We start from the raw sequence: 57,671 nt of genomic DNA on the forward strand, positions 1-57,671 counted from the left end.
AGCTTTCTGGACGAATGTTTAAGATTTGTCGATAGACCTAATTTTTGCCAATGGGATCGTGTATGGAGTGTTCAGCAAAATAGAAATTTGCCCTATTCCCAACACTGTAAATAAGGCAAAGGAGTTCTTATAAGGGGAGATAGAAAACTTTTGAGAAGTATAGCAGCGTAAATAATTAAAGGTTTGTAGCGATGATTTTAGCCCTCTTTACGAGACGCTACGCGAACAAATGAGGGCTGAAACACTTACCATAAAATAATCTTCAGGTTTTTTATATTACTTAATATAGTTTGATTTATTCTTGCTGACTTACTTCGTTTATCTAGGAGCATTTGCAATTGAACCCATAAAGCTGCATTTATTGCAACAATAAGCAACTGATAAATGTACTAGGCGACTGCAAGTATCGTTGAGAATAAGTTCAGCCGTTCTTAATATTTACTACTGACTTAATATAATTCGATAGCATTGAAGTAGCTGTTAGAAAACATGGTAATAAATTTATTAGTAACATATATAGAATTGGAACAAAACCATGATTGATGAACAAGAAATAGAAAAATTGTGGCAGGCTTTCAAAGTATTAGACGTAGACGGCAACGGCGCGATCTCAACCGAGGAACTAGGGGAGGTAATGCGATCGCTAGGGCAAAATCCCACGGAAGCGGGGCTGCGTGACTTGATTAAGGAGATTGACGTTGACTTATCAGGCACTATTGATTTTGAAGAATTTAAAACGCTGATGATTGCGAAAGTAGGCGATCGCCAAAGCCGCCTTAAGTTAGCCTTCAGTGCCTTTGATGAGGACGGTAGCGGTGAAATTACTGCCGTTGAACTGCGGACAGTGATGACTCAGTTTGGGTTGACAGACGCTGAATTGAAAGAGATGTTGCAGGAAGTAGATCATGATGGCGATGGCTCAATTGACTTTGAGGAATTCTGTCAGCTAGTACCAGAGGAGTCAAGCAAAACTGGTTATCAAGACTCACCGATTTCTCTGAATAGTTCGCTCAAGACAGTTGCTACTTCCAATGAGGCCGCAGCAGCCAGCACCCAGCCGACGCCAGAAGCAACAACTCCAGAGTTGGCACAGCTAAGAGAACAGTTGGCGCAACAACCAAACTCACCGAATCAGAAAAAAAGCGGTACATCCCCATTACAAATGCAGATTGGTTTGTTTCGTTTGATTCAAGGAGCAGCCTACCGCAGTTTCCGTGAGAGTTTCTCTGCAAATCACGAAACTCACTTGCGGGTGAAAAACTTGCCATACAGAATCACTGATTTTGTGGAGTTTGTTAAACAGGCGATCGCACTGTACAAAGCATTAGGTATAGTATCCGAAGATTGCTACCCCGTTCTGGATGCAGTAGTTAAATCAATTGCCGATGAATATGCCCGATTGCAGGAGCAGATCGAGAACTGGCAAACAGTGGCAAAGACGCCAGAAATGTTGGCAGAACAGCAAGCGATTTTAGAAGCGCGGAGTAAATTTGCCAATGTCAAAGAAAAGTTTGCTGCTGGAGTCGAGTTTGCAATTACGATCAAAAAGAAAAGTCTCAGCTTGGGTGATATCGTCGAAGGTGTGCTGGCGATTAACGAACTCAATCGTCTCAGGGGAATAGAACTGAACGAAGAAATGGCTCCACCACCAGCTAAATCTCAGGCAAATCCAAAAGACTATTTGCACAAATGGAACCGCGTCATTCTCTCCCAAGCAACTGAGGAAATAGATGGTGCAATCATGCCAGTAGCATACTGGTATGAGGACTTTATGCCAAAATTGTTGGCAGCGTTTAGTGTTTCTACCACAGCAGATATCCAAAGTAACACCGTACCTGACGAGACGGCTTTGGATGAATGGTATCAGTGTACAAAAAACTCAGGAGAATTTAACCGCTACGGGGCGGATGTTGCCGAAAATTTTCCCCGTTGCACTCCTAAACAGAAATTGATCCTCAAACAAGCATGGCGATTAACGCATCACTACCTGAATGGAGTCCAGAAACGCCGCGAACGCCTAGAATTTGGGCGAGAATCAGGAGCGCTATCGCAGTATGTAGCATTCATTGATGTCTATCTAGATCGGACTGAGGTGAAGGATTCCCAAATGCGAGTCAGCTTCCCCTACTACATTGGCCCGGCAGTGTGGCGCTTCTTCCATACCACAGCTGAGATTGTGTCTACCAAGACCGATGTACAGCAAAAAGCCGCAATCGCAATCTTCAAAGATTTCTTCCAACTGTTTGCCACAATGTACCCGTGTCCTTACTGCCGACACCACCTGAATATGTATGTTGTCCAAAATAAGGAAGTGGATATGTATCCTGTAGAATATCTGGTACTTGGGCGCGACCCCAAGCTGACTGACTTTGAGGTGTCACTAGAAGCAAAATTATCTACCGTGGTAGATGGTTCCTCCCTACGCTTATTCTTCTGGAAACTGCATAACACCGTTTCTTCTTCCATTGCGCGATCGGAAGAATGGTATCACAAGGATGAAAAAGCGTTCTACACCACCCGTTTTTGGCCCAGCCTTGACTCTGAGTTAGCAAGAGCCAATGCACTCAAATACACCAGCATAGAAACTGCTCGCATCTACAACATCTATGGAATTCTGAAGCCATTGGCACGGCTGACAGGGGTAAAAACAGAATTGCCAAAGCTGCTGGAGAAGGGCGATGCGAATAACCTTAAGGAAGCGTGTATAGTTGCACAGAACCACATCAAAGATTTAGAGGAAGCTGTCATTAGCGGACAGTTTCTCCAAGAAACATACTACTTTGAACCTAGCCTTGTCGATAAACCCCCACTCTTCACCCCTGAAGAAGAAGAGTTTGCCCGAACTGGTATGTTTACAGAAACGATTTAAATACTTAGGAATGCTTTAATTCCCCTCCTTCAAAGTTGCATCGGTAGGGGAATTAAAGCGCGACCCATTAAAACCCATCTGCTTGACCTGAAGGGGTGACAAATGCTTGTGGCTAGCGACGCCGTTGCAACATTATGGATTGTCTAATGAGAATCGCCTTTGGTAGCTAGCTTGAAATATCGATGATATAAAGGAGACAATAAAAATAGCCAAAGTAGAAGCTTGCCCCGAAAAGGCAATTTCAATGCTTTGAAAAGTCACAGTAGAGTTGGTATCTCACCCTGTATATGCCTTTGAATATCCTCTAAAATAAGTGTTTAGAAGCGTAAAAATCTAATTTATAGAGGATTTTTTCTAAAAGACAAACACCGATGTAGCCTGTAACCGTACATGACCAATCGAGAGGAATTAATGAAGAACGAGTCAACGTTAGCAACCAACGCCAACGTAAATTTCCTTATCGGTGGAGGTGAAATGGGGGCTAGGATGCGAGAATACGATTGGTCAAAAACGTCCCTTGGCCCAACACAGCAGTGGCCACAAAGTTTGAAGACTGCCGTGCGAATTATGCTAACTTGCCGTCAACCGATGTTTGTTTGGTGGGGTGAGGAACTGATTAACCTTTACAATGACGCCTACAAAACTATTATTGGCGGCAAACATCCTGAAGCATTTGGGCAGCCAGCTTCATACGTATGGCGGGAAATATGGGATCAGGTTGGGCCTCGCGCCGAATCAGCGATGCTAAAGAATGAGGGTACTTACGACGAAGCGCTACTGCTAATTATGGAGCGCAATGGCTACCCAGAAGAAACCTATTATACTTTTTCATATAGCCCGGTTCCTAATGACCAGGGCGACACAGGTGGGATCATTTGCGCCAACACAGAGGACACGCAGCGAATTATCAGCGAGCGTCAGTTGGCACTTTTGCGCGAACTAGCGGCGAGGACAGCAGACGCGCGGACATTCGATGAAGCCTGTACGCTAAGTGCAAGTTGTCTGGAGAGCAACCCTTACGATCTCCCGTTCGCCATGATTTATCTGGTCGATCCCGATAAGCAGGAAGTTTTTTTGGCTGGAACGTGCCGCATTGGGCAAAACCACGTAGCAGTTCCAGAAACAATGGCTCTCGATGCTGATGGGATTTGGCCCTTTGCGGAAGTGAGCAAAACGCATCAAGCCAAACTGATTTCCGATTTGGAAGTGTCTTTTAGTAGTCTACCCTGTGGTGTTTGGCAGCGATCGCCCCATCAAGCGATCGCAGTACCCATTGCCGCATCCGGTCAAACCGGAAAAGCTGGTATATTAATTGCTGGTTTGAACCCCTTTAGGCTATTCGATGACAATTATAAAGGATTCATTGATTTAGTTGCGGCTCAAATTGCCGCCAGTATCGCTAACGCACAAGCTTACGAGGAAGAACGCAAACGCGCTGAAGCCTTGGCAGAAATCGATCGCGCCAAAACCGTCTTTTTCAGCAACGTCAGCCATGAATTCCGTACCCCACTTACCCTGATGTTGGGGCCATTAGAAGACACCTTAACCACTTGTGCTACTCTGCTTCCAGCCAAAGAACGAGAGCAGCTAGAAATGGTGCAACGCAACGGACTTCGGCTGCTGAAACTGGTCAACAGCTTGCTAGATTTTTCACGCATTGAAGCCGGAAGGGTTCAAGCCTCTTATGAACCCACCAATCTTGCCACCTTCACCGCAGAACTAGCTAGTGTATTTCGCTCCGCAGTAGAACGGGCAGGGATGCAGTTATCAGTTAATTGTCCTACCCTGCCAGCACCAGTGTATGTAGATCGAGAGATGTGGGAAAAAATTGTTCTTAACCTGCTCTCGAATGCCTTCAAGTTCACGATGGCTGGAGAAATTGCAGTCAGTTTGCAGTGGTCAAATGACCATGTTGAGTTTGCAGTCAAAGACACAGGAATCGGTATCCCAGCAGAAGAAATCACCCACCTTTTTGAACGATTCCACCGCGTCAAAGGGGCGCAAGGACGAACTTTTGAAGGGTCAGGGATTGGATTATCACTGGTGCAAGAATTGGTGCAAATGCATGGTGGAACAGTTAATGTTACCAGTGTTCTCGGAGCAGGCAGTTGCTTTACTGTGTCAATTCCAACAGGATATGCTCATTTGCCTCCAGATCGGATTAGTGCCCCGCGAACTTTAGCTTCAACTGCATTAGGTGCAACACCTTATTTAGAAGAAGCCCTGCGGTGGCTACCGGAAGAGGCAGGGGAGCAAGGGGGCAGGGGAGCAGGGGAGCAGGGGAGCAGGGGAGCAGGGGAGCAGGAAGTATTTTCCCTTCTGCCTCTTTGCCCCTCTGCACCCTCTGCTCGGATTCTCTTGGCGGATGACAACGCAGATATGCGCGATTATGTTAAGCGGCTATTAAGTCAACAGTATGAGGTGGAATCAGTGCCGGATGGTTTAGCTGCTTTGGATTCGGCTCGTGGACGTGTCCCCGATTTGGTACTGACAGATGTGATGATGCCTGGATTAGACGGCTTTGGACTGCTGCAAGCATTACGAGCCGATCCGCTGACGCAAAAAGTTCCAATCATCCTGTTGTCGGCACGGGCGGGGGAAGAGGCACGGGTAGAAGGCTTAGAAGCGGGAGCCGATGATTATCTGATTAAACCTTTCTCTGCCCGTGAATTGTTGGCGCGGGTAGAGGCAGCCCTAAAAATGGCTCGTCTTCGCCAAGAGGCAATGGAACGCGAGCAAGGGTTGCGAATTGAAGCTGAGGTCGCCAAAGCACACCTAGAGACTGTTATCGCTGGTATTCAAGACCAGTTCTTTGTATTGGATCGAGAGTGGCGTTATAGCTTTGTCAATGAACAGGTAGCAGAAATTGTTGGCATCCCCAAGGAAGAGTTGCTAGGTAAGATCATTTGGGAAGTGTTTCCCGATGTGGTTAAAAGCGAGTTTGATACTGAGGTTCATCGGGCGAAGGCAGAAAACACCGTTGTTCAATTTGAATACTTTTATGCGCCTTGGCAGCGCTGGTTTGAGAACCGCGTTTACCCCTTTGCAGAAGGAGTCAGCATTTTTGTTACAGACATTAGCGATCGCAAACAAGCAGAAAAAGCACTTCGTGAAAGCGAAGAAAAGTTTCGCAACATGGCTGATAATGCCCCCTTCATGGTTTGGGTAACAGACACCAATAGCTACTGCACCTATCTCAGTCAAAGCTGGTACGATTTTACAGGTCAGAACGAGGAAATGGGTCTGGGATTTGGCTGGTTAAATGCTGTGCATCCAGAGGACTACAATGACACTAGGAATATTTTTCTGGAAGCTAATAGGAGTTACTCGGCCTTCCGTTTGGAGTACCGCTTGCGGCGCAAAGACGGCGAATATCGCTCTTGCATCGATGCCGCTAATCCGTGGTTTGGAGTGGACGGTGAGTTTAAAGGTTACATCGGCTCAGTGATTGACATTACCGAACGCAAAGTCGCAGAAGCCGAACGCGATCGCCTTCTAAAACTCGAGCAAGCTGCTAGAACTGAAGCCGAAAGAGCCAACCGGATTAAAGATGAGTTTCTGGCGGTACTTTCCCATGAATTGCGATCGCCTCTGAATCCGATTCTTGGTTGGGCGAAACTCTTGCAGACTCGTGAGTTTGACACAGCAGCCCTAAAGAAAGCGATCGCAACTATCGAGCGGAATGCTCAATTACAAGCTCAACTAATTGAAGATTTACTCGATGTCTCTCGAATCTTACAAGGCAAGCTCAACCTGAAGATGTTACCTGTCAACCTAGTACTGGTGATTGAGGCGGGATTGGAAACAGTCCGTTTGGCAGCAGAAGCTAAAAATATTCAAATTCAGACGATGCTGGATGCTTCTTTCGGGCAAGTTTTGGGTGATTCCGGTCGTTTACAACAAGTTATTTGGAATCTCTTATCGAATGCCGTTAAATTCACTCCGGAAGGAGGAAAAATTGATATTCAACTAGAGTGCGTTGACGCTGAAGCTCAGATTACCGTTAGCGACACAGGTAAGGGAATCAGCCCTGAGTTTCTACCTTATGTGTTTGAATATTTTCGTCAGGCTGATGGCACGACAACCCGAAAATTTGGTGGATTGGGGTTAGGGTTAGCAATTGTGCGTCATTTGACCGAATTACATGGCGGCACGATTCAGGCAGAAAGTTTAGGTGAGGGGCAAGGAGCTATTTTCCGAGTCCGGCTACCATTAATTAAAAAAGATTTAACCCCAAAACAAAACATAGATATTGCTGCACTAAATTCTTCTCCTCCGATTGAAATTCTGACAGGCATCCAAATCTTAGTTGTAGATGACGACGATGATACCCGTGACTTCCACACATTTGTACTAGAACAGGCTGGAGCAATGGTGACAGCAGTGACATCAGCAAAAGAAGCATTACAAATTTTGGCAGAGTCAGAATCAGATATGCTGCTCAGTGATATTGGGATGCCAGAGATGGATGGCTATATGTTAATGCGCCAAGTTAAAGCATTGCAGGCAAATCAAGCCAAACAAATTCCGGCGATCGCTTTAACTGCTTATGCCGGAGAAATCAATCAGCAACAAGCACTTGAATCAGGGTTTCAAAAGCATCTATCCAAACCTGTCGAACCAGATGAGTTAGTCAAGGCAATTGCAACTCTAATTGGTAGAAATGGAAATGTCTGAGTATTCAGTAGCAGTGCATAAAGCGTGTAAATATCTCTACACGAAGAATTGATAAATTTATTCGTGGAAGAAATACCAACATTAGATATTCTCCCCAAAATCATTCAATCGAACTTTTGCACAAATGCAAAATTCGCCCTCATCCCCCAACCCCTTCTCCCAAAATTGGGAGAAGGGGAGCTAATTTCAAAGTCCCTCTCCCAATTTTGGGAGAGGAATTTAGGGTGAGGACTTTTGATTTATGGCTTATATCATGTCCGCCTAATTAGTTATGATTTCCACAGTCATTGCACCCCACCCCTTAATCCCCTCCCCGCTTGCGGGGCTACGGTGTATACACAAGTCCTAAAATCCTTGCCTAGTAAGATACAAGCTTTAGCAGGCAAGGTTTTGAACTGAGCAAGCTGATTATCAATAGTGTCAGCTTATTGATAGAGGTTTAACGGAAAATCAAGGATTTTAAAAATAATTTTCCGTTCTTTTGTGTCCATTTGATTCCCAACTCAACTTGTGTATACACGGTAGGATGCATTGGGGGGAAACCGGAAATCTAGTTCCCTCCCCTTTGCAAGTACTTACATACTCGTCTATTCAAGAAAGACGGCTAGGGGAAACCGGAAATCTAGTTCCCTCCCCTTTGCAAAGGGAGGGTTAGGGTGGGGTAAAACCGTTATTTATCAGCTATTTCAGACTTGTGTATACACGGTAGGCTTGCGGGGAGGGGAGACGAAGCGTAGCTTTGGCGGGGTGGGGTTCTTCAGGTTTAGTAAGTAATCAAGCGAACATGATATTAATATATTAACTTGTTTCAAATATTTTGTTATTTATTGAGATATATTTGTTTTTCAAAAGATATATTTATTTTGAATTAATTTAGTTAAAAACTGTTTCTAATCTGGCTGATTTAACCTTTATTTTGTAACTTAAATTGTTATCTAACTCCTAAGTTTATTCCTTAATTGCACAAAATATATCGGCAATTACTTGAGTAGTCAGTATAAATTTTAGTATGTGCTACTAAGTTGCTTACTCAGCTAAATTATTCAGTTTATTTAACTCATCAAATCTTCACGTAATTGAAGTATAGTTTATCTTTTAGACTAAAAATATTGGGAATAATAGAGTACATCGGATTGAGCAAATTCAAATTATTTAGCTATGAGCCAAATATGTCCTATCTCCAAAACCTGTGCTTGTCGCAATGTTGCACGCTGCCAGAATAAGGAGGCAGGTAGGCTTTTTCTCTGGTTTCCCGTTTCACATACCCTGATAAAAGTCACCTCCTATCTACAGCAGTTTGCCCTTGAGTATGAACTGATGCACGAACGACCAGGTTTGAGTTTGAATTGTAAACCTGGACAGTCCCTAGAAATTGCTCGTAATCTGGCCAAACTACTTGCACCAAGAGAATTAAAAGAGACGCAAGTCCTTTTCATTCAAGGTACTTTCCAACCTCAACTCCATGATTTTAGTGACATAGCCTCATTACAACGCTTCATTAAGTTGAACCAATCCGACTGGCTGGTTGAAATGCTGGCAACAGAACGATTTACTAGTTACTTCCAACCAATTGTCTCAACTAAAGATACATCGCAAATTTTTGGATATGAATCGCTCTTGCGAGGGCTGGATGAAGAAGGTAATTTAGTGCTACCGACACCAATTTTAGAGTTAGCAACCGAAGCCGGACTCATGGCACAACTCGACCAAGTTGCTCGTCTGAGCGCAATCACTCAATTCAGCCGCTATCAAGTGAATGGGCACATCTTTATCAATTTTGCACCAACGTCACTTTATGACCCAGCTTTTTGCCTACGTAGTACGGTAGAGGCAATTGATACTGCCGGAATTTCCCACGATCGCGTTGTTTTTGAAGTCGTAGAGTCAGACAATCCTCAAGATTTAGCCCACCTCAAGGCAGTGCTTCAATACTACCGGAATGCTGGATTTTTAGTCGCTCTTGATGATCTCGGTTCTGGCTATTCCAGCCTAAACTTGCTGCATCAGTTACGTCCAGACTTTATCAAGCTGGATATGGAGTTAATTCGAGATGTACATCAAGACCTTTACAAAGCATCGATTACCGAGAAGCTTCTAGAGATTACTCAAAAATTAAACATCCAGACTGTTGCTGAAGGAATTGAGTGCATTGAGGAACTGAATTGGTTGCGAGAACGAGGTGCAAATTTTGCTCAAGGCTATTTGATTGGTAAACCCAGTGCAGTGCCTGTCACTACAACCCCTCAGTTTGATCCAATCGTGTTAACTGTAGCATCGGCACATTCTAAGATAGTTGAGCAGCGTGTCCAACACCAAAGCGAGTCTGAGCGAATTGTTGCGGCTGTAACGCAGCGCATTCGTCAATCGTTGGAGTTAGACGAGATTTTGCAAACCACAGCAACGGAAGTGCGACAACTGTTTGAGGTAGACCGAGTGCTGATTTACCAGTTTGAGCCAGACTGGAGTGGGTTAGTCGCTGTAGAATCCTTAGCAGAAGGGTGTATGTCGATTTTTGGATTTCACGTCATGGACACGTGCTTTAAATCCACGCGTGCAACTTACTATCAGCAAGGTAACACCAGAGCGATCAAAGACATTGAAAATGCGGGTCTATCACCGTGTCATATTGACCTCCTCAGAAGTCTGCAAATCCGGGCAAATCTTGTCGTACCTATTTTGCAGCAAGAGCGTTTGTGGGGACTGTTGATTGCTCACCAATGCCGTCATCCCAGAAAATGGCAGCAATCAGAGATTAACTTGTTTAACCAGTTAGCAGGTCAAGCTGCGATCGCTATTCAGCAATCAGAACTTTACCACCAATTACAACAAGCAAACCAGGAATTACAGCGCCTTGCCTGTTCCGATGGTCTAACCCAAGTGGCAAATCGACGCTGCTTTGATGACACGTTAAACACGCAGTGGCAATGGTTGGCACGAGAGCAAGGTTCGCTATCTTTGATTTTGTGTGATGTCGATTACTTTAAGCTTTACAACGATACGCATGGGCATCTGGCAGGAGATGATGCACTTAGACAGGTTGCTAAGGCAATCTCTCAGACAGTTAAACACCCCGCTGATTTAGTGGCTCGTTATGGTGGAGAAGAGTTTGCAGTTATTCTGCCGAATACTAATATTGAAGGGGCCATTACAGTTGCAAGAGATATTCAGATCAATGTTAGTGCATTACAAATGCCTCATCCCCATTCTCAAGTCAGTGAATTTATTACCCTAAGTCTTGGTGTAGCAACCATCACTCCTCATAGCCAATTATCTCCTGCAACCTTAATTGCTGCTGCTGACCAAGGACTCTATCAGGCAAAAGCACAAGGAAGAAATTGTGTGGTGCAAATGGATTGTAAGAATGCTGATGCTAAATAATCCTCTTTTATCCCGTCTACCAGCTTTCGTTGGAAGGATCATCATTTCCCCCTGACAGTGCCAGTATAGCTAAGTGCTGAGTGCTGAGTGCTGAGTAAAAATCCAGTTTTTTCAGGACTTTGAGCAATCAACACTGTCCTAATCTGTGTGACTACGGCTATAAATCTTTTTCACAGCTAGCCGTTCCTGAAATGACTTTTTAGGAATCTTAATGGAACAAAAATCTTTTCTCAATTGGCTAAATTCAAGAGTAATCATCTTCAGCATCGCTTAAGTAAAGCGGCATCAATAATTAAAGGTTTGTAGTGAGTTCAAATGAGGGCTGAAGCCCTCACTAAAAAATAACCTCAAGATTTTTACATTACTTAATTTACTTCGATTTATCCTCACTTACTTAGAGTTGGTGAAGATAAAACGAAAATTGAACATATAAATAAAATGTTAATGGCTTGACAAGGTGTGATTATATGAAATAATAATCATCTATGTATAGAAATACTTGATGTGATCAATATATTTTCGTATACAACTGTTAAATTAATTCAGTTTTCTGTTCATATATGAATATATTAATTATTTTGGCTGAAGTCAGCTTAATAATCTTTGTTTTTTTATTAATGAACTGGGTTTTCAGCAAATTATTCAAGCTATTTACTAAAACCTTTATACCTAAAAGCGACAATAGAAGTATCAAAACCCTCCGCCGAAATATCACAGGGTTATTGTTACTTGCTTGCGTGGTGTCGTGCATTATGATTGTGGGTGCTAATGCTTATCTAGTTTATCAGGGCGAAAACCTTCAGCAATACACACTGTTGTTGATTGAGCGTATCCCATCAGGATTTTGGGTGACATTAGGAATTGGCATAGCTCAGAGTCTTGGCACTTTGATTTTAGCGGCGATCGCGCTGAAATTTCTAAAATATTGGCTGAAGGTAGCTAGCGCTCGCACTAAGAACTTAGAAAAAAATACTGCTGACGATGAAAGCATTGATGCTTTCTTTAACGCCTTCTATGACAGAATCAGTGGTGGAATCTGGCTGTGGGCTACCATCTTGTGTGCCCATTTTCTCAAATTGCCAGCAACGGTTTCGGAATATTTGTACATTGCGCTGCGAATCTATCTAATCATGGCCGTCGGCTTGCTTATACTTAAAGCAGTCGCTGCGATCGTTGATAGCCTAGATGCTCTCAGCATCAGATACTCCAATCCTGATAACCTGCTAAGATTCTATGATCGCCTCCGACACCTGATACCTTTTTTAAAGCGCTGCTTGGAATTTGTCATTTATGTCTGCATGGCAACATTGGTGATTCAGCAGGTGCAGTTAATAGCCAATGTCGCAACTTTTGGCCCGCGAATTATCAAGATAATTGGTATCATCTTCATTAGTCGCGTCTTGTTTGAGGTCGTTTACTTACTTATTGAAGAGGTGCTGTTCAAAGAGCAGAATCTAACTGATATTCAAAGAAGTAGACGCCTGACGCTCGTTCCTCTGTTTCGTAGTTTCTTACAATACTTAATTTACTTTGGTGCTACAGTTTTCATTCTCTATGCCCTGAGTATCGATCCAACTCCCATACTTGCGGGTGCTGGTATTGTCGGCATCGCTGTAGGTTTAGGGGCACAAACACTAATTAATGATATTGTCTGCGGCTTCTTTATTTTGTTTGAAAATTACTACTTAGTAAGTGACTATATTGAAGCTGGAAAGGTTGAAGAAAAAGTTGTCGAAGGTATTGTCGAGGCAATTGAACTCAGAACTACTCGTATTAGACATCCTAATGGTCAATTGCAGATTATTCGCAATGGCGATATTGGCTCAATTACTAATTACTCCAAACAGTATATTTTTGCAGTAGTAGAAGTTGGTGTGCCTTATGATTCCAACTTAGCGCATGTTTACAAAGTCATTGAGGAAGCGGGAGAGCAGTTAAAAGCAGACTACCCAGATGTACTCGAAGCCACACAAGTGGATGGAGTCGAAAGCCTGGGAGAGTCTAACTTGTTGCTGCGGACATTGACGAAAGTAAAGCCAGGAAAACATCTTCAGATTCAGCGCGTTCTTCGGAAGATTTTTACGAATGCACTGCTGCGGGAAGGAATTGTAATTACCGTGCGCGCTGAAAGTGCCGAAGGTTAATTTGGCACTTTTTTCTACATTAGATTAGGCGGATTTATAGTTATTAATATTTACACAAGCCGTATGCTTACTGTCCCAATCACAGCTCTAACTAATGTCGCCCAGCGAGCGACTGAAGAATTAAAGTTTGATATATTAGCTCCAGTAACTACTACAGATGAAATAGAAGCAATCAACCAAGCTTATTCATAAGCAAAAAGCAAAACTGTTTAATAAAAAATAGACTTGAGTTATATATCCCCACCTCAAATATTTTAAGCGCATAATAATGCACTATGTCCAGCAACGAGGTTTGATAAAACTGCATTTCAAGTTCTGACCTCGGTACTATAACTGGTTTGTGGAAGGAACAGTCTCCTTACGATAGGAGGGCGCTTAAGACTGGTATCGTCCGGGTCGTTTTTTTAGGGGTCATCTCGCCTACATAATACATAACTATCTTGTACAGAAGGAGTCCCAACAGAGATGGGGGATTTGTGGAGTTAGCCTCAAGAGCTAACGCACCATTAGGATGTTAAAACCCCAGAGATTCCTTTACACTTTGACCAAACACTCTAGTAGTTCGCCAAGTTCACTTGGCGGGGTAAAGGGGAAGGGGAAATGGGTAAAGGGTTTAAATCCCTTACCCTTTTCCCTTTCCCCAGTCCTCACTTAGCATTTTTGGGTTGGCAGACTACTAGTTGCGCTAAAAATCGTGAGGAAGCGGAAGTTATCGGTTCTATCAGGGAAATCGTTAATGGTAGAGAGAAGTGCGAGTATGTGCTAGAAAAAATGGCGTCTTTTTCTGTGCATCTGGTGACTTTGACAATCTGATCGGGCTATTGTAATCATGGTAACAGCAGGTGTGAAAAATCAGCTTTTGTCAAGAATAGCTTGGGCGACAACTTCATCGGTGATCAGTCCCGTAATCAACTTGCCATGCAGAGCCGCCAAAATTGACTCTACTTTTTTCACACCTCCTGCAATACCGATAATCAGCCGTTGGGCAGTTTGTTCGAGCGGGACACCGGCAACTCGGCTGTTAGTTGCACCTTGAATTAAGACTCCTTGGCGATCGTATGCCCATCCTGCAATTTCCCCAACTGCCCCCAGTTCAATTAATTGGGTCACTTCATCGTCATTAATGAATCCGTCTTGGTGTAACGGTGCATTCCAATCAATTGGGCTAATACCTACAAAGGTTGCTTTGGCTTGCTCCACAAGGGTTTTTACCGTGATAAACGATCGCTGCGTCTGCAAGAGTTCTCGTTCTTCAATACTGGTCGCTACGACTGGAGTTGGAACTGGATATACTTGGGAACCAACGCGATCGGCCAAATGCATCACTACTTCATAACGACCTGCACGCCCATACTGAGACATATTCCCAACTATTGAGACAATCTTATGCTGAGGTTGATTCATGGATGGGATTTGCTCCACCATCGATCGCAAAGTCCGACCGGTGGAAAATGCCAGGATTGTTGGAGTTTTAGCAACAAGGTACGTCTCTAAGTGAGTGGCAGCACATACGCCAAGCCCGTTCAATGTATCGCCACTCCCTGCATCACTTGGAACTACTTCACAAAGGGATAGTTCAAATTTGTCTCTGAGCGATTCAGCTAGAGCAATACACTCGCTCAGGGGATGATCGAGCCGAAATTTGATCAGTTTTTCACTCACCGCTAGTGCGACCAAACGCTGTGCTGCCTGCCGGGACACGTTCAGCTTTGCCGCAATCTCTTCCTGTGTGTTTCCAGCAATGTAGTAGAGCCAAGCTGCATGAGCTGCTTGGTCTAACTTGCGATCGCGCCGCTCTAAAAAGGGTTCTTTCATATTCCACCTTTAGGAAGTATGCATCCCCCAAAAGAGTAGATAATTTATTTGAATATCTGCTCAAGGACACATGTTTTGCTCAAATTTTTGTGTATACGTTATCACATTCTACGTTAATAAAAGTAGTCTGAAATAAACTCAAGCGCAGCAAAACATTGCAGTAATAATCGTGGAGGCTGACAATATTACTAACTTGGCAATACCCGTTTTCCCTATTGCCCGCCAGTAAGCTCCAAATTAAAGCCCGTAATGTAGCTTGCTTCATCGCTCATGAGAAATGCCACACTGTTGGCAACTTCTTCAAGGCTCCCCAAACGCCGCATTGGTACTGAATTAATCATTTGCTGCTCTACTACTTTAGGATCGGCATCAAAGTACTGTGACCCTACACCTGCTTGCAATTCGGTCTGCCGCGTCCACATCATACCAGGGCCAATCAGCGCAGGCGAGAGCGCATTCACCCGAATGTGGTAAGGAGCCAAGTCTTTTGCTGCTGTTTGAGTTATCCCAATGACGGCAAACTTCGAGGCTGAGTAGGCAATCATATTTGGAGGGCCAACCACTCCTGCATAGCTTGCCATATTAACGATCGCTCCTTTGCCCGATTTACGCAAGTGTTGTGCCGCAGCCTTGAGAACGTGAAAAACTCCGACAACATTGATGTCGATGACCTTTTGAAAATCCTCCTCAGGATACTCATCGGTTTTAGCAAATACTCCTTGATAACCCGCATTGTTGAAAATATAGTCGATCCGTCCAAATTGCTCTACAGCACCAGAAAAGGCTTGAGCAACTTCCTCAGAAGCGGTGACGTTACAGCGAAAGCTAAGAACTGGAACTTTATAAACTTCCAATTCGTGAGAAACCTCTGCCATCTTCGCTTCGTTTAAGTCTAGGAGTACTACAGCTGCACCATCTGCGGCAAAACGCTTTGCAGTAGCTCGACCAATATCACCAGCACCGCCCGTAATCAAAATCGTCTTGCCAGCAAAGTCATAGCTTGCTTTAGCTGTCATATCTTCAACTCCTTGTGAATATATGTTGCAAATAGTGTTTAAGTGTCCAGTATTTAAGATCAGCTAGTATGATTCAATTATTGGGACTTTGCCCAATAGTAGAGCATAAAATCATTTTTCTTCTATGATTTTAATACTAAAGGAGCTGTGCGATGCGTATGCCTCGCTTCGCTAAAATCTTGGTTTCATTCTTCGTTGGAGTGATGCTGGCACAACTGCTACATGCCTGTGCGGGTTCACAAGCAGCAGCGAAAACAAGGCTGACGATCGCTACTGTCAATAACGGCGACATGGTGGTTATGCAAGGGCTTTCCCGCAACTTTGAACAAGCCAATCCAGATATTCAACTGCGGTGGGTTGTCTTGGAAGAAAACGTGTTGCGTCAACGCACCACCACAGACGTTGCTAGCCAAGGCGGACAATTCGATGTCCTGACAATCGGTTCCTATGAAACGCCGATTTGGGCAAGACGGGATTGGTTAAAATCATTGGATCTACCCGCAAGTTACGACGTGAACGACCTGATAAAACCCATCCGAGAAGGGCTTTCCAACAACGGCAAACTCTATGCTGTGCCTTTCTATGGGGAGAGTTCCATGCTGTATTACCGAAAAGACTTGTTTGGAAAAGCAGGGATTACGGTTCCCGAACAACCAACCTATCCCCAAATCAGAGAATGGGCGAGTAAGGTTCACGATCCAGTACATGGAGTTTATGGTGTTTGTCTGCGTGGAAAACCCGGCTGGGGCGAAAACATGGGGTTTGTGTCCACATTGGTCAACACCTTTGGCGGACAGTGGTTTGATATGAAGTGGCAACCCACTATAAATACTCCAGCCTGGAAAGAAGCGATCACTTTCTATGTCGATTTGCTCAACAAATATAGCCCACCGGGTGCGAGTTCCAATGGATTCAATGAAAATCTGGCCCTATTCTCAACGGGTAAGTGCGGTATGTGGGTAGACGCAACCGTTGCCGCAGGGCTATTATCCAACCCGAAAGAATCTCAAGTCTATGACAAAGTTGGCTTTGCCCGTGCGCCAATTGAGAGATATCCAAACGGCTCGAATTGGCTCTGGGCTTGGGCATTAGCGGTTCCAAAAACCTCAAAATCTCCCGAAGCTGCTCAAAAGTTTGTTGCTTGGGCAACCTCTAAGGAATACATTCAATTAGTTGCTAACCAAAGTGGTTGGGTTAGTGTACCACCAGGTACGCGAACTTCCACCTATAACAATCCCAACTATCAAAAAGCTGCACCCTTTGCTTCGATTGTGCTGAGGTCGATCCAATCTGCTGATATTAGCCGTCCAGCCGCACAACCAACCCCTTACAAGGGTATTCAATATGTAGATATTCCCGAATTTCAGGCGATCGGTTCTTCGGTCGGGCAAACTATGGCAGCAGCCTTGACTAATCGCCTTTCGGTCGATGAGGCGTTGGAGCGATCGCAGAGTTCGACTGAACGGTTTATGAAACACACGGGTTATATCGAGTAATTCTAAACTGTTCCACATCTAACTTGCACACAGTCAGCAGCTGGGATACTTATTAATTCTAGGTTTTTGATTTTGAATTTTGAATTTTGAATTGTTATTATGTTTTCTTCAGTAGCTGTCAAGCGCCACCACGAAACGCCACCCACTAGGCAACGAACTAAGCGACAGGCATCAACCTTACCTCTAGTTGCGCCTTCGGTCATTGCTCTGCTGCTATGGATGATTGTGCCTCTGGTGATGACGCTATGGTTTTCCTTTCAGAGGTATAACCTGCTCAATCCAGATGCACGCAAATTTATTGGAATTGAAAATTTCACGTTCATCTTGAGCGATCCAGGTTTATGGACTTCGATCGCCATCACAATAATTCTGGTTGTGTCGGTTCTAGCGATCACAATTGCTCTAGGCACACTCCTGGCAATTCTATTTGACCAGGACTTTTATGTCCAGGGGATTGCGCGGGTACTGGCGATTTCTCCGTTTTTCGTCATGCCCACAGTCAGCGCCTTAGTCTGGAAGAATATGCTGATGCATCCAGTGAATGGGCTATTTGCTCAATTCACAAGAAGTTTGGGTTTGGGGGCGATCGATTGGTTTGCAGATTTTCCCCTGCTTGCCATCATTATCATTGTTTCGTGGGAATGGCTTCCCTTTGCTCTGCTGATTTTATTGACGGCAATTCAATCACTCGACCATGACCAGCTAGAAGCAGCCCGGATGGATGGAGCAAATGCGATCGCTCTATTTCGTTTCGTCATGCTACCGCATCTGAGCCGCGCCATTGCTGTAGTCGCCATGATCGAAACGATTTTCTTTTTGACTATCTTTGCAGAAATCTTTGTCACCACAGGAGGCGGCCCCGGAGTGGCAACAACCAACCTTGCCTATTACATCTTCCTGAGAGCCTTGCTGGAATTTGATGTCGGCGGAGCCTCGGCGGGTGGATTAATCGCGGTAATTCTTGCCAACATCGTGGCAATTTTTCTGATGCGTAGTGTTGCACGTAATTTGGATACATAACTATGGCACAAAAAACCTTGAAGCGCTTGCTATTTACCTTGCTCGGTTGGTTTGTTGCTTGCAGCTTGTTTTTCCCGATTTTCTGGATGTTTCTCACCAGTTTTAAAACGGAGGTGGCGGCGGTTGCAACTCCTCCTCAGTTATTTTTCCAGCCCACATTAGAAAATTATGTGGCGATCCAAGATCGGGCAAATTATTTCAACTATGCCCTCAACAGTGTGGCGGTTTCACTCGGATCGACCATACTCGCGCTGCTGCTTGCCGTACCTGCCGCTTATGCGATGGCGTTCTTCCCAAGCAAACGTACTAAGGGAACCTTGCTGTGGATGCTTTCTACTAGAATGCTGCCACCCGTTGGTGTGTTGGTGCCGATTTACATTTTGTGTCGCAACGCTCGTTTGCTGGATACCCGCATCGGTTTAATTATTATTTACACCTTGATCAATTTGCCAATTGTCGTCTGGATGATTTATAGCTTTTTTAGGGACGTTCCCAAAGATATCCTGGAAGCTGATCGCATGGATGGGGCAAACACACAGCAAGAACTGATTCATGTTTTACTGCCACTGGCATTACCTGGAATCGCTTCCACAGCATTACTTTCAATTATTTTGTCCTGGAATGAAGCCTTCTGGAGCCTCAACCTTACAACAGCTAATGCCGCTCCTTTAACTGCATTTATTGCCTCATTTTCCAGCCCTCAAGGATTGTTTTGGGCAAAACTTTCGGCAGCATCAACCCTGGCGATCGCACCTATCCTGATTTTCGGCTGGCTGAGTCAACGGCAATTAGTTAGGGGTCTGACATTTGGTGCTGTGAAATAATCATCTGCTTTTCTGAAACTCCTTAACATAAAATTCTATGTCAACAGTTGCTTTAAGAGATATACATAAACAGTATGCTGATACTGAGGTGATCAAAGGCATCGATCTTGATGTTGGCGATCGCGAATTTGTTGTATTTGTCGGCCCGTCCGGTTGTGGAAAATCAACCTTGCTCCGGATGATTGCCGGACTAGAAGAAATTACCTCCGGCAAGTTGTTGATTGATGGAGAGGTAGTGAATGATGTACCTCCAGATAAACGTGGTTTGGCAATGGTATTTCAAACCTACGCCCTTTATCCTCACATGACCGTAGCGGAGAATATGGCATTTAGCCTCCGGCTTGCAGGTGTGCCAAAAGCCCAGCGTTATGAAAGGGCGCGTGAAGTCGCTCGTGTCCTGCAACTGGAACCACTGTTAAACCGCAAGCCCAAAGAGCTATCGGGAGGACAACGCCAACGGGTAGCGATCGGTCGTGCCTTGGTTCGCAATCCCAAAGTGTTTTTATTTGATGAACCACTGTCAAACCTGGATGCAGCTTTGCGTGTGCAGATGCGGATTGAACTTGCTAGCTTACATGAGAGCTTGCAAGCCACCATGATTTATGTGACGCACGATCAGGTGGAAGCCATGACACTTGCTGACAAAATTGTAGTGTTGCAGGGCGGCATTATAGAACAAGTCGGTTCGCCACTAGAACTTTACCACCATCCCCGCAATCTATTCATTGCCGGATTTATTGGTTCACCTAAGATGAACTTTATTTCGGTAACAGTAACAGCCGTCAATGACTCTGGTATAAGGGTCAAACTTCCTGGTGATACCAGTGTAATGATTCCGGTGAAGCCTGGAAAACTGTCGGTTGGAGATCAAGCTACATTGGGGATTCGCCCCGAACATCTGCGACTCGACCGCAATAACCCAAGCGTGAATGGCGAAGTGTTAGTTGTAGAACGATTGGGTGGACAAACCTATCTCTATGTCAAGATTGAGGGGGGAGACACCGTAGTAGTACAAACAGACGGAGATAATTCCAGCCAGTTACGCGATCTCGTTCCTATCCACATTAGCGGCGAGCTTTGCCATCTGTTTGACTTACAGGGTGAAGCAGTTTCAAAAAGTCGTCGTCACCAACTAGCATAAATAAGATGAACAGCAATACCAGCACAGGCTCAACAATCAAGCTGAATCAAGCATCCCTGTCTCATTTACCTGGAAACGTGCGCGTACCCAAGTATGATCGCCATCAAATCACTAATGGAATTGTGCATATTGGGGTTGGTGGATTTCATCGATCGCACCAAGCACTCTATCTCGATAATTATTTCCATCAGAATCCTGGTAGTGATTGGGGAATCTGTGGTGTTGGATTGCTGGACTCTGACTATGACAGGCGTATAAGGGATGCGCTGCTGTCTCAAGATTGTTTGTATACCTTAGTTGAGCAATCGCCCCAAAGCGATCGCGCTCGAATCATCGGTTCCATCACTCGATACTTGTTTGCACCAGACGATCATCAAGCAGTCATCGAAGCAATGGCAAGTCCCGAATGCCGAATTGTAACTTTAACAATTACTGAAAGTGGTTACTACTACATCGAAGGAAGTGGCGAATTAGACGTAAACTACCCAACGATTCAGCACGATTTGCAACATCCTGACCAACCAATCGGCACATACGGTTTTTTGACCGCTGCACTCGAAAAGCGTCGTCAACAGGGGTTAGCGCCCTTTACAGTCCTGTCCTGTGACAACATTCAGGGCAACGGCAACATGGTACAGAAAATGCTAACGACATTTGCCCAAATGCGCGATTCAGATTTAGGACGTTGGATTGCTGAATACGTTACCTTTCCCAACTGCATGGTTGATCGCATTACTCCGATGACGACCCCAGCAGATATCAAAATGGTGGCGGAATTTGGTATTGATGATGCATTTCCATGCGTAGCAGAGCCTTTCACCCAGTGGGTAATCGAAGATACCTTTTGTGCAGGCAGACCTGATTGGGAATCCGTTGGCGTACAGATGACTAACGATGTTCATCCCTACGAGATGATGAAAATTCGGCTGCTCAACGCCAGTCACTTGTTAATTGGCTATCTCGGCTCTTTGGCAGGGTATACCTATGTTTATGAAGTTATGGCTGATCCCTTGTTTGAGCAAGCAGTGGCTAAGTTGATGGATGAGGTAACACCAACGCTCCAGCCTGTTCCTGGGATTGATTTAGACGATTATAAAAAGACTTTAATTGAACGGTTTTCCAATCCTAAAATTCGCGATCAACTTCCGCGCCTGTGCCTAAATGGATCAGCTAAAATTCCTAAGTTTGTTTTGGGATCGCTCCGCGATCAATTACAACTTGGAGGTGCGATCGATTACTTAAGTTTAACGATCGCTGCTTGGTGTCGGTACCTCACGAGTCAGGATAAACAAGGGCAACCTATTCCCATTGATGATCCATTAGCAGACATCCTCATTCAACACGCCAGCTTGAGCAAATTAGATCCTAAGCCATTGCTCAGTATATCTGAAATTTTTGGAGATTTAGTAGAGTCACCACGTTTCGTCGAGGCTGTTGCTGACCAGTTGCGTAGTTTGCATGAGTTCGGTGTTAATGGAACATTAGTCCGATTCTCGCAAGCACACTAAGGCATTATCAACTTCATGAGCGATTTGTAGCTTTATTAAGCAACAAATCTAATTTGAGATTCTTAACTTTTAAGTATTTGAGGACTAGCCTAATGCTGCTTGGCATAGATTTAGGAACAGGCTCTGCTAAGGCATTGCTCCTAGCGACAGACGGAACCGCTATAGGTGAAGCATCAAGCTCTTATCCTGTTCATGCACCTCACCCTGGATGGGCTGAATCGGAGCCAAGGGATTGGTGGTCAGCTGTTGCCTTAGCTGTGAGGAAGGCAGTGGGAAATCATGCCGATCAAGTACAGGCGATCGCACTTTCAGGGCAGATGCACGGTGTTGTCCTAGCTTCGGAGTCGGGTGAGCCACTGCGTCCTGCTATCCTCTGGGCAGATAGTCGTAGTACCACACTTAACGCTTATCATTCGCTTGATGCAACTATTCTAAAGCGATTGGGCAACCCGATTACGGCTGGAATGGCTGGCTCAACTTTGCTGTGGCTACGAGAACACGAGCCTACTGTTTACGCCCAAGCGCGTTGGGTACTCCAGCCAAAAGATTGGCTACGGTTACGGCTGACTGGAGAAGTTGCAACCGAACCATCTGACGCTAGTGGTACTTTGCTTTACGATGTTGTATCGGACAACTGGGCTTGGGATGCAATCTCAGCCCTGAATCTGCGTTGTGATTGGTTGCCGAAAATTATTCCCTCTAGTGCGATCGCAGGTTACTTAACAACTGATGCTTCAGAGCATCTTGGCTTAAGAGTTGGCTTAAGAGCGATCGCTGGTGCTGCGGATACAGCAGCAGCCGCACTTGGTAACGGACTACTAGAGCCTGGTTTGGTTCAACTAACCATTGGCTCAGGTGCTCAAATCATTACACCTCGCTCCCAACCAATTCTCGATCCTCATGGTCGCACACATCTATATCGAGCCGCCGTACCTAACGGGTGGTATACTCTTGCAGCAATGCAAAATGCGGGGTTAGCGCTTGAGTGGGTGCGAGGTATCCTTGGCTTGAGCTGGGAGCAAGTCTATACTAAAGCGTTTTCTGTTCCCCCAGGATGTGAAGGGTTGACATTTTTGCCATACCTCACAGGTGAGCGAACTCCACACCTTGACCCCTATGTACGCGGGGCATGGGTGGGGCTTGGACTTCATCACACACAGGCGCACATGATGCGGGCGGCTTTAGAGGGAGTTGCTTTTGCCTTGCGACAAGGTTTTGCAGCACTTGAGGCAACAGGTTTTAAAGCCACAGAACTGCGTTTAGCAGGCGGAGGAACGGCAGAAATGCCTTGGAAACAATTACTGACTGATGTATTGAGAATACCTCTCTATGCAACTACCGTTGCTGCTGCATCTGCGCGTGGTGCTGCTCTATTGGCGGGTATCGGAATTGGCGTATATGCAGATGCTAATGACACAAGCAAACTGGCAGCCGCACCAACGCTTGTTGCAACTCCCCAGTCAGTTGATTCAGCCTTAGAATATGCTTGGATGCGATATCAATCTCTTTATCCACGACTTAAAAAAATCTCATAGAAGTTATGCCTTAAGACCGTAGCACTAAAAGGTATTTACAGAATAAATTGTTAAGATGAGCCTGTTTAACATCAAGTCAAGAAAAGAAGTGAGCTTACTAAGAGCATAAGTAGTGGCTTTCATAAATCTCAACTAACTAGGCCATTTGCCGAGCCATTAACTGGGCAAATAGACCTTCAACAGCAGCAAGTTCCTCAAAAGTTCCTTGTTGGGCAACCCGGCCTGCTTGCAGTACATAAATACGGTTAGCGTTGCGGATGGTGCTAAGTCGATGAGCGATCGCGATTCTGGTAACTTGTAACTTATCCAAGCTTTCACTGACAATCGCCTGGGTTCTGTTATCTAGCGCACTGGTAGCTTCATCGAATAACAAAATGCGGGGTTTTAAGGCCAAAGCGCGAGCAATCAATAATCGTTGTCGTTGCCCTCCAGAGAGATTGCCGCCTCCTTCACTAATCACAGTATGCATAGACATGGGCATGGCTGCAACATCGTCAGCAAAGCCAGACATCCGCGCTGCCTCCCAAGCTTCATCAAGTGTGATCTGAGCGCCGCTAGCAATATTGTCGAAAATAGAAGCTGACATAATCCGGCCATTTTGCAGAACGACACCTAACTGTCGGCGCACTGCCTCAACATCCAATCCAGACAAATCTTGACCATCATAATAGACAGTGCCATCTTCAGGAGTCTCAAACCCCAATAGCAATCTAAATATAGTAGATTTACCGCTCCCAGAACCGCCTACAAGTGCAATAAACTCCCCAGGCTCGGCATACAGACTCACATTATCTAGGATCAGAGGGCCATCTTGTCGGTAGCGGAATGTGGCATGATCTACAGCGATTTTGCCTGTGAGCTTACCAGGATCAGCTTTGCACAGATCCACTTCTGGTATAGTTTCTAAAATTGGTTGAGCGCGTTTCCACTGAGGGACAACTTGCAAAGCGCCGGTAACTGTATTGCTTACGTCTGTAGTACCTTTAATAAAAGTACCAAACGCACTGTTAAAAGCTAGGAAAGTCCCAATTGTCAGTCCGATCGCACCTGTAGTCTGAGCCTCCTGAAGCTGTTGGATGGTAAACCAAAACAGGATGCCAGAAGTTACCGTGGGCATGACTGTATTGAAAAGGGCAACACCATCTTCAACATTCTGGGTGCTAAGTTCCAGTTTTATTTGCCGGCTGTAGTTTTTACTCCAAGAAGCGAAACCCCGCTCTTGCGCCCCAGCGACACGCAGTTTAGAAATGCCATTGATTAGTTGTACTGTCTGCCCAAAGATATTTCCCTTTATTTCCAGCAGTGGACGAACTTTGCGGACGAGGAGCATACCAGAGAGAGTCGTCACAACTACAACAACTACTGCTACAGCCACAGCAACTAAAGCTAATTTCCAGCTGTAGTAAAACAAAAGTCCTAAGTTTAATAATGAGAACAGACCTGTAATTAGAGTAATCAGGGTTGTGCCACTTAGTAGGCGACGGATTGTACTAATCGATGTCACACGAGACTGAAGATCCCCTGTGGTGTACTGGCGGAAAAAGGATACTGGCAAGTTTAGCAGCCGATCCCATACAGCAGCTTGGGTGGAGGCATCGGAAACTGTTTCCACACGCAAAAGTGCGAATCCTTGAGCCAGCCGAAATACTGCCGTCCCAAAAGCTGCAACCAGCAACCCCAAACCAACTTGTAGTAACAATCCGCGATCGCTATCTGGAATGGCGTTGTCAATTAAAATGGCAGTGGCGTGGGGTGTGAGCATACCCAGCAGTGTCGCGGCAATACCAGTTAAAAAAACGATTAGTATATCTCTGCCACGATTCTTCAGCGCGAACCGAAATAAATCGCTAGCGTTAAGAACTTTATCGGGCAAAGACCGATAAAACATATAAGCAACGGGCGCTAGTGTCGAAGCAATAAGGGCATCTACAGGATGACGAGTGCCAACGCTTGGATCAAAGATTTCGTAGCGAGTGGGAGAAACTGGCAGGAGTGCCACTGGTTGGTTGTCCTCTTGGGTGTAGGCAACCAAAGGGCCACAGTCCTTTGACCACCAGTTATCCCGCAACAAAATCTGTCGCATCCTTAACCGCGAAGCTCTAACAATTGCCTCCAATGGCTCCTTCACCCGCTTCAGGTTCTCTGACTTAGCTGGGGGGCGAATTTTCACACCTAAACACCTGCCCACAGCACCAGCAACAACTAACAATGGCGCACCTTCGAGGAAAAAGGTTGCTTCTTGAGTTCCTAAAGAAGATGCTAGTTCGCCTAGAGCTTCTGCTGTCACCTGACGATTGAGACGTTCCCGATCACTGAGCCGTTGCAGTTCTTCTTGCGTTTCCTGCTGTTCTAGGAAGTTGATATATTGCAGCAGTTGAGTATGAAACTGGGAAAGCCCCTCAAGCAAGATATCTGCGTTGCGGATGGCGCTTGTGGAAGCCGTGGCAAGCTGAACTTCCCCGTAAGCTTGTAACCATATACCATCGCTAAGGGGGAAAATTCCCGATGTCGGATCTAGAGTTAGTTCCTCAAGCCCCATCCAGTGGATATTTCCTTGCTGAATTTGTACCCAAGCGATCGCCTGGGGTTCTGGCTGGAGAGTTTGACCATCAATTAAAGAAAATCGTGCTTCTCCCACTGCTCGGACTTGAATTGCTGGGGTGGCAATATGGGAAAGTGTAGTGTTGATTTGCTCGACCCAACCCTCCACCAAAGCAACTATTCTAGTATCCCCATCAACAACTAACTCCCCAAAAAATTCCCGGTCTACCTTTAGCAATTCTGTTTCTCCCATCGGCACTGCTAAAAGTTGGCGGTGCTGATCAATACAGTCAGAAGCTGTTCCGAAAAGAGCTTCTTCGGGATGAAGAGTGAACAAATAACGGCGAGTTCCTTCTGTAATGCCATTTTTAATAGTGACAGCAAACAACGCTACAGAGCCGGACTGCACCACCCAAATGGTCTGCGGGTCGTCTAGCAGTATTGGTTCATTGCCTTTAAGGGTGTATAGTTGCCCCTCAAGGTCTTTGCCTCTGATTTGGTTGATGACCATAATTAAGCTCCCTCTTCACTGCTGATCAATCGTGAGTACACCCCCTCTACTTGCCACAATTCTTCGTGAGTGCCTCGTTGCACTACTTTTCCTCGTTCAAGGACGATGATTTCATCACAATCACGAATCGTGCTTAATCGGTGTGCAACAATTAAGCAGGTACATCCACGTCGCCGCAGATTTTGGTCAATAATTTTTTCCGTCTCCGAATCTAGAGCGCTGGTAGCTTCATCCATAATCAGGATTGAAGGATTATTAACTAAGGCGCGGGCTATTTCTAATCGCTGTCGTTGACCTCCACTTAAATTAGCCGCTCCTTCAATTAGTTCTGCATCAAATCCGCCAGATATGGAGAAAATTACATCATCAATCGCAGCATCCTTACTAGCCCGCACTAGATTTTTATCTGGTACTGTGGTATCCCATAAAGTCAAGTTTTCTCTGACAGTTCCGCCAAACATCAAAATATCCTGCTCCACCAAAGCGACGGAGTTAGTTAATATCGATTGCGGGATCTGGTTTCTAGGTTGACCATCAAAGCAAATTTCTCCTTCCCAAGGTTCGTAGAGTCCGCTTACCAGTTTGGCTATAGTAGATTTGCCAGAGCCGCTCCCGCCTACTATAGCTACTCGCCCTCCAGGCTTGACCGAAAGGCTAAAGTTTTCAATCAGAGGCGGATCTAAGCGGCTATAGCCAAATGTGACATTCTCTAGTTCGACGTACCCCTGTAATCTGGGCAGAAAAGATGAGTCAGATAAAAAGATTTTTTCTCCCCCTGCTCCCTGCTCCCTGCTCCCTGCTCCCCCTGCTTCCCCAGCTCCATCAATTGGGTTATCCAACACATCATCTAAGCGAATCAAATTGCCCTCCATTTCCTGAAGGGTACTACCGAAGTTGACAAGATTATTAACAGGTAGCAAAAAGCTCTGCATCAGTCCTTGAAAAGCTATAAGCATTCCAATGCTGAGGTGTCCATCCATCACTCGTAAACCACCTACAACTAATAAAGCCATTGATGAAAGGGAAGACAAAAGTGTAGGTAATATTGAGAAAGTCTGGTTTGTCACCCCCAGTTCTTGCTGAGAATTGATCGCCTTGGTGTAATACCCTGACCACCGCGAAAAAAAATCTGATTCCAACCCTGATGCTTTGAGAGTTTCTATACTTTGGAGAGCCGCTATAGATGCGCCAGCCGCTTTACCATACTCTTGGATTAATCGCTGATTAGCATCGACGCGCTGACGGGAGATCCACTGCAAGGTTAAGACATTCACAATAGCAAAACTAGCTACAACTAAAGTCAGTACCCAGTCATATTGGAGCATGACTAAAGCGTAAAAAATTACCATTACCGCATCAATGACTGTGGTCGCCAATCGCCCTGAAAGGACATCAGCAACTTGGTCGTTGAGACTGGTACGGTTACTAATTTCACCTGCGAACCGTTGAGCATAAAAACTAACTGGTAGGCGCAGGATGTGCCAGAGAAAACGGCTGGACATTCCCACAGACAGCTTGACTTTCAAGCGGCGTAGATAACGTAACCGCAGTAGTGTTAATACTCCTTGGAGGACTGCTGCGATCGCCATTGCCAATAACAACGGACGCAACCAGTGCTGCCGTCCTTGCACCAGAATTTCGTCTACAAACACTTGACTAAATACTGGTACAGCCAGCCCGACGAGTGTTAACAAAAATCCTGCGAGCAGACAGTAAATTAATACACCAGTAGCACCCTTTAGCCGTGACCACAACGATAAAATCAGGCTAGGTTTACGTCCCCCTTTTTCAAACTCCGGCCCTGGTTCCATAACCAGCACTACTCCGGTATACCCCTCGTCAAATTCCTGCCGGGACACCTTTCGCGGCCCAGTGCCTGGGTCATTCAGATAAACCCAAGCAGAGCTAAATCCTTCTACTACTAAGAAGTGGTTGAAGTTCCAGAACACAATATAGGGAGGGCTAAGGTCTGGAAGTTGATCCAGTTCCTTTTTAAAGCCTTTTGCTTGCATTCCATAGCTTCTGGCAGCTTTGAGGACGTTGGAAGCTTTGCTGCCATCGCGGGAGACTCCACACTCTCGACGCAGTTCTGGCAAAGGCACAATCCGACCATAGTAACCCAAAATAATTCCCAAAGCTGCGGCACCACATTCTACTGCCTCCATTTGCAAAAGCGTGGGTGTCTTTACCCGCTTGCCTGGATTTTTCAGCAGGTTTTGCAGGTACTGCAAAGGATTAATCGGTGCCACTAATGATGGATTAGTAGATACCACTGACAGACCTCAGAATAGGTAAAACAAACGTAATCGGCGCTCGCTCTTCCACCTTGACTCGTACAGATGTAGTCGTTCCGGAAGAGATTTTTAGCTGCGGCCCATTGGAAGAAGACCACTTATAACCGCTAAAAGTAGTAGAATCTGACTGCAAGTCAGCAAATACTTGAATAAGTGCCTCTTGCTTTTCCCCCACCAAACCTGCAACCACTTCAGGATTACCCACTACACTAGCGGCTGCTTCTCTGGTAATCGGAAATGGTGAGACAGTGGTAATCTTACCGACAATACCGCCAAAGCGTTCCCGTTTTACGGTTTGGGGTGTAATTTGCAGCCTCATACCTGGTTGAATTTTCTTACCTTCTCCAACCGGAAAATAGGTAATGCCAACCATTTTGCTAGATGGATTTTCTGCATCTATGCTTCCTAAACGGGTTCCAGCATTAATAACCTGCCCCGTTGTCACAGTGATTTCTAGAATACGCCCTGAGTGTTGAGAGATAATCTGGCTGTTATTGCCTAATTGTTGTTCTAGTCTGGCAATTTCTCGCTTGACTTCTTGAATCTCGTTTTTGCGAGTAGTTGCAGTTTGCAGGTCTTCTTGAGCGAGAGTAGCTACTTTACTGTTCTGTTCTTGCAACTGGGCTTGGATGTTTTTGATTTCGTTCAGATTTGAGAGATATTGCTGTTGTGCATCTGCTTCCTTAAGGTCTAGTTGCTTCAACTGAGATTGTGCCTCATCGATACTTGCACGGGCATTGTCATATTGTTGCCGCGCTTCTAAGACCACATCATCAGGAATCGCGCCTTCTTTTAAAAGCTTCTGGCGGTTTACTAATCTCTTTTTATGAGTAGGAAGCAGCCCTTGGAGCGTTTGTAAGCGTCGCTGTAAGTTGAGGCGATCGCGCCCGATTGACACTAGCCCTTTCTCCCTCAACACAGGTGTCAAATCCTGCACAATTTTGAGTCTTTGCTCAAGAGTTAAGCGTTGCTCTTGGATTGCCTTTGTATCAAGCTGCTGACGCTGACCTTGTAACAAACTAGCGTTGCGATCCTGATCTTCTAGTTGGACTAGTTTAGCTCGCGCTAGTTGTAGTTGCTTACGCAAGTCAACTTGGTCAACTGTTGCTAGTACATCTCCCTTCTTGACGACATCTCCAACATTGACATTTAGAGCAAGTAACTGCCCTGCACCTTTCGATTGCAACGGCAAAACGTTACGTGGATAAATCAGTACCCCTTGACCTTCCACGGTAATCGGAATCCGTCCATAGATACTCCAGACTACGGCAACTGCTACCAATGAGCCTAAAGCAGTTAGAGGCAGCCAGCTTTTAGGACTGACCACCTGCATTAATTGGTCTAGTCTTTCAGGAGAAGATAAACGCTCCAGTGACTCTTTTCGGAATAAGTTTTGCTTTTGTTCGACCATTTAGGATTCCTCGACAATCACTTCTGCTTGAACTGAGGACTGAAAAATTTGGTGGCGGGTCTAAATTCCTGATTAAAGACTACCGTTGGTGCTGAAGTTAAATGATTTACATAAAAAAACTAAATACCTGTTCTATTTAGAAGTGTAAGTAGTAAAATCTCTGAAAACAATCTACTTTTTTTTGATAAGACTAGCATTTTTTTAGATATAGTTTCTTGATAACAACGGATAGATTGTTAGATATTATTGTAAAAAATTATGTTTCAAAATAAAATCTATTTAAAGACACGTTTAGTAAATTAATTTGTAGCAGACCGAATCACTGGTCTAGAGTTAGGTGCTGATGACTATGGTGTGGAATTTAGCTTATTAGAGTTGTTAGTAAATTATTCGGAAGAGATTTTTTTGCGATTAGAAGTGTTACAATTATGGGGTTTTGTACCAGAGGTTTATACAGATACCCGTGTGGTAGATGTGCATATCTCTAGAAAAGCGGACAAAGGTAAAATCCGATCCTAATAACCCAGAATTTCTCCTGACAGCAAGAGGTAGTGATTATTTTTTCCTACGAATTATTTCTTGCTGTCAGGAATAGCAGAAAAATATGACTAAACTCATCTTGATTACAGGCATAAGCAAAGGTCTAGGTTATGCCATGACCGAGGGTTTTATTCAACAGGGACATACTGTTATTGGTTGCGCTCGTTCATCAGATGCGATCGATAAAATACGCCAAAAGTTTAGTGCTACCAATGATTTCACATCTGTAGACGTGGCAAATGAACAGCTTGTAAAAAAATGGGCAGAACACGTACTTCACAAATATGCACCGCCAGATATAGTGATTAATAATGCGGCAATTACTAATTACCCAGCACCTTTGTGGGAAATACCATCCGAAGAATTTTCTGATCTAATAGATATCAATATCAAAGGAGTAGTGAATATAATTCGCCACTTCGTACCAGCAATGGTGGAAAATAAACGGGGTATTATTGTTAACTTTAGTTCTGGCTGGGGACGTTCTACTTCAGCCCAAGTTGCACCATACTGTGCTTCCAAGTGGGCAATAGAAGGATTAACTCGTTCTTTAGCACAAGAATTGCCGACTGGTATGGCAGCTATACCCCTCAATCCAGGAATTATTTATACAGATATGCTCTCTATTAGTTTTGGAGAAGAAGCTGCTAATTATACACCAGTGTCCGATTGGGTATTGAAAGCTGTGCCATTTATTCTCAATTTAAAACCCAAAGATAACGGGATTCCTTTGACTGTACATTAAAAAGTCAATCTTAGTTGCAATCGTTGCCATTAGGTGTTGACAATTGAATTATCTCCGAAAAACGTGAATACTTAACCACATCGGTAGGAGCATAATCCGCCGACACTGCAATTAACCCAATTTTTAGATCCTCGAAATAAATCACACCCCCAATACGCCCTTCAACTTGGAAAGCTCCATGAAATAAATGATAGGGAGCTATGTAGATTAGGAAAAAGTCAGTAATCTTGATTGCCCTATCAAACATCTGCTGACCAGTTTTGTGAAGGACAGCATCTAAATATTCATTATAAACAGGCTCACCCAGGTCAGTGAATTCTGGCTGAGCCGCAAAATGATCCATATAAAATAACCAAATATCAGACAAGTCTGCAACGTCCGTCAGTTTTTGCTTAAGTTCTTGCAATCGGTCGATTTTCATAGTGTGCATCTTAAGGAGATAGGACAAACAGACAGCACTGTTAAAACAGTTATCAATTATATTTGTTATCAGTATCAAAATAAATCTAATTTTTTCTTAAACGGCTTAACATCCAATCAAATCTTGTTCCAGCCAATGCCATGCTATCTAAAATATTAGAATCTAGTTCATCTTCATATTCAATATTTTCATCCAGTGATTGACCTTTGCTATAAATGCGTCTGCCATAACCAAGCCGACTGAACATTTCCTGTAATCGATTTGCAAGCAAAGTAGCAATCACCCGATAAAATCGAGAAGCAAAACCTATATCCTGTTGTAATTTTGCTGCTAATTGTTGTCGAGGAATTGACAATACAAGCGAGTCTCCAATAGCCCTGATAGTTGCTCCCGGCAAACGGGTATCAATGAAAGCTGTTTCTCCGACGATTTCGCCCTTGGATAATCTTGCTATCTCTCTGCTTGTAGTTTCGTCACCTTCTAAAGCTGCAAAGGCACGAGTTAAAGGATTGCGTTCATCCTCAGAAACAGAAACTGTCATTGTTCCATCTAGTAGGATGTACAGTGCATCCACAGGGCCTCCCTCACGGATGAGTACTGTATTAGGGGCAATTTTTTGACTAGTACCTGTAGCAATCAGCCAATCGATGTCGCTATCATGCAATTGTTCTAAAACAAATAGCATATCTCTGAGCGTATTGCTCTTAACAAGTTTGCTATGACCAAGTTGAGTGATTCTGTTTGCAAGTAGAATAGTGATCGCTCGATAAAACCGACAAGCAAAACCAATATCCTGCTGCAATTTTGCCCTCAATTGGTGCCAAGAAATAGATATTATCAACGATTTTTCAGTTGCTTCAACAGTGGTAGCAGCTGGGCGAACATTAATAAACGGGATTTCTCCTACTATCTCACCACTTGATAGGCTACCAATCTCTCGTTTTAATGTTTCACTATCCTCCATAGCTGCAAAAGCTCGATCCAGAGCATTGTTTGTAGCTTGTGAAACAGTAATTGTGAATGTTCCATCGAGTATTATGTGTAAGGTATCTACGGCTTTTCCTTGCTGCACAAGGATAGTGCCAGCAGGTATTTCCTTTTTTTGACCTGTAGCGATCATCCAATTGATGTCACTATTACTCAATTCCTTAAGTAGAACTTCTGTCATAACTTATATAAATTTAAGTTCAGTTTCTGGATGCTCGACTTGCCCCTCTGTGAGAGTTGTCGGCAATTGGTCTAAAATTTTTTGGATATAGGAATGCGCCTGAGAGGCAGCCAATTCTTCTAATGTCAAATATGTCAAAGCTATTAACATAATCGGTTGACTATTGAGAGTTCTTAACTCGCCTCCATGTTCAGCATCAAAGCGTTCCAAATTCTCAGCAGCAGACTTCACCAATGCTTGCAGAATCTTAAATGCGCCCTCTGAAAGCGGCGGTTGACCTCGATAATTTTGCAATCTTCCTCCTTCTCGGTAATCTGGAAACGACTCCAGCCCCAGAAAACGCAAAAACCAATCAGCCCGATAATGTCCTATAGCCGCCACAATACCTCTGTAGTCAGCAATCAGTTCGTCGAGCAGATTGTTCCGCATCGAGCCGAATAAGCGCTGTGTCAAGTAGTGGGTACATTCATGTTCCAGCCGAATATTTAGGGAAATACGCCGCCATTCTGGTTCTGAAAGTCCGATGTCGTTGGCTGAAACATTGCTATAGAAACCGTCACTCAAAATAATCAACCGATCTTGATAGAGCTGCTTTTGCGGGATTAGTCGCCCAAATTCTTCTAACCAACTACTTTCGGAGCAGTTACCAAAATTTTTCACTGACCACTGTTGGCGATACTGGCGAACCCGATCCCAGTTGTTGAAACCAGTAACTATGCAAGCTCCCATAGAAGCGGGGACTGGTAGTGGTTCATTCCGCATTGTTAGCGCCTGTACCAAAAAAACAAAATCTTCTCGATTCCTGGTGAGCAAAACCGGGATAACTCCAGCCAAGCTTTGATGTAGGATCAACTGGAGTTGCTCAGGTTGCTGCAAAATCAAACCAGTCGCCTCGACCATACCATCCACTGAAGCACCCTTACGGGTAGCAAAGCGGTATGCCTCTGTTTGGCTAATGCCTTGGAGTATGGGAAACTTTAACTGTACCAACTTGGTTGATAAAGCTTGAAAGACTCCTACCTCTTGAGCCAAAGTGGCGTATTCTTCCCAGGCGGTTACATGGGGTTCGGGTGGAAGCGGAAACTTGGCGGGGAGTTTTGAAAAGCTGCGATCAAAGATGTTTTGATTGTAGGCAAGCAATTCTTCTGTCTCCAAGGCAGTAGCACCATAGTAAGCAAGTATATTAGTACGAAGTTGGTGTTGGTTCAAGTGCGATCGCCTCCCACTAATACCTCTTTTAACTCAACTTTATCCACAATCTGCCGAGCAATTTCTTGCACCGTCTGGCTAAAAGGATGGTCAGCGTAACGCAGGCAAAACAAACCACTGCTGGCTAACTGAATTATCTCTTCAGAAAGAGGCACAATACCAGCCACTGGAGTGTTGTAGATTGTCTCCATTTGTTGTCGGAGAGCGTTGAAATCCATTGCTGGTAGCACCTTATTAATTACTAGCAGCATTTTATCCACCTTTAATTTTTTCGCCACCTCCACCGTTACCGCAGTACCCTGAAAGTCTTGGCGGTCTGGACGCAGGATGACGACTAAGATATCAGAAATAGCGATCGCTAGTAAGGTTTCTTCATTCAAACCAGGGTGAGTATCAATCAACAAATAGTCCAGGTTGAGATAGCGGATTAGATCCTCAAAGCCGTCGTTGAGTTTGCCTACGTCATAACCCTCGCGTAAGATGCGGGAAATTTCCCCTGCCTTAATACTCGAAGGAATCAGGTAGAGGTTGCCATTTGCTCTAGATGTCTCCCCTTCCGCATTTAAAGTATGACTAACATCGTAGGCAGCATCTTTAATTACACAGCGCCCCCATAAGTAGTCATTGAGGGAGCGATTCATCTTGTCCTCGTCTAGACCAAAAATAATATGAATCCCTGGTGATTGAATATCGGTGTCAATAATACCTACACGTTTTCCAAGACGCGCAATAGTAGCGGCTAAGTTTGCAGTTAAATTTGATTTGCCTGTACCACCACGAAACGAATGAATAGATACAATTTTGGACATAATGTCATACTCCGAACAGTTATCAGTTATCAGTTATCAGTTATCAGTTAGCGCGACCTTTAAGATTTTGTGCTTTTTGGTGTAACTGTTGGAAATAGTCGGTTTCTGTTTCATCATTTTTGGGCATTCGCCCCTTGATTTTTTGCGCTTTTTGTTGCAGTTCCTGGAAATAATCTGTCTGTGTGATGTCAGCTACCTGACGTGCCTTTTTCGCTTCGTCAATTTCAACGTTTAATTCCATCACCTGCTGTTTGAGCTTCTGTTCTCGTGCTTTCACCTCTTGAGCCATTTGCAGGAAAACGCGCACTAGTTGACCAATATCATCATTCGCGTCAGACGCTTTAGCTAACTGATGAGTATCAAAATCATCCTGCTCTACCAGTGATTGTGCTGCTTTTGTTAGGGCACGAATCGGTTTGGCAATACTTTGCGCTAAAATCAAGGCGATGATTGTTGCGATCGCTCCTACTGCCAGTAAGCTGTAACTGTTCTGCCAAATGAGTTGATTCAAGGGAGCATCAAACTGTGCGTGGGCTTTGTTCACCCCTAACACCCAAGGTTGCTCTTGTAAAGGAGCAAAGCCGACCATTTGGCGCGTCTGCTCAATTGGGGAATAATAGCTGGTGTGACTTGTCTGTTTAGCTCCCACGATCACAGATGCTAACTCTGGAACGTCCAAGCTTTTGATTTGATCGACGCCATAAAGCCTATCGGTTTCGCTCTGCTGTTGTTTGTTAGCTGGCAAGGGGGCTAGGCTATGATAAAGCAGCGATTTATCAGGATGGCTAATGATGACTCCACGCTCGTCAACCAAGAAGGCATAACTTTGAGAGCCAGCCTGCAACGCATTTACAATCGCCCAGATGTCTTCTCCTTTGATTTTTAAGACCGCTACACCGACAATCTTGCCACCCTCAGACCTTACAGGATTGGAGAAGTAAATGCCTGCTCGTCCACTCGTTGTACCAACTATAATGCCAGAGACGTAAGGGCGTCCCTGAATGCTATAGCGGAAGTATTCACGGAAAGCGTAGTTTTGAGAAATGAATGTGGGGTCAGTGGCAGCAAGACAGCGCCCCTTTGTATCTATGATGTAGACAACATCATAGTCAGGGTTGGAGCGAAAGACGTTATCTAACGTTCGTTGCATCGAGGAGCGGAAGGCAGTTTGCTTCTGAGGATTAGTAGCAGCCAGAAAACCCACTACATCCTTGTCTGTACTGACTTGAACGGCAACGCGCTGGATATCGATAATTAGCTGGTCGAGGCGACTAGCGTTACTAGTCGCTAAGAGTTCCAGTTTGCGGTATTCGCTGTCCTCTGCACTCTTGAGGCTTTCTTGGAGGTTGTGATACGTGGTGAAGCTCATCGGTATGAGAGCAACTGCAAGCAGTGCTACCGAGAGTTTGGTTCTGATAGACCAGGCAGAGGGGTTAAATAACCTACGCAAGACTTTACCAAAGCTGGTTTGCTTTAAACCCGACCATACCTTAGTGGGTAGCTGGTAAGGGACAACCTTTAGTCCACCTGCGTTCACGAAGTGTCTCCTTTGGAGAATCGCATCTAGCTCTGTATCACTGATACTATCACCTGACTTTGAGATTTGAGCTAAAGCAGCTTCCCATTCTGGCAGTGTAAAACTATAGCCAGCAGCTAGTACGATTTCTAGGCGTTGCTCATCACTGACAGCGTTTTGGAGTTGCTTTTGCAACAGTTCATCCGTGGCTATCCGCTCATAAAAGGCTCGTGCGCTTTCAACAGACATACAGTTATCAGTGAACAGACATACAGTTATCAGTGAACAGTTATCAGTTATCAGTTATCAGTTAGTATGTATAAGTTGTTACTTTTACATACTAATAATTAATGAACAGTTTGGTGTATGAGAAGGCATATCAGTTTGCTATTAGGATTGTTAATGCACATAAATACCTAAATCGAGAGAAAAAAGAATTTGTTTTATCAAAACAATTGATTAGAAGTGGTACATCAATTGCAGCTAATATTGCAGAAGCAAATGGAGCGATATCAACAGCCGATTTTTCTGCAAAAATATCTATTGCTTACAAGGAATGCCTGGAAACTAAATATTGGCTGTCGTTGTTGAAAGATACAGGATATTTTGATGAAAAATCATTTCACAGTATATATAAAGATGCAGACGAAATCGGAAAAATACTCTTCTCCATCCTTAAAAAAACAAGAATCACTGATAACTGATAACTGATAACTGATTTAAATCAGTTGCCTCAATCCCAGAGAGTAGCAGTAATTTCTGCCATGTCCAAGGACTGCTTCGCCTTAACAAGAACCTTTAAAAAGGCTTGCCGATTTTGCCAACCAGAACGCGGTAGGATAGGATACCGAGCATCCGAAACATTGTCGATTCCTTGGTTGGGAAGTGATTCTTTCTCTGAAGCAGGAGAATTACTTGTTTGGCTCATATTACACCTCTTACTAAGGCGTAAGTAGATTTGGGTTCATCCTGCCAGCTATCTGACCACTGAATGCGATCGCTAGTAAAGTGAAGTGAGTCATCAACAGGCCAAGGAGCGTCAATCGCCTCCTCAATCAAGGCAAATTCCCCGTTATCAAAGGGAAGTCCCTGCGCCCGCACCTTTGGATAAACCCGCTCTCGCATCCCCCGCTTTGCCTGCTCTAAGGCGCGATGGTGGCAATAAGGATTGTTCCCCCTGCGATCGAAGAATACGTGCGCCGTCCAAGTGCAACCTCCTCGGCAAAGTTCAGCATACTCGCAGGTTTTACAGAATCCCCACAGGTGTTCTGTTCCTTTGGGAGTATCGGCATTGAGGTTAAACCGCAGTTCTTCTGTCTGTTCAACAATTTCTCGTAGAGAGCGGTTACGGATATTACCGCCAGTGTAAGCTGCTGTAGGTAGTGAAGGGCAGCCTTTAACTGCACCATCAGCTTCAAGACCCAATGTAGACAGCCCTGCACCGCAACCTTGCCAAAATCCCCATTCATTCCCACCTCCGCGCATCAGCCGCTCATACGGGCCGTAGTAGCCGATATTATTACCAGGTTGCATCCTGACTCCTTCACGACTAGCCCGCTTGCTCACACGGGCAAGCATTGGATAAAGGTCTAGTAGTTCATACGGTTGGAGGAGAATGTCTGCGTTGTCTGCCGCGTTGCCCATAGGAACCGTAAGTTGAATCTGCCAAGCCCTAGCACCTGCATCACGAATTTGCTCGTAAATTAAAGGAAATTCTGGAGCAGACAAGCGGTTGATTTGGGTGTTGCAGCCAAAATAGATGCCAACTTCTCGGAAGTGGCTCATGGTTTTGAATGCAGACTGCCATGAACCTTTTTTACCACGTAGGCGATCATGCGTCTCTGCTGTGCTACCATCTATAGAAACAGAGACACTGGCAATTCCTGCTTGCTTCATCCGGCGGGCGGTTTCTAGGGAAATGCCAAAACCTCCTGTAGTCATGCCACAGAGCATTCCTGCTTGCGTGATGGCTTGGGCAATCTCTAGCCAGTCGGGACGCATAAACGCTTCGCCACCAATCAGCGTCACCTCTTTAATCCCTACTTCAGCCAACTGCTTGACTAAATCCAAAGCCTCTTCTGTAGAAAGTTCCTGAGTGCGGGCTTGCCCTGCTCTCGAACCACAGTGGTTACAAGCAAGGTTGCACTTTAAGGTAATTTCCCAAACGGCATAACTGATTCTGCGGTATTTCTTGGACACAACATTTTTCTCCATTAAAAAAATAAATTCAGTTTGGATGCTGTGTTGTGGAGAGAAAAATGTATTTTCTCTCCTTTTTGGCCATGAGCTGTACTCAGTTAATCAGGAATGTTGAAGAGTGCTGGCGTACCATAAGCTGGTAGCAGCATCGGTAATCCACCGCTAACTACTTGCAGTTCCGATTCACTCAGTTCGCTACTAGCATTTGACGTTTCAAATTGAGCTTTGGCGGCTTCCCATTCTTCGGAAGTAAATTCATAATCAGCAGCTTGGAGTATTTGCTGACGTTCTTCTATAGAAGTCGCCTGCTCTAATTGCGTTCGGAACGTTTCATCTGTGGTCATTCTGGAATAGAATGCCTTTGCACTTTCAATAGACATAGATTTCTCCCATTTTTTCGGTTTTGCTTAGTGTGTAGCGGGATGCGATCGCTTCATTCAATTGAAGAGGAGCTTGAGTTATCAATTACCACTAACTCAACTTGAGTTTGGTAAAAAGTTTTATCAAAATCAAGAGCATCACCACGAGTAGGATGTACCTAAGAACTATCAACTTAGCTTAAGGAATACAAGTTCCGCTTACAATGCACAATCTTTCAGTCAGACTAACCAATTTTTCGGTTTTGTAAGATGCATTATGGAATGCGATCGCTACTTAACTCAAATAGAGCAACGCTTACTTTATAAACTCATATTACGACTCTAAAATCTACAGTTTAAAGGGTGTAGATGGTTTTCATTGGTGGATTCAAATCGGAGCTTAATTGTAAGCAATTATCCGAACATAATATGAGGCATCTATACGAAGCAGAAGTAAAAGAATTGTTAGTTTAACCGAAAGTTTGTGCATTGTAGCTAGAGATTGCTTTCCTTAATCTAGGAAGTATCAACAGAAATGAAATGTCCCTTGAAAGCGTAAGAGCATTTTACGAAAGACTAACAAAACGATGTTTCTATACTTTCCGTAGCTTCAAAACCTGCTTTCTGAGATGGGAAAATATTCCACTTATTAGGGACATTCTTCTTTTGATACAAACTTAAATCGTTAAGGAAAGATAATCATGACTAGCAGTATGCAGCGACCAACATCGCAATCATTGCCTGTACTTAAATTTCCACCTGTTCCTCCAGCGACGGATGCAGATATTCTTGCTTACCTGCGTCGTTCTTTTAAAACGAAAAGAGTGACCGCTTTAGCTGAACGTGATGCAATGATCTTAAAGTTCGCTGAGCAGCTTGGTGTTACTGTTTCTGATGAAGAACTTCAAGAAGCAGCAGATGCATTTCGGCGCAAATATAAGTTATTAAGTGCTGCCGAAACTCTCTCTTGGCTCTCCAATCATAAAATAACTACACATGATTGGTCTGAAGGTCTCAAAATTGAGCTGCTTACAAAGAAGTTGGAAGAGTATCTCTTCGGAGCGCAGGTTGATAGCCATTATTTGGAAAACCGAGATACTTACAAACGCGCTGCTTTCTCTCAGATTCTGGTATCTAGTGAAGTGGAGGCTCAGCGATTAGCACATGCTATCCGGGAAGAGAACGCTTCCTTCAATGCATTGGCCCTAGAACATTCACGGGGTCTAATTTCTAGAGCTAATGCAGGCTTTGTTGGCGTTCGCTTTTTTGGCGAATTACGACCAGAGCTTGCACAAGCGATGTCAGAAGCGAAAGAAGGCGAAATAGTTGGGCCAATTCAGACAAAGCTAGGCTACCATATTATCCGAATTGAGAAGTGGTTCCCCACTGAACTCACCACCCCCCAAAGAAAGCGTATGCTGGCAGCTATGCTCAAGCTGGCTGTGACTAGTATTGAAATCACCGCTACCTCGGATGGGACTGAACTGTTAGCAGACAATGAAAGCTATATGAGTGAGCTATCTGAAGATGAGCTTAGTCTAGTTGCTGGTGGTAGCACTCCTCTCTCCGCTTTATATATTTCTGGCGCTGCTGTTTCGGCGGGTATCGCAGCAATAAGCGCTGGTAAGCAACTCGTCGATGAAGTACAGGGCGACGACTGATAAGTTTCAGTAAAAACTTCAAAGGAAAAGTAAGAAAACTAAATTGGAGATTTTCTATCATGGCAGATGTTCGTATTGATGACTTACAACCCAGTGAAAATGAACTATTGGCAGACGATGAAAGCTATATGGATGAGCTATCTGAAGATGAGCTTGGTCTAGTTGCTGGCGGTAGCAGTCCTATTTGTGCAGCTAGTGTAGCCGCTGCTGCTTCAAGCGGGCCGTGTGCTGCTGGTGCTGGTGTAGTTTCCGCGAGTGTTGGCGCAGTTGCTGGTGTTGTCTGGGGTTTCACAGATGATTAGAACTAATCGTAAACTTCAGTAAAAACTTCAACGAAAAGCCAGTTGAAGAATTGACATAGTTACAACTGAGTAGGTAGACGTAGAGTTTAATCTACCTACTTAGTGATAACAATAATGGACTGCGGTGCTGTTGCCGAAGATTTTAAGAAGTCTTAAAATCTGTAATCAACTCAGTTGGTATGCAAATGGAAACTAACAACCGAAATAAACTGTTTTATTCATTCATCATTGCAAGCCAATTTGTCTTTCTGCTCATGGGACTGTTTCTTCTCTACATAAGGGAATATGGAACAGCAGCTTCGGTCCTGCTCCTCACTACTGGGATACCATGCCTAGCGATTAAAGGTAATCGTTTTATCTCATTTCTTAGCTGGGCTAGTATAGGCATCGCCTTGATCGCTTTAGGAACGTGGTTCTTCAAAAGATAGCACATAGGTACTACGAAGCTTTTTATGTACTGTTGCAAGGAATTCATTCAGGGAGAGATAACTAATGCCGTTTTTACTGAACTCTGAAAATGTTTCTCGGTATTTATTAAAATCGAATCTTTGTGCTGAACAAGAATTAGAATTTCTTCAAGTAGAAGCAGGGGCATTTGGAAAAAATTTTAATTTGTTAGTTACTTTATCAAGTAACTGCAAGCTACTTGTTAAACAGGAACGTCACTGGCGTAACGGTAAAACGGCTAACGAGTTTTTCAAAGAATGGCAGTTCCATAAATTACTACGCCATATTCCAGAACTCAGTCAACTTTCTTCAAAAGTTTCAGAATTACTTCATTTTGATGAAAGCAACTCAATTATCGTATATAAATACCTGCTCAACTACCTGGATTTAGATAAATTTTATCGTAAGGAGCAGACTTTTCCAGCCATTATTGCTACTTCGATTGGTAGGACTTTGGCAGTGCTACATGGCGCGACAATAAATCAACAGAAGTGCAGCAATTTTATCTCTCAAGTTCAAGAAGAAAAATCTCCAGATCATTTTTATAATCCTGCCCAACGGCTGGAGCGAATTGGACCCGAGATTTTCGGCTCAATTCCAGATGATTGTCTTAAGTTTTTGGTTCTTTACCAACGCTATGAAAGCCTGGGAGCAGCAGTAGCAAAACTGACAGCTAGTTTGCATCCTTGCTGCGTAATTCACAATGACCTCAAGCTAGATAACATTTTGCTTTATGATGGCTGGGAGCAATCTGCTTTGCAGGGGAACCAGTTGCAAGGAAACCTGATTAGACTAATTGACTGGGAGCGCTGTACATGGGGAGATCCAGCTTTTGACTTGGGGACAATACTAGCCAGCTATTTGCGGATATGGCTTGACAGCTTGGTTGCAGCTCCTTCTATTGAGATAGAAGAATCTTTACGTCTAGCTATGACGCCTTTGAAGGTTCTCCGCCCATCAATAGTTGCCCTCATGAAAGCTTATCTTGAGAATTTTCCGGAAATTCTGAAGCATTATTCTGACTTTCTTCAGCGAGTCGTTCAGTTTGCTGGACTCGCTCTAATTGAAACGACCAGGGCGTTCATTGATTATCACAAGTATTTTGGTAATAGGAGTATCTGCATGTTGCAGGTTGCCAAGAGCTTACTGTGCCGTCCAGAACAATCAATGATAACGATTTTCGGCATATCAGAATCTGAATTAGCTCGCCTCAATAGCTCTCCTGCTTAAATTTTTCTCACGCTTAACTACCTTCAGTGAAGACTGAACGCTTATGCAACAGCTAAATTACTTGCAAGACCAACTTCCAAGTTCTTCTCCAAACAGATTATTAGAGGCTCTGCAAGACATTGTCCGGAACGTTCGGATTGAGTCTAATTTCCGGATTAATCATCCAGATTACAAACCCTCGGAACTCCCAACGGAGATGCTGACCCGCTTTCAGCAAGTGCCTCAAAACTTACAGAAAAAGTATCTGAGTCTACACCTACGAAATTTTCTCTACGGTATCCACTACAGTGGTTCCCTGCGCTCCACGCTGGCACTGGATACAGACTTAGATAGTTTAGCACTTCGCAAAAAGTTAGAGAACAATACCTTTATGGGGATAGATATAGAATTCTTCGCACGATTGCACGAAAGCAATTGTGGAAAAGGCTACTTTGATCCTGGATGGCGTGTGCTAAGGCAGGAAAATGATGGCAGCCTGGCAGTGAAAAAAGGCGGTCTTACCTTACACATTGAACGAAACCGACATCTACAGTTGACAGAGCAATCGTCAACTGTAGGAGATTTAGTCGCAATCTGGACACCTCGTAATCGAGTTCAGAACGGATTCTATGTGGCAGTTGGCAACGCTGGTCAGGAGAATCACAGCAATTTAGATAGTCATTCTGGAATTGTGCGAATTTACTTTAACTTAAGCTTTGAAGGTGCAGCTGCCGTTATGAAATGCATAACGCAGCAGCTGAACGAAATACAACTTCCCTTTACCTTCAAAGTTTTATACAATCCTTCTGACTATGGGCGCTTTGACTCAGGCGTTCTCTACTTTAATAAAAGTAACTACGAAGGTGTAAGACAAGTCATTCAGACTGTTTATAAAGAAAATAAAAGGTATTTTCAAATAGAAGTGCCTCTATTTACAAAGTTTATTGCACCAGGTCTTGCTCTAGCAGAAGAACCCAATCATAAATTTTCCACACAAGAGAGTTTTGGTATGAACCGTTGCCAAATTGTTGCCAATGGTTTATTGGAAGCTTGGCAAAAAGGTGATAACTCTCCAGAGGCGCGCATGACAGCTATTATTCAATATTTTGCGCTCTTAGAAATTGATTTGCAACGTTCCTATCTCAATGCTAATTCTGAAGACATTTACACTCAGTTGAGTTTATAAATATGCCGCAGTCTGTAGTCACACTAGGCAAAGACAACTCTACAAAGGCTAATTTTCCAGATTTAGATCTGCCTTTTTACCGCAAGCTTGGGCGAACTGATCTGACTGTCAGCTGTTTAGGGCTGGGAGGCGGAGGCGGGATTTCAAGTGAGGATAGCCTTTACGCCTTTGAGCAAGGAATCAACTATTTTTTCTTTTCTAGCGATTTACACCACTTTTTATACAGAGAGATGTCTGGGGCACTTCGTCAATTGTGCAAAAGAGGCTCCTCAGTCAGAGAAAAGGTTATTCTCGCAACCGTGACTTACAACAAAAGTCCAGAGATGGCCTTTGCTGCCCTATACGATCAGTTTAGTGAGCTAGGGCTTGACTACATTGATGTGTTTTTTTGGGGCTGGATTGGAGCGAATGATGGTTCAGCTCTCAGTAATTGCTTGCAACTTTCTCCTGATCTTAGAGGCCCAAACTGCGTTTATAAAAGAACGGTCGAAAGAATCTTTGAAACTTCAGAACGCCTTAAAAAAATGGGTGCAGTTCGTTACATCGGTGCCTCTTTTCATGATCTCAGTTTGGCTCAACAGTGGTTGCATAGTCCCCTGCTAGATGTGGTGATGGTTAGACACAATGTTGCTCATCGCTCTGCCCAAAATCTAGTATTCAAACATCTGGATAATGAAGATTACCAACGCCCAGGAATTGTAACTTTCAAATCTGCTAGCGGCTCTCATACAGGCCCTCTATGGTTAGCTCCTGCTGGATTGCCGGAAGCTTGCTGGCGACCTTCTGTCCCTGATTTGTATCGCTACTCTTTGACACAAAATTGTGTAGATGTTTGCTTAACGGGACTGACACGACGCGAAGAGATTGATGCAGCGATTAATGGAGTTAAACAAGGTAAACTAACTGCTGCTGAATTGGAGTACCTTAATATTTATGGGGATTTACACCGCAAGAAGCTGAACATTAAAGAAGTTTCACCTGAAAAATTACTTTACCAAGACTAGTAGTCCTTATGAGGGAACAAAAAGCGCTAAGACACAGATAGGATAAGCCTCATAGCCCTCTTTCCTTGCTGATAGTATTTATACTTATTAAGATTTAGTGTCAATAATTTGGCGACTAATTCATAGGAATTTTCGGCATTGCTGAATTAAAGTATGAATCTAGATGTAGAGACGTAGCAGTGCTACGTCTCTACAAGGATTTTGGTATTATGTAAAATCATTTTCATACATGGAATCAGCAACGCCCTTTTTCTTTTACCACAAATTGCTACACTCTTTGTAATATAAGCATTCTAGACCATTTTGTCCCCCCCAGGGGGTTTTAGACATTTCAAATGGGTGGCTTATTTACACCGAACTGTACTAGTAAAGTAAGCGGATGATCTACCCGTCCGCTTACTTTACGAATTGCTGTACTATGCGTCTCTCCAAGCTTGGGGAGTAGTTCCATGATATTGACGAAACTGACGAAAGAAATGACCCTCTGTCTGATAGCCGACTGCCTCTGCAATCTGATTTACTGACTGGTCAGTTTCTCGAAGCAAATAGCATACCTGTGCCATGCGACGAGCGACAATCCAACGATTTACTGTTTGTCCCGTTAAGCGTTTTACTTGGCTAGTTAAATAAGCCGGAGAGTAACCAACAGCTTGGGCTACCTCACCTAATCCAATAGATTGATCATAATTGGCTTCAATAAAATCGAAAACTTTACTCAACTGGGGACAGTCCGGAAAGATGAAATGCAAAGCTGGTGTTTTTCCGGTATCAGTGATATCTGATGTTTCCACGCTCTGAGATTGAGCAGTGTACCAGTTCCTTACGGTTGCTTGTTTTTCCAGTCGAGTTGCGATCGCTTCCAACAATTCTTCTACTGTTGAGGGCTTGGTAAGATAGTCGTCTGCTCCCAAATTCATTCCGTGACGAATCTCAGTTTTAGTAGATTTTGCGCTGAGAAAAATGAAGGGAATTGTTGCCGTTAAAGGGTTTTGGCGCAACGTAGTTAGGACACCATAACCATCTAATTCTGGCATCAGAATGTCGCACAGTACCAAATCAGGCAAGTGTTCTTGTGCTTGCTGAATACCAACAAGACCATTTTCCGCAGCGATCGCTTCAAACCCTTCTGCTTGTAAACTGTCTAAAAATATATCTCGGCTTTCTGGCTCATCTTCAATCACTAGAATTTTAATCATAGTGTCCCCTTGTAAGCGTCAGATGAATTATGTTTTTATAGACTTTCTGGCTGTCTTCTTGCAGAGATTGTCACTGCACAGGTAGGGTAATTGTGAATGTAGTACCTACCCCAACCTTGCTGGCAACTGAAATTTGACCACCATGCAGGTCTACAAACTTTTTGACGAGTGCTAATCCCAATCCATTACCGGGGATATTGCCAACGTTCGTACCGCGATGAAATGGCTTAAATAGTCTTTGTTGATCTCCTACAGAAATGCCAATTCCTCGATCTTTAATCTGAAAAATTACTTCTTCATCCCGATGAGAAACTATCAAATCAATCGTGCTGTCGTTTGGAGAATACTTGACTGCATTTGAAAGCAAATTCCTGAGAATAGGTTGTAGCAATTTTTGATCTACACAGGCTGTACAATCACCTTGACTAATTAAGGTGACTGTATAGTCAGGAGTTTCTAGTGACGCGGAGATTGGGAAGCTATTCTGTTGTCCAGAGTTGTTGAAAAAGAGGCTTTTTTTGCTCGAAAGTTCTCCATTAGGGGCAGATTCCCTCGATAGTGGCAGGTGACGTGATTCTTCGCAAAAGGAACTGTCAAAAGGATCTGTCGGCATCAAGCAAGTGGCGTTGCTTTCATTCAAATTCATTTCTGTTAAAATCTCACTGCACAATTGGATCAGGTTAAGTGGTTTTGGCTCAAGTTTGAGCTTTCTTGCTTCTGCTTTAGCGTTGAGGAAAATTTCATCCATCAATTGGCTGATTTGTTCAACTGCCATTTCCAAACGCTGCAAGTATTGTAATTTTTTCTCTTCAGTCCACCGATGAAGATGGCGTTTCAGTAAACTAGCGGACAGTGAGATAATATTTAACGGAGTCCGAAATTCATGAGAAAGCATAGAGAAAAAGTGCGCTTTGTATTCATTAAGTAGTTTTTCTTGTTCTAAAGCCATCTCTACCTGCTGGCGCAAAACTTTCTCGCGGTATAATTGCTGATTAGCGTTTCTTAACTCAGCTATAAGCTGTTGCACTTTGCATTCTAATACTTCATTAACCTCTTGTAAGACGATAGACGTATGCTGGCGTTGACTGATATTGCGGATCAAAATACAGCCATATTCGGTAGAGTTGTATTCCAAATAAATAATAGTAATTTCTACAGGAAAGGTCTGATCTTCTTTAGTTCTATATAAAGATTCAAAGTATAGGTAGCCTTTCTCTTTAATATTTGTCCAATGTTTTGACCAGACTGCTGGCGAAAAGTCTGGTTTGATGTCGTACATAGTCATAGAGAGCAATTCCTCACGAGAATATCTCACCAAACTACACGCTGCATCATTGGCGTAGAGAAACTCCGCATCTGGCTTTACCCAGAAAACTGCATCTTCCATATCAACCATTACGGATTTAGTATGCTGCAACTCCTTTTCTAGTAGCAGTCTGATTGAAAAGTTGTTTTGCTCTAAAATGCGGTTGCTAATAACCATAATTCAAGTCACTGCAATTACTGGATAAGCTTTTAAAAATTACTCTTCATCACTAAGCTGCTGGTTACATCTGGTCTGATACGGCTTTTGTCGAATTGAACCAGAATTGCGGCTTCCGGCAAACTTATGGAAGGATTTCAATCCTTTAAGTCAGGCTTTGTTTTCTCGAATTCATTGAAAGCGGCAAGAAACTTCATACCCTTGTGAGTGGCCACTCCCGCCACCGCTTGGGTTATTGGGCCTGGAGCATGGGGAAGAATTACCAATGCTCCATGCCCGATTCCCCATGCCCAAAAACTTCATCCCCTTGTAGGTGGGTGGAGTTTTTCATACTCATAACCTATGTAATGTCGGTACAGCTCCTATTTGTTTCTCTTGCTACTGCAACTTTTTTTATGCGAATATCGGATTTTAGTTACAAAAGTTTACTTATTTTTTTAAGCAAAAATCAGTTTTTTACTTGTAATTGCTTATGAGGAGGTAGTTTCTTGGCTTGAAAAATATAAAGATTCGTAACATAAATAGCTGTTTTGCATAAAATTTCGGGCTGGACAGCGAGAGAAAAATAGAGATTCACTTTCGCTTTTGGAGTCTCAGATGCATCATCCCGAACAAGATGAACTAGATTCATATTTATTACAACTGGCTATTCAGGCGATCGCGCCTTGATCGATGATCGGACTAATTTGTTAACAGTTGTTGGTTTGTCAAAATTTACCTCTGCACCGTATAGCTTGGAAAAATAATTGCGATGCAGCTAAAGCGGTGGATAAACAGAGAATAACTCAATACTGACAGTGTTAATGCTGGAGGTTGGTGTTAAAAAATTTGTGAATTGTGGGGGAAACGCTTTGTTTTGTTTCTTAACTCATCTCATCTGTGATGCTAATTGCTAAGTAAGATCAACAGTGGAAACACTGATTTATCCGGGAGTAACGAACGTGGCAACTATTAGCGGCGACTCTGGAAACAACTATCTAGTAGCCGGGATTGAAGCAAGTAATCAAATATACGGCTATCAAGGCGATGACACTCTAATAGGTGGTTGGGGTGAAGACCACTTAATCGGAGGAAGTGGTAATGATATTCTCACTGGTGGTAGTAGTGGAGATACCTTTGTCCTGAATTACTCAGATGGTGGTACTGATACAATTACAGACTTTTCAGTCTACGAGGATATTATTGAAATGACTACCGCTCCTCATAGCTCAGGTACTGATGCTGTTAACAATAATATTTTTAGAATAAATGCCGCTGGTTTTAAATCAGCTGCTCATGCTCTATCCAGCAATTATTTAAAAGTAGTTACCGTTGGTATTGGCAAAAATTACAACCAATTAATTTACGGAGCTGCTGATTCTGATTTTTTGACATATAACGCGGACACTGGTGCTTTACTTTATAACAACGATAACAACGTGCAACATGTAGCTTCGTTACCTGCTGGCCTTGACTGGAGCCAAGCTACTGTAGTGCTTGTTTGACAGAGTTAGTAATCAAAAACCTGACCCCGCTAGCAGAGTTTCTTACAAAGGGAGAAATAGGGGGAAAGGTTGCACAAGCATTACTGAAGTGGTGTTCTAGCTTCCCATAAAGTAACTTTCAAGGGTTAGGAGACAAGTTTTGTGAGTTTAAGAAACTGGTTTGGTCGCGGTTACCACTTAGGGTTGTCGGGCTTGGTGATTTTAGTGGGTGCGATTGGAATAGAAGGAAGCCGCACATCCGCTCAGGTCACTCCCGATTCCTCTTTGGGAACTAAAGTGGAGTCACCCGACAGTACAACCTACCAAATTACAGGGGGTACAACCGTTGGCGATACAAATTTATTCCACAGTTTCAGCAACTTTAGCGTTAAAAACCAGGAGATAGTAGATTTCCGTAACGCCTCTAGCATTAACAATATTTTGGTGCGAGTTACAGGGGGAAACCGCTCTGACATCCAGGGAACACTTCAAGCTCAAGGTAAAGCTAATCTCTTTTTAATAAATCCCAAGGGCATCATATTTGGAAAGAATGCCAAATTAAAAATTAACGGTTCATTTCTCGTCACAACAGCCAGTGTGATCCAGTTTCCCGGTGGTGGAGAATTTTCTATGACTTCACCCGTCAATTCGCTTAACTCCTTGTTGAGAGTGAATCCTTCTGCATTTTTATTCAATCAAATTCTATCTCAGCCTATTGAGTCGATTCAAGTCAATAAAACAAGCCAACTATCGGTTTCTAACAGTCAGAGTTTAGTGCTAGTGGGAGGCGATGTGAATCTAGAAGGAGCGCTACTGAGCGCTCCAGATGGTCGAATTGAATTAGGAGGATTGGCAGAAACAGGAACAATAGGGTTGAATATTAATAACAACAATTTTCGCTTAAGTTTTCCTGACAATGTAGCGCGAGCAAATGTATCTCTTACCAAGAGAGCTAGAATAACTGCTACTGGTCAAGGCGGTGGCAGTATCCAGGTACAAGGCAAGCGCGTTACACTCACCGATGATTCAACTATTGCGGTTAATACGCTAGGCTCAAAATCGGGAGGAACATTAGTGGTGAACGCCTTGGAGTCAGTAGAACTCTTGGGAAGAAGCAGTCTGTTGACTGAGACAACAAGCTCTGGAACTGCGGGAGAATTGAGAATTGAAACTGGGCAATTGATTGTTCAAGATGGCTCGCAGGTTTCAGCTTCCACTTCTAAAGAATCTACTGGGCAGGGGGGAAAGTTGTTTGTGACTGCCAACTCTATCCAACTCATTGGAATCTCACCAGGAAATGACCCCAGTGTCTTGTTTACTATAACAGAGGGCGCTGGATCTGCCGGAGAATTGAAGATAGAAACTGGGCAGTTGATTGTTCAAGATGGGGCGCAGATTTCAGCTTCCACTCGTAGTCAGGAACAGGGAAAGGGAGGAACGTTGTCTGTTACCGCAGACTCTATCCAACTCATTGGAACAAAAGGTAAGAGTAGAAGCGCCTTACTTGTTGGGACTGAAGGTAGTGGCTCGGCGGGAAACTTAGAGATAGAAACTGGGCAGTTGATTGTTCAGGATGGGGCAAGGATTTCAGCTTCCACTTTTGCTAAGTCTACTGGGCAGGGAGGAAACATCATAGTTAAGGCTGAAGAATTAAATGTTTTGAATGGGGGTGAAGTAACTGTGAGTAGTCGAGGAACTGGGAATGCAGGTCTACTGACAGTGAATGCTAACTCGATCACACTGGACACCCAAGGAAAACTCACAGGTACAACAGCATCGGGTAGGGGTGGGAATATTAGTTTACAGGCGCGGGATTTAATACTAATACGTAACCGCAGTGCGATCGCCACTACAGCTGCCAACAACGGCAATGGCGGTAATATCAGAATCGATGCCCCATTCATTATCGCCCTCCCTGGTGAAGACAGCGACATCCTTGCTAATGCCAATCAGGGTACTGGGGGTCGGATTGAAATCAACACCACTGGCATCTATGGATTAGAGAATCGCACCAAGCTGCCTCCAAATTCAAAAATAAGTGAAATCAACGCCAGTTCAGATTTTGGCCTCAACGGTACTGTAGAAATTAATACGCCGGATGTTGACCCCACCCGTGGTTTAATCAACTTACCAACCCAACTAGTTGACACTGAAGTAACCCAAGCCTGTCAAGCAGATACAGCACAAAATCAAAGCAGTTTCATCATTACTGGACGCGGTGGCTTACCGCCCAACCCTAGAACCGAACCCCTCAGCAGTGATGCTGTTCAAGTTGATTGGGTAACTTTCAAAGCAATGGCTGAAAACCACGTTATTACAAATGTTTCGACTCAGACAACTAGCCCGACGGCAGCGCTGATTGTGGAAGCCCAAGGATGGATGAGAAATGATAAAGGTGAGGTAGTACTTACGGCTGATGCATCCACAGCTACGCCTCAGAGTTCTTGGCAGACACCACCTAATTGTCGTAGCGATTTTTAGATTTTAGATTGTGGACTGGGTACAGCATAGCTCATTAGTAAGCTAATGAGCATTTAAGTTGCATAACATCAGGGCTGAAGCCCTTGCTACAAGCGAACCAGTCTGGAAAAATGAATGACGATTAGCTTATTAACTTAGAGCTAGGGCGAAGGGAATTCGCGGAGTTTAGGGGTACACAAACTCTCGTCCGCATCTGAATTGATGGCAACTAAATCACCACGCAGAGATTCAAGGGTTTTATATGCTACATTATAGGATGCGATCGCGCCTTTAACATTTCCCTTTTTTTCAGTATGCGTTCTAGCTGCCATTGCCATTGATAAGTAATGTCCGATGCATATAGCTACCAGGCATTTCTTCAGCAGATTTTAGTTGCCGCGTACTTGAGTATCTCCAGCAGTAATTAGCTACAGTTTAATTGTAAAGCGCAGTTAGGCTTTGCAAATCTAAATTACCAATTTTGGTAGAGCTTTTCTGCATAGAACATAATCTCTTCATTTGGCAATCTGATTTTTGTCTTTTGTCGAGGATACAAGCTTTCGACCGCACCTGTATCCTGTTCAATAACTGTAGCTGCTGCTTGTAAAACTGAGTTTTTAAATAGAAATTTCATCAAAGGATTGACGACTTTGGCGTACATTAAAATAAACGTCTTAGTGATCTTTTGTGTTTCCGGGTAGAGAATATGAATTTGAGCAATATCACCAATAGGCGTTTTAGCAAAAAAAGCTGTAGTTGAAGGAAAAGCGTATTCGAGTGTGTTAGCAAGCTTTTTAGGGAAGATTCCCAAAATAGGATTTTTGAGAATTTCTCCTAGCGTGTTGTTGGCTCTCGTCAGTTCTTGTTTAACGGTGGAATAGTATCCTTTTTCTTCAAAATAACTTACATTACAAGATGTAATTTTAAATAGTTCTTTATGAGTACCATTTTGGTGGTTATAGTCATAGTTAACCATCAGGTTACTCAAAAAATCACCCTGAATACTTTTGTCCCCAGCTACTCCAATAAACTCGTATTCATCTCCAATTTTCTGATGCAAATCTGGGATAGGCAATCTTGGCTCAAATCCGGCATAAGTCCAGATACAATCATTGCTAATAATTAGCTCTAATGGTTTGATAATTGGCTGAATGTCTTTTTTATCTCCTTGCTTTAGTCTGCCTTTTCCATCAAATTCTAGGGCATGAAAAGGGCAAGTAATAGTATCTCTTTCTTGACAAATCCAGCCGTCTGACAATGGTGCTTGCATATGCGGACACATGTTATCAAGGGCAAACACTTCACCTTTTTGGTTTTGCCAAATAACATAATCCTGTCCATTTAATATGATTTTATTTGGTTTATTCACTCCCAATATAGATTTGTGCGCAATTAACCAAGGCGCACCAGGTAAAATTGGTTCCATTTTCCCTCCAAAATCTTGATAATTTTTTGAAAAGTCGCTAAATGCGTTACTTTTGCTAACGCAATCTTGAAACTTAAAAGTTGTAGACAAGCTGGTATCGCCTGTTCTACATCACTTTTTGGAATGTAAATTGGGATAACTAAAGTCTTGTCTGCAATGGACGAACTAATACTACCGGGCATTTGCTCGGCTAACTTCGGCTACTGCATAGACAATTTGTTTAACTAACTAAAAAATTAGTTAATGAATATTAATTTAATAAATTTCATCTTATATGTCAACTACTAACCAAGTTTTTAGTTAATATATTTTCGTTATGATGATGGAGCAATGTGGGTCGTTCAACACAGTCAAAATTCTTATCTAAAAAGCCGCGTCAAGTGCGCGATGCAGAAGCGACGAAAAAGCAGATTCTCGATGCGGCGGAAGCGGAGTTTGCCAGAAATGGACTTCAAGGGGCGCGGACAGGAGCGATCGCTAGAGGTGCAGGTGTCACCACAGCGATGATTTACTACTACTTCCAGAGCAAGGAAGGGCTATACCAAGCGGTTCTGCAACGTCCGGCGGTGGAGATGCACGAAGGGTTCGAGCAGCTAAATTTGGATCATTTGCCACCAGAGGAAGCCTTGAAACTGCTTGTCAAAGAAGCGATCGCCTATGAAGCTGCTCACCCGCACAGAGGAATGCTTTGGTTCCAAGAAGCAAACCAAAATCAGGGAAAGTATTTCAAAGAGGGGAATTGGCAAGAAAATTTTAGCTATCTGATCAAGATTTTAGAGCGGGGGATGGCGGAAGGTTGTTTCCGTCAGATCGATCCATTTTTCACCACCCTGCATATTATTGGAGTTTGTAATTTATACTTCAACGCTTACGAAAACATCAAGCATACTAGACCCGATTTGCAACTGCTGAGTCCAGAAATGATTGAGCAGCATACTCAAGCAGCAGTTAATTTTATTTTGGCTGGTGTACAAGCAATCAAAGTTAAAAGTGAGGAGTGAGGAATTATATCAAATTGCTAAAAATTCAGGTAGTCGGTCAAATTAACTCACTCCAGTGACTATTAAGCGATCGCATTCTTAGCCAATATTTATGATGAATTACGAATTCCGCCCAGTGCTACTAGCCTTGAACTTCGGATAAGCAATCCGTTTGTGATGAAATTGCTGCCAAACATCCACAAATATCTGGGCAATTTGTGACATCTCTTCCCGTTTTAGTCCTGAATCAATGAGTTGATTGTCTTGCCACTTGGCACGTAGAATATTATTCAGCATTGCTAAAGCTTGTTCTGTGGAGACATCTTTAACCGATCGCTTATCTCCCACAGATTTAGCCGATGCTTGCAGCGATCGCAGCGCCGCTTCGCAAGAATCTGCTAACATGACAATTCCGGTTTCCCGTGATTGGGGAATTGGCCCATCGTAGCGAAAATCTGCATCGTCTACAGTTAAACTTGGATCTGACTGAGCCATTTGCTGGGCTTGGTGATGGAAATAGGCAATCAGCATCGTACCCTGATGCTCTGGAATAAAAGCTTGAATCGCCGTAGGTAAAAGGTGTTTACGCGCCATTACCAACCCTTCAGTTACGTGCTTTTTAATAATTTCTGCACTCTTCCAAGGATCTTTAATCTCAGTATCGTGTTTATTCGGCCCCCCCATTTGATTTTCAATAAAGCCAAGAGGGTCGTGCATTTTACCAATATCATGATATAATGTTCCAGCCCTGACTAATTCAACATTGCATCCTAATTCTTTGGCAGCAGCTTCAGCAAGAGTAGCCACAAGCAGCGTATGTTGAAAAGTTCCCGGAGTTTCAGTAGCAAGTCGTTTTAATAAAGGGCGGTTAGGATTCGCCAGTTCTGCTAGGCGGATTGGGGTAACTAAATCAAAAACTTTTTCTAGATAAGGACTCAAACCCAAAGCGATAACACTCCAGCATAAGCCGGATAAAGCAAATAATCCCGCTTCTTGGAAGACAATATACCAGGTTGAACCAAATACTTGACCACTTAAGATTTTAACAAGCAGGTAAATACCGCCTTGAGTTAAAGCGATCGCGACGCCTAATAATGCCAACTCCTCACGCGATCGGAATCGTTGGGCAATGTAACTACCTAATATTCCTCCCCCAGCACCAGCTAAAAGCGCAGCCTTACTCATATCCAAACTAATGCCTAATATCGGCCATAGCAGTCCGACAACTGTCAATCCCAAAGTGGGGCCGTAAAAGCTTCCCAACAATAAACCAAGGGCGCTCCAGGTAGTATAGGGCAATCCGATGACGATTACTCCTGGCACACTTAGAGTTAGCAATAACACCAACAGGCGATCGCGTTGTCGCAATTCGTAATCAATATGGCGTTCTACCCAGACAAAAATGCCAATAGCGATCGTAATAACGCCTCCTAACTTCACCAACTCCTGCCACTTTATCTCCCGGCGAATCAGGCGATAATGCTCCAGCACCTCAAAGTTCCATGCAGTAATTTGCGCTCCTTTTTTGACAATCACCTCACCATACCGTACCTGTACCATCACGGGTGGGACACCAGCCGCGGCCTTTTGAGCATTTTGTCTGGTTTGTTCTTCATCTTTTTGCAGATTCGGCTTGAGTACAGCTAACAACAGATTTTTTGCCAAAGTTTCAGCGGATTCTGGTACAAAGGTCTGTAATTGTAAACTCACCGCATCTTGCAAGATATTTTTTGGCAGTCCTTGTGGGATGCCTTGGGTGAGAATCCGCTCTATACTTTGATGGATTCCCATTTGGGTTTTTTCCCATTCCACATCTGATAAATCCAAAAGTAGAGATTCTTCATATACTGCTTCGCGGCTAACAGTCTCTAACTTTAAAAGTTTGGCAGTGGCTTGGATGTATCTTTGACGTGTTTGGGAAATTTCGGCAATCACTAACGACAAGCTTTTCTCAGAAGTTGTGAGGCGGTAAGATTCTAGTTCTGCTACAGCTTGAGTAAAGTCAGTGTTTTGAGAAAAATCTACTGGCTCTGTCTTTTCTAGACTCTGGGAATTAGATTCGGATGTGATGTGCGGCTGGCGTTTTTGATTAGGTGTAGCGACGGATGATGGACGGGATGAAGCGGTGGTTTGTCCGATTCCCTTCTGCTGTTGATTTTTACTATTTTCTATGGCCGATAGCAGTGCTTGCCATTCTAAATCAGGACAAGAGCGGAGGTAACGTTGGGTAGAGATAGATAAAACCACAGGATCAAAGAAAGGAAAAGCTCCAGCAACAGCGCGAATTTCATTGCCATCATCTAGAAGTTGTTGCAAATTTTCGTTGATTTTTTCATTGATTCGCGTATCAAGCATCAATATCTGTAAGGAGCTTGTACTGACGGCTTTGCGCTCGGCTTCGCTTTTTTTCTGATCTTCGATGCTAGCTGTGTAAGGCGCTGTAATCGTTTGGGGCGCGGGATGTCCTACCTTGAGTTGAGTCTGATTGTATAATTTATGCCCAATCACACCTGTGAGGGACACTACAGCGATCGCCAAAATCACCGAGTAACGCTGTTTATATGTCCAATTTAAAGCAACTACATAAATACTACTCTTAATTTTGACCGATTTTGCCTTTGACCTTAGCGCTCTTTCTTGTTTTCGGCGTTCGTTTTTCTCATTGGTTTTTGATAAAAACAGGAATACATTCTTGAGCATAGTCCTTAGAAGTTCCCTTGTATGGGTTTTATTTTTGGGACTTCTCATTAACTTTCCTTTACGGCGTAGTGTTTTGTACTGTCGCCGCCAGTGAGTCAATTGCTGGTTCAAGAACTGCAAAAATTGATGCATTTTCATTATCTCTGCCTGCAATTGCCAACTTTGATAGTTCAAAAAAAGACAATCATCAGGAAAGTTTAATCTGCGGCGGCTGCAAGTCGGTGGCAGGGGCTTATTTATTGCTGATTTGCCACAATAGTTAGCTACAGAATCAGTCCAAGGGGTTACTGAAAAATTCTAGTATATGAGACTAATACACTTTGGCGGAAGTTTGCCTACCTTTAACCCCTGATCTGGTTAATTTAAGATTAACGCGACCGAATAACGCGAGGAGCTGCATAAACTGAAAGCAAAGCCACCTCACATCCCTCCTCTGTTAACTCTTTTGGGTTTAAGGTAAGATTATACACTCCTGACCACACCCCCACAAATGCATCGGTCAATTCTAACACTTGGGAAAAGCTAGTTAATCCCCATACTGGAGAATTGCTCCGCAAGAGCAGAACTTGCCAATTTACAGGAATTCCGCCTGTCCCGTTATATGCTCCCGATAAAGCACCAGCAATTGCACCTGTAGCCTGTGAGCTTAGAAGCGTAGTATCTTGCACCGGAGAATTGTCATTGTGAGTAGCCTGCAAAACTGTCAGGCGAAAGTCTTCTAAGGTACTCAAAAAGCAGTAGAATGCCATAGCAATAGTGTTACTGAGCTTTTCTTCCTTAGCAAACTCAGCTTGCGCCGTTGATAATCCAGCCCCTTGCTCTAATAAATTCTGGACTCTTAATAATTTTTTTGGTATTGTTGTCGGTGTTTCTCCGATAAAAGAAATTGTTTGTGGGATAAGAGTTAGAGGGTCGAGTTTTTCAGTTAGGGCAAGAGCGATCGCATATCCTACTGCTAGCGTTCCATCCCTGACTACTGGATCATCCTCCCAGATTTTCAGCACACAC

General features: G+C 43.8%; 41 protein-coding genes and 1 pseudogene (1 of these 42 running past the window's edge). 23 read left to right on the plus strand and 19 right to left on the minus strand.

The window, feature by feature from the left end:
* Nucleotides 1-535 precede the first annotated feature (535 nt).
* From RMY16_RS15065 to RMY16_RS15090, 6 genes are all read left to right on the plus strand, one after another.
* Nucleotides 536-2,869 (plus strand): EF-hand domain-containing protein, encoded by a 2,334-nt coding sequence (locus RMY16_RS15065; protein ID WP_322737024.1) that lies wholly within the window; start codon nucleotides 536-538, stop codon nucleotides 2,867-2,869.
* Between the two features lie 411 nt (nucleotides 2,870-3,280).
* Nucleotides 3,281-7,546, plus strand: coding sequence for an ATP-binding protein (locus tag RMY16_RS15070; protein WP_322737025.1), 4,266 nt, complete (start codon nucleotides 3,281-3,283; stop codon nucleotides 7,544-7,546).
* Between the two features lie 1,158 nt (nucleotides 7,547-8,704).
* Entirely contained in the window at nucleotides 8,705-10,924 is a 2,220-nt protein-coding gene (locus RMY16_RS15075; RefSeq protein ID WP_322737026.1) for an EAL domain-containing protein, read from the plus strand.
* Between the two features lie 560 nt (nucleotides 10,925-11,484).
* Nucleotides 11,485-13,068, plus strand: coding sequence for a mechanosensitive ion channel family protein (locus RMY16_RS15080; protein WP_322737027.1), 1,584 nt, complete (start codon nucleotides 11,485-11,487; stop codon nucleotides 13,066-13,068).
* A gap of 63 nt (nucleotides 13,069-13,131) precedes the next feature.
* Nucleotides 13,132-13,260 carry a hypothetical protein gene (locus RMY16_RS15085; RefSeq protein ID WP_322737028.1) on the plus strand — a complete coding sequence of 43 codons (129 nt, stop codon included), beginning with the start codon at nucleotides 13,132-13,134 and terminating at the stop codon, nucleotides 13,258-13,260.
* Nucleotides 13,261-13,668: 408 nt separating this feature from the next.
* On the plus strand, nucleotides 13,669-13,881 hold the full coding sequence (locus tag RMY16_RS15090) for a hypothetical protein (protein ID WP_322737029.1): 213 nt from the start codon (nucleotides 13,669-13,671) through the stop codon (nucleotides 13,879-13,881).
* 39 nt (nucleotides 13,882-13,920) lie between these two features.
* Here RMY16_RS15090 and RMY16_RS15095 read toward each other — a convergent pair whose 3' ends face one another.
* Entirely contained in the window at nucleotides 13,921-14,883 is a 963-nt protein-coding gene (locus RMY16_RS15095; RefSeq protein WP_322737030.1) for a sugar-binding transcriptional regulator, read from the minus strand.
* 212 nt (nucleotides 14,884-15,095) lie between these two features.
* Complete coding sequence (locus RMY16_RS15100) at nucleotides 15,096-15,899, minus strand: SDR family NAD(P)-dependent oxidoreductase (RefSeq protein WP_322737032.1); 804 nt, start codon at nucleotides 15,897-15,899, stop codon at nucleotides 15,096-15,098.
* 152 nt (nucleotides 15,900-16,051) lie between these two features.
* Between RMY16_RS15100 and RMY16_RS15105 the strand changes: the two genes are divergently transcribed.
* The 6 genes from RMY16_RS15105 (at nucleotide 16,052) to xylB (ending at nucleotide 23,423) form a co-directional block, all read left to right on the plus strand.
* On the plus strand, nucleotides 16,052-17,395 hold the full coding sequence (locus tag RMY16_RS15105) for a sugar ABC transporter substrate-binding protein (protein WP_322737033.1): 1,344 nt from the start codon (nucleotides 16,052-16,054) through the stop codon (nucleotides 17,393-17,395).
* Nucleotides 17,396-17,494: 99 nt separating this feature from the next.
* Nucleotides 17,495-18,415 carry a sugar ABC transporter permease gene (locus RMY16_RS15110; protein WP_322737034.1) on the plus strand — a complete coding sequence of 307 codons (921 nt, stop codon included), beginning with the start codon at nucleotides 17,495-17,497 and terminating at the stop codon, nucleotides 18,413-18,415.
* A complete protein-coding gene (locus tag RMY16_RS15115; RefSeq protein WP_416211673.1) occupies nucleotides 18,412-19,239 on the plus strand; it encodes a carbohydrate ABC transporter permease in 828 nt (275 codons plus the stop codon). The genes RMY16_RS15110 and RMY16_RS15115 overlap by 4 nt, the downstream gene beginning before the upstream one ends.
* A gap of 37 nt (nucleotides 19,240-19,276) precedes the next feature.
* A complete protein-coding gene (locus RMY16_RS15120; protein WP_322737038.1) occupies nucleotides 19,277-20,380 on the plus strand; it encodes a sn-glycerol-3-phosphate ABC transporter ATP-binding protein UgpC in 1,104 nt (367 codons plus the stop codon).
* 5 nt (nucleotides 20,381-20,385) lie between these two features.
* Nucleotides 20,386-21,888 carry a mannitol dehydrogenase family protein gene (locus tag RMY16_RS15125; protein WP_322737039.1) on the plus strand — a complete coding sequence of 501 codons (1,503 nt, stop codon included), beginning with the start codon at nucleotides 20,386-20,388 and terminating at the stop codon, nucleotides 21,886-21,888.
* A 92-nt stretch (nucleotides 21,889-21,980) separates the two neighbouring features.
* Entirely contained in the window at nucleotides 21,981-23,423 is a 1,443-nt protein-coding gene (gene xylB / locus RMY16_RS15130; RefSeq protein ID WP_322737041.1) for a xylulokinase, read from the plus strand.
* 136 nt (nucleotides 23,424-23,559) lie between these two features.
* On the opposite strand, the gene RMY16_RS15135 is transcribed toward xylB, so the two are convergent.
* Genes RMY16_RS15135 through RMY16_RS15145 form a run of 3 tightly spaced genes read right to left on the minus strand, consistent with a single transcriptional unit; the run spans nucleotide 23,560 to nucleotide 30,180 of the window.
* Nucleotides 23,560-26,475 (minus strand): NHLP bacteriocin export ABC transporter permease/ATPase subunit, encoded by a 2,916-nt coding sequence (locus tag RMY16_RS15135; RefSeq protein ID WP_322737043.1) that lies wholly within the window; start codon nucleotides 26,473-26,475, stop codon nucleotides 23,560-23,562.
* 2 nt (nucleotides 26,476-26,477) lie between these two features.
* The gene (locus RMY16_RS15140) at nucleotides 26,478-28,748 is read right to left on the minus strand and encodes an NHLP family bacteriocin export ABC transporter peptidase/permease/ATPase subunit (protein ID WP_322737045.1); all 2,271 of its coding nucleotides are present in this window, start codon (nucleotides 28,746-28,748) and stop codon (nucleotides 26,478-26,480) included.
* Complete coding sequence (locus tag RMY16_RS15145) at nucleotides 28,735-30,180, minus strand: NHLP bacteriocin system secretion protein (protein WP_322737046.1); 1,446 nt, start codon at nucleotides 30,178-30,180, stop codon at nucleotides 28,735-28,737. Before RMY16_RS15145 ends, RMY16_RS15140 begins: the two co-directional genes overlap by 14 nt.
* Nucleotides 30,181-30,486: 306 nt before the next feature.
* Between RMY16_RS15145 and RMY16_RS15150 the strand changes: the two are divergent.
* Both RMY16_RS15150 and RMY16_RS15155 read left to right on the plus strand, forming a co-directional pair.
* Nucleotides 30,487-30,775: pseudogene (locus RMY16_RS15150) on the plus strand (winged helix-turn-helix domain-containing protein); the annotation flags it as partial.
* A gap of 9 nt (nucleotides 30,776-30,784) precedes the next feature.
* The gene (locus tag RMY16_RS15155; protein WP_322737047.1) at nucleotides 30,785-31,465 is read left to right on the plus strand and encodes an SDR family oxidoreductase; all 681 of its coding nucleotides are present in this window, start codon (nucleotides 30,785-30,787) and stop codon (nucleotides 31,463-31,465) included.
* A 10-nt stretch (nucleotides 31,466-31,475) separates the two neighbouring features.
* Here the strand turns inward: RMY16_RS15155 and RMY16_RS15160 are convergent, their stop codons facing one another.
* The 5 genes from RMY16_RS15160 to RMY16_RS15180 form a co-directional block, all read right to left on the minus strand.
* Complete coding sequence (locus tag RMY16_RS15160) at nucleotides 31,476-31,886, minus strand: hypothetical protein (protein WP_322737049.1); 411 nt, start codon at nucleotides 31,884-31,886, stop codon at nucleotides 31,476-31,478.
* Nucleotides 31,887-31,971: 85 nt separating this feature from the next.
* Nucleotides 31,972-33,054, minus strand: a complete 1,083-nt coding sequence (locus tag RMY16_RS15165) for a cyclic nucleotide-binding domain-containing protein (RefSeq protein ID WP_322737051.1) — start codon at nucleotides 33,052-33,054, stop codon at nucleotides 31,972-31,974.
* Between the two features lie 3 nt (nucleotides 33,055-33,057).
* Nucleotides 33,058-34,263, minus strand: coding sequence for a DUF7005 family protein (locus RMY16_RS15170; protein ID WP_322737053.1), 1,206 nt, complete (start codon nucleotides 34,261-34,263; stop codon nucleotides 33,058-33,060).
* Nucleotides 34,260-35,072 (minus strand): MinD/ParA family protein, encoded by an 813-nt coding sequence (locus tag RMY16_RS15175; RefSeq protein ID WP_322737055.1) that lies wholly within the window; start codon nucleotides 35,070-35,072, stop codon nucleotides 34,260-34,262. The genes RMY16_RS15170 and RMY16_RS15175 overlap by 4 nt, the downstream gene beginning before the upstream one ends.
* A 43-nt stretch (nucleotides 35,073-35,115) precedes the next feature.
* On the minus strand, nucleotides 35,116-36,837 hold the full coding sequence (locus RMY16_RS15180) for a Nif11-like leader peptide family RiPP precursor (protein ID WP_322737057.1): 1,722 nt from the start codon (nucleotides 36,835-36,837) through the stop codon (nucleotides 35,116-35,118).
* A gap of 101 nt (nucleotides 36,838-36,938) precedes the next feature.
* Here RMY16_RS15180 and RMY16_RS15185 point away from each other — a divergent pair, with 101 nt between their 5' ends.
* Nucleotides 36,939-37,292, plus strand: a complete 354-nt coding sequence (locus RMY16_RS15185; protein WP_322737059.1) for a four helix bundle protein — start codon at nucleotides 36,939-36,941, stop codon at nucleotides 37,290-37,292.
* Between the two features lie 29 nt (nucleotides 37,293-37,321).
* Here the strand turns inward: RMY16_RS15185 and RMY16_RS15190 are convergent, their stop codons facing one another.
* The 3 genes from RMY16_RS15190 to RMY16_RS15200 all read right to left on the minus strand — a co-directional run bounded on the left by RMY16_RS15190 (nucleotide 37,322) and on the right by RMY16_RS15200 (nucleotide 39,167).
* Complete coding sequence (locus RMY16_RS15190) at nucleotides 37,322-37,516, minus strand: hypothetical protein (RefSeq protein WP_322737061.1); 195 nt, start codon at nucleotides 37,514-37,516, stop codon at nucleotides 37,322-37,324.
* Entirely contained in the window at nucleotides 37,513-38,787 is a 1,275-nt protein-coding gene (locus tag RMY16_RS15195) for a nif11-class peptide radical SAM maturase 3 (RefSeq protein ID WP_322737063.1), read from the minus strand. The genes RMY16_RS15190 and RMY16_RS15195 overlap by 4 nt, the downstream gene beginning before the upstream one ends.
* Before the next feature lie 98 nt (nucleotides 38,788-38,885).
* A complete protein-coding gene (locus RMY16_RS15200; RefSeq protein ID WP_322737065.1) occupies nucleotides 38,886-39,167 on the minus strand; it encodes a Nif11-like leader peptide family natural product precursor in 282 nt (93 codons plus the stop codon).
* Between the two features lie 680 nt (nucleotides 39,168-39,847).
* On the opposite strand from RMY16_RS15200, the gene RMY16_RS15205 reads away from it, so the two are divergent.
* From RMY16_RS15205 to RMY16_RS15225, 5 genes are all read left to right on the plus strand, one after another.
* Nucleotides 39,848-40,807: a peptidylprolyl isomerase gene (locus tag RMY16_RS15205; protein WP_322737067.1), complete on the plus strand. Its 960-nt coding sequence runs from the start codon at nucleotides 39,848-39,850 to the stop codon at nucleotides 40,805-40,807.
* Nucleotides 40,808-40,866: 59 nt separating this feature from the next.
* A complete protein-coding gene (locus RMY16_RS15210; protein ID WP_322737069.1) occupies nucleotides 40,867-41,109 on the plus strand; it encodes a hypothetical protein in 243 nt (80 codons plus the stop codon).
* Between the two features lie 492 nt (nucleotides 41,110-41,601).
* Nucleotides 41,602-42,786 carry a phosphotransferase gene (locus tag RMY16_RS15215; RefSeq protein WP_322737071.1) on the plus strand — a complete coding sequence of 395 codons (1,185 nt, stop codon included), beginning with the start codon at nucleotides 41,602-41,604 and terminating at the stop codon, nucleotides 42,784-42,786.
* A 43-nt stretch (nucleotides 42,787-42,829) separates the two neighbouring features.
* Nucleotides 42,830-43,951 carry a T3SS effector HopA1 family protein gene (locus tag RMY16_RS15220; protein ID WP_322737073.1) on the plus strand — a complete coding sequence of 374 codons (1,122 nt, stop codon included), beginning with the start codon at nucleotides 42,830-42,832 and terminating at the stop codon, nucleotides 43,949-43,951.
* 2 nt (nucleotides 43,952-43,953) lie between these two features.
* On the plus strand, nucleotides 43,954-44,955 hold the full coding sequence (locus tag RMY16_RS15225; protein WP_322737075.1) for an aldo/keto reductase: 1,002 nt from the start codon (nucleotides 43,954-43,956) through the stop codon (nucleotides 44,953-44,955).
* 416 nt (nucleotides 44,956-45,371) lie between these two features.
* Here RMY16_RS15225 and RMY16_RS15230 read toward each other — a convergent pair whose 3' ends face one another.
* Both RMY16_RS15230 and RMY16_RS15235 read right to left on the minus strand, forming a co-directional pair.
* Entirely contained in the window at nucleotides 45,372-46,151 is a 780-nt protein-coding gene (locus RMY16_RS15230; protein WP_322737077.1) for a response regulator, read from the minus strand.
* A gap of 70 nt (nucleotides 46,152-46,221) precedes the next feature.
* A complete protein-coding gene (locus RMY16_RS15235) occupies nucleotides 46,222-47,634 on the minus strand; it encodes a sensor histidine kinase (RefSeq protein ID WP_322737078.1) in 1,413 nt (470 codons plus the stop codon).
* Between the two features lie 908 nt (nucleotides 47,635-48,542).
* Here RMY16_RS15235 and RMY16_RS15240 point away from each other — a divergent pair.
* Both RMY16_RS15240 and RMY16_RS15245 read left to right on the plus strand, forming a co-directional pair.
* Nucleotides 48,543-49,118: a hypothetical protein gene (locus RMY16_RS15240; RefSeq protein ID WP_322737080.1), complete on the plus strand. Its 576-nt coding sequence runs from the start codon at nucleotides 48,543-48,545 to the stop codon at nucleotides 49,116-49,118.
* A gap of 141 nt (nucleotides 49,119-49,259) precedes the next feature.
* Nucleotides 49,260-51,578 carry a filamentous hemagglutinin N-terminal domain-containing protein gene (locus RMY16_RS15245; protein ID WP_322737082.1) on the plus strand — a complete coding sequence of 773 codons (2,319 nt, stop codon included), beginning with the start codon at nucleotides 49,260-49,262 and terminating at the stop codon, nucleotides 51,576-51,578.
* 140 nt (nucleotides 51,579-51,718) lie between these two features.
* On the opposite strand, the gene RMY16_RS15250 is transcribed toward RMY16_RS15245, so the two are convergent.
* Together RMY16_RS15250 and RMY16_RS15255 are read right to left on the minus strand one after the other, a co-directional pair.
* Nucleotides 51,719-51,889 carry a hypothetical protein gene (locus tag RMY16_RS15250; RefSeq protein WP_322737084.1) on the minus strand — a complete coding sequence of 57 codons (171 nt, stop codon included), beginning with the start codon at nucleotides 51,887-51,889 and terminating at the stop codon, nucleotides 51,719-51,721.
* Nucleotides 51,890-52,029: 140 nt separating this feature from the next.
* A complete protein-coding gene (locus RMY16_RS15255) occupies nucleotides 52,030-52,983 on the minus strand; it encodes a Rieske (2Fe-2S) protein (RefSeq protein ID WP_322737113.1) in 954 nt (317 codons plus the stop codon).
* Between the two features lie 332 nt (nucleotides 52,984-53,315).
* On the opposite strand from RMY16_RS15255, the gene RMY16_RS15260 reads away from it, so the two are divergent.
* Entirely contained in the window at nucleotides 53,316-53,984 is a 669-nt protein-coding gene (locus RMY16_RS15260; protein ID WP_322737086.1) for a TetR/AcrR family transcriptional regulator, read from the plus strand.
* Between the two features lie 99 nt (nucleotides 53,985-54,083).
* Here the strand turns inward: RMY16_RS15260 and RMY16_RS15265 are convergent, their stop codons facing one another.
* Both RMY16_RS15265 and RMY16_RS15270 read right to left on the minus strand, forming a co-directional pair.
* The gene (locus RMY16_RS15265; RefSeq protein WP_322737088.1) at nucleotides 54,084-56,801 is read right to left on the minus strand and encodes an HD family phosphohydrolase; all 2,718 of its coding nucleotides are present in this window, start codon (nucleotides 56,799-56,801) and stop codon (nucleotides 54,084-54,086) included.
* 230 nt (nucleotides 56,802-57,031) lie between these two features.
* Nucleotides 57,032-57,671, minus strand: the 3' portion of a protein-coding gene (locus RMY16_RS15270; protein ID WP_322737089.1) for an ADP-ribosylglycohydrolase family protein. It continues 305 nt past the right edge of the window; the window shows 640 of its 945 coding nt (coding positions 306-945); the start codon falls outside the window, past its right edge — the gene reads right to left on this strand; the stop codon is at nucleotides 57,032-57,034.

Source organism: Nostoc sp. DedQUE12b (assembly GCF_034530835.1).
GTDB lineage: Bacteria > Cyanobacteriota > Cyanobacteriia > Cyanobacteriales > Nostocaceae > Nostoc.

Excerpts from the sequence above, each read along its gene's own strand:
- RMY16_RS15065 (WP_322737024.1), top strand. The coding sequence starts at position 536 with ATGATTGATGAACAAGAAATAGAAAAATTGTGGCAGGCTTTCAAAGTA.
- RMY16_RS15070 (WP_322737025.1), top strand. The coding sequence starts at position 3,281 with ATGAAGAACGAGTCAACGTTAGCAACCAACGCCAACGTAAATTTCCTT.
- RMY16_RS15075 (WP_322737026.1), top strand. The coding sequence starts at position 8,705 with ATGAGCCAAATATGTCCTATCTCCAAAACCTGTGCTTGTCGCAATGTT.
- RMY16_RS15080 (WP_322737027.1), top strand. The coding sequence starts at position 11,485 with ATGAATATATTAATTATTTTGGCTGAAGTCAGCTTAATAATCTTTGTT.
- RMY16_RS15085 (WP_322737028.1), top strand. The coding sequence starts at position 13,132 with ATGCTTACTGTCCCAATCACAGCTCTAACTAATGTCGCCCAGCGAGCG.
- RMY16_RS15090 (WP_322737029.1), top strand. The coding sequence starts at position 13,669 with ATGGGTAAAGGGTTTAAATCCCTTACCCTTTTCCCTTTCCCCAGTCCT.
- RMY16_RS15095 (WP_322737030.1), bottom strand. The coding sequence starts at position 14,883 with ATGAAAGAACCCTTTTTAGAGCGGCGCGATCGCAAGTTAGACCAAGCA.
- RMY16_RS15100 (WP_322737032.1), bottom strand. The coding sequence starts at position 15,899 with ATGACAGCTAAAGCAAGCTATGACTTTGCTGGCAAGACGATTTTGATT.
- RMY16_RS15105 (WP_322737033.1), top strand. The coding sequence starts at position 16,052 with ATGCGTATGCCTCGCTTCGCTAAAATCTTGGTTTCATTCTTCGTTGGA.
- RMY16_RS15110 (WP_322737034.1), top strand. The coding sequence starts at position 17,495 with ATGTTTTCTTCAGTAGCTGTCAAGCGCCACCACGAAACGCCACCCACT.
- RMY16_RS15120 (WP_322737038.1), top strand. The coding sequence starts at position 19,277 with ATGTCAACAGTTGCTTTAAGAGATATACATAAACAGTATGCTGATACT.
- RMY16_RS15125 (WP_322737039.1), top strand. The coding sequence starts at position 20,386 with ATGAACAGCAATACCAGCACAGGCTCAACAATCAAGCTGAATCAAGCA.
- xylB (WP_322737041.1), top strand. The coding sequence starts at position 21,981 with ATGCTGCTTGGCATAGATTTAGGAACAGGCTCTGCTAAGGCATTGCTC.
- RMY16_RS15135 (WP_322737043.1), bottom strand. The coding sequence starts at position 26,475 with ATGGTCATCAACCAAATCAGAGGCAAAGACCTTGAGGGGCAACTATAC.
- RMY16_RS15145 (WP_322737046.1), bottom strand. The coding sequence starts at position 30,180 with ATGGTCGAACAAAAGCAAAACTTATTCCGAAAAGAGTCACTGGAGCGT.
- RMY16_RS15155 (WP_322737047.1), top strand. The coding sequence starts at position 30,785 with ATGACTAAACTCATCTTGATTACAGGCATAAGCAAAGGTCTAGGTTAT.
- RMY16_RS15160 (WP_322737049.1), bottom strand. The coding sequence starts at position 31,886 with ATGAAAATCGACCGATTGCAAGAACTTAAGCAAAAACTGACGGACGTT.
- RMY16_RS15165 (WP_322737051.1), bottom strand. The coding sequence starts at position 33,054 with ATGACAGAAGTTCTACTTAAGGAATTGAGTAATAGTGACATCAATTGG.
- RMY16_RS15175 (WP_322737055.1), bottom strand. The coding sequence starts at position 35,072 with ATGTCCAAAATTGTATCTATTCATTCGTTTCGTGGTGGTACAGGCAAA.
- RMY16_RS15180 (WP_322737057.1), bottom strand. The coding sequence starts at position 36,837 with ATGTCTGTTGAAAGCGCACGAGCCTTTTATGAGCGGATAGCCACGGAT.
- RMY16_RS15185 (WP_322737059.1), top strand. The coding sequence starts at position 36,939 with ATGAACAGTTTGGTGTATGAGAAGGCATATCAGTTTGCTATTAGGATT.
- RMY16_RS15190 (WP_322737061.1), bottom strand. The coding sequence starts at position 37,516 with ATGAGCCAAACAAGTAATTCTCCTGCTTCAGAGAAAGAATCACTTCCC.
- RMY16_RS15200 (WP_322737065.1), bottom strand. The coding sequence starts at position 39,167 with ATGTCTATTGAAAGTGCAAAGGCATTCTATTCCAGAATGACCACAGAT.
- RMY16_RS15205 (WP_322737067.1), top strand. The coding sequence starts at position 39,848 with ATGACTAGCAGTATGCAGCGACCAACATCGCAATCATTGCCTGTACTT.
- RMY16_RS15210 (WP_322737069.1), top strand. The coding sequence starts at position 40,867 with ATGGCAGATGTTCGTATTGATGACTTACAACCCAGTGAAAATGAACTA.
- RMY16_RS15215 (WP_322737071.1), top strand. The coding sequence starts at position 41,602 with ATGCCGTTTTTACTGAACTCTGAAAATGTTTCTCGGTATTTATTAAAA.
- RMY16_RS15220 (WP_322737073.1), top strand. The coding sequence starts at position 42,830 with ATGCAACAGCTAAATTACTTGCAAGACCAACTTCCAAGTTCTTCTCCA.
- RMY16_RS15225 (WP_322737075.1), top strand. The coding sequence starts at position 43,954 with ATGCCGCAGTCTGTAGTCACACTAGGCAAAGACAACTCTACAAAGGCT.
- RMY16_RS15230 (WP_322737077.1), bottom strand. The coding sequence starts at position 46,151 with ATGATTAAAATTCTAGTGATTGAAGATGAGCCAGAAAGCCGAGATATA.
- RMY16_RS15235 (WP_322737078.1), bottom strand. The coding sequence starts at position 47,634 with ATGGTTATTAGCAACCGCATTTTAGAGCAAAACAACTTTTCAATCAGA.
- RMY16_RS15250 (WP_322737084.1), bottom strand. The coding sequence starts at position 51,889 with ATGGCAGCTAGAACGCATACTGAAAAAAAGGGAAATGTTAAAGGCGCG.
- RMY16_RS15255 (WP_322737113.1), bottom strand. The coding sequence starts at position 52,983 with ATGGAACCAATTTTACCTGGTGCGCCTTGGTTAATTGCGCACAAATCT.
- RMY16_RS15265 (WP_322737088.1), bottom strand. The coding sequence starts at position 56,801 with ATGAAAATGCATCAATTTTTGCAGTTCTTGAACCAGCAATTGACTCAC.